General features: G+C 66.9%; 54 protein-coding genes (1 of these 54 running past the window's edge). 36 read left to right on the top strand and 18 right to left on the bottom strand.

Annotation, left to right across the window (positions count from 1 at the left end):
• From ACOHX0_RS04045 to ACOHX0_RS04025, 5 genes are all read left to right on the top strand, one after another.
• On the top strand, window positions 1–883 hold the 3' portion of the coding sequence (locus ACOHX0_RS04045; protein WP_420675386.1) for a branched-chain amino acid ABC transporter permease. 140 nt of this gene lie to the left of the window's left edge; only the last 883 of its 1,023 coding nucleotides appear in the window; the start codon falls outside the window, past its left edge; its stop codon occupies window positions 881–883.
• Between the two features lie 3 nt (window positions 884–886).
• Complete coding sequence (locus ACOHX0_RS04040) at window positions 887–2,089, top strand: branched-chain amino acid ABC transporter permease (RefSeq protein ID WP_420675385.1); 1,203 nt, start codon at window positions 887–889, stop codon at window positions 2,087–2,089.
• A gap of 27 nt (window positions 2,090–2,116) precedes the next feature.
• Window positions 2,117–2,872: an ABC transporter ATP-binding protein gene (locus ACOHX0_RS04035; protein WP_420675384.1), complete on the top strand. Its 756-nt coding sequence runs from the start codon at window positions 2,117–2,119 to the stop codon at window positions 2,870–2,872.
• Between the two features lie 70 nt (window positions 2,873–2,942).
• A complete protein-coding gene (locus tag ACOHX0_RS04030; RefSeq protein ID WP_420675383.1) occupies window positions 2,943–3,698 on the top strand; it encodes an ABC transporter ATP-binding protein in 756 nt (251 codons plus the stop codon).
• Between the two features lie 204 nt (window positions 3,699–3,902).
• Window positions 3,903–5,216, top strand: a complete 1,314-nt coding sequence (locus tag ACOHX0_RS04025; protein ID WP_420675382.1) for an adenylate/guanylate cyclase domain-containing protein — start codon at window positions 3,903–3,905, stop codon at window positions 5,214–5,216.
• A 9-nt stretch (window positions 5,217–5,225) separates the two neighbouring features.
• On the opposite strand, the gene ACOHX0_RS04020 is transcribed toward ACOHX0_RS04025, so the two are convergent.
• Window positions 5,226–6,734, bottom strand: coding sequence for a class I adenylate-forming enzyme family protein (locus ACOHX0_RS04020; protein WP_420675381.1), 1,509 nt, complete (start codon window positions 6,732–6,734; stop codon window positions 5,226–5,228).
• The gene (locus ACOHX0_RS04015) at window positions 6,731–7,891 is read right to left on the bottom strand and encodes a thiolase domain-containing protein (protein ID WP_420675380.1); all 1,161 of its coding nucleotides are present in this window, start codon (window positions 7,889–7,891) and stop codon (window positions 6,731–6,733) included. The genes ACOHX0_RS04020 and ACOHX0_RS04015 overlap by 4 nt, the downstream gene beginning before the upstream one ends.
• 86 nt (window positions 7,892–7,977) lie before the next feature.
• Between ACOHX0_RS04015 and ACOHX0_RS04010 the strand changes: the two genes are divergently transcribed.
• The 4 genes from ACOHX0_RS04010 (at window position 7,978) to aat (ending at window position 11,251) form a co-directional block, all read left to right on the top strand.
• Window positions 7,978–8,514: a LuxR C-terminal-related transcriptional regulator gene (locus ACOHX0_RS04010; RefSeq protein WP_420675379.1), complete on the top strand. Its 537-nt coding sequence runs from the start codon at window positions 7,978–7,980 to the stop codon at window positions 8,512–8,514.
• 168 nt (window positions 8,515–8,682) lie between these two features.
• Window positions 8,683–9,177, top strand: a complete 495-nt coding sequence (gene accB / locus ACOHX0_RS04005; protein WP_420675377.1) for an acetyl-CoA carboxylase biotin carboxyl carrier protein — start codon at window positions 8,683–8,685, stop codon at window positions 9,175–9,177.
• Window positions 9,178–9,186: 9 nt separating this feature from the next.
• Window positions 9,187–10,530: an acetyl-CoA carboxylase biotin carboxylase subunit gene (gene accC, locus ACOHX0_RS04000; RefSeq protein ID WP_420675376.1), complete on the top strand. Its 1,344-nt coding sequence runs from the start codon at window positions 9,187–9,189 to the stop codon at window positions 10,528–10,530.
• A gap of 88 nt (window positions 10,531–10,618) precedes the next feature.
• Entirely contained in the window at window positions 10,619–11,251 is a 633-nt protein-coding gene (gene aat / locus ACOHX0_RS03995; protein WP_420675375.1) for a leucyl/phenylalanyl-tRNA--protein transferase, read from the top strand.
• On the opposite strand, the gene ACOHX0_RS03990 is transcribed toward aat, so the two are convergent.
• The 7 genes from ACOHX0_RS03990 to ACOHX0_RS03960 all read right to left on the bottom strand — a co-directional run bounded on the left by ACOHX0_RS03990 (window position 11,215) and on the right by ACOHX0_RS03960 (window position 15,528).
• The gene (locus tag ACOHX0_RS03990) at window positions 11,215–11,583 is read right to left on the bottom strand and encodes a DUF2155 domain-containing protein (RefSeq protein WP_420675374.1); all 369 of its coding nucleotides are present in this window, start codon (window positions 11,581–11,583) and stop codon (window positions 11,215–11,217) included. The genes aat and ACOHX0_RS03990 overlap by 37 nt on opposite strands.
• On the bottom strand, window positions 11,580–12,035 hold the full coding sequence (mlaD, locus tag ACOHX0_RS03985) for an outer membrane lipid asymmetry maintenance protein MlaD (RefSeq protein WP_420675373.1): 456 nt from the start codon (window positions 12,033–12,035) through the stop codon (window positions 11,580–11,582). Before mlaD ends, ACOHX0_RS03990 begins: the two co-directional genes overlap by 4 nt.
• Window positions 12,036–12,107: 72 nt before the next feature.
• Entirely contained in the window at window positions 12,108–12,494 is a 387-nt protein-coding gene (locus ACOHX0_RS03980) for an NADH:ubiquinone oxidoreductase subunit NDUFA12 (RefSeq protein WP_420675372.1), read from the bottom strand.
• Between the two features lie 14 nt (window positions 12,495–12,508).
• A complete protein-coding gene (locus ACOHX0_RS03975; protein WP_420675371.1) occupies window positions 12,509–12,976 on the bottom strand; it encodes a glyoxalase superfamily protein in 468 nt (155 codons plus the stop codon).
• On the bottom strand, window positions 12,973–13,335 hold the full coding sequence (locus ACOHX0_RS03970; protein WP_420675370.1) for a RidA family protein: 363 nt from the start codon (window positions 13,333–13,335) through the stop codon (window positions 12,973–12,975). The genes ACOHX0_RS03975 and ACOHX0_RS03970 overlap by 4 nt, the downstream gene beginning before the upstream one ends.
• A 151-nt stretch (window positions 13,336–13,486) precedes the next feature.
• Complete coding sequence (gene clpX / locus ACOHX0_RS03965) at window positions 13,487–14,752, bottom strand: ATP-dependent Clp protease ATP-binding subunit ClpX (RefSeq protein ID WP_420675369.1); 1,266 nt, start codon at window positions 14,750–14,752, stop codon at window positions 13,487–13,489.
• Between the two features lie 143 nt (window positions 14,753–14,895).
• Entirely contained in the window at window positions 14,896–15,528 is a 633-nt protein-coding gene (locus ACOHX0_RS03960; RefSeq protein ID WP_420675367.1) for an ATP-dependent Clp protease proteolytic subunit, read from the bottom strand.
• A 307-nt stretch (window positions 15,529–15,835) separates the two neighbouring features.
• On the opposite strand from ACOHX0_RS03960, the gene ACOHX0_RS03955 reads away from it, so the two are divergent.
• The 8 genes from ACOHX0_RS03955 to mdoH all read left to right on the top strand — a co-directional run bounded on the left by ACOHX0_RS03955 (window position 15,836) and on the right by mdoH (window position 26,704).
• Window positions 15,836–16,843: a GlxA family transcriptional regulator gene (locus tag ACOHX0_RS03955; protein ID WP_420675366.1), complete on the top strand. Its 1,008-nt coding sequence runs from the start codon at window positions 15,836–15,838 to the stop codon at window positions 16,841–16,843.
• Between the two features lie 180 nt (window positions 16,844–17,023).
• Window positions 17,024–17,494 carry a DUF302 domain-containing protein gene (locus tag ACOHX0_RS03950; RefSeq protein ID WP_420675365.1) on the top strand — a complete coding sequence of 157 codons (471 nt, stop codon included), beginning with the start codon at window positions 17,024–17,026 and terminating at the stop codon, window positions 17,492–17,494.
• Between the two features lie 97 nt (window positions 17,495–17,591).
• Complete coding sequence (locus tag ACOHX0_RS03945; protein WP_420675364.1) at window positions 17,592–19,205, top strand: thiamine pyrophosphate-binding protein; 1,614 nt, start codon at window positions 17,592–17,594, stop codon at window positions 19,203–19,205.
• Window positions 19,192–20,391, top strand: a complete 1,200-nt coding sequence (locus tag ACOHX0_RS03940; protein ID WP_420675363.1) for a CaiB/BaiF CoA transferase family protein — start codon at window positions 19,192–19,194, stop codon at window positions 20,389–20,391. The genes ACOHX0_RS03945 and ACOHX0_RS03940 overlap by 14 nt, the downstream gene beginning before the upstream one ends.
• Window positions 20,392–20,618: 227 nt before the next feature.
• On the top strand, window positions 20,619–21,992 hold the full coding sequence (locus ACOHX0_RS03935; RefSeq protein ID WP_420675362.1) for a tetratricopeptide repeat protein: 1,374 nt from the start codon (window positions 20,619–20,621) through the stop codon (window positions 21,990–21,992).
• Between the two features lie 22 nt (window positions 21,993–22,014).
• Window positions 22,015–23,295: an OpgC family protein gene (locus ACOHX0_RS03930; protein ID WP_420675361.1), complete on the top strand. Its 1,281-nt coding sequence runs from the start codon at window positions 22,015–22,017 to the stop codon at window positions 23,293–23,295.
• Window positions 23,292–24,833 carry an OpgD/OpgG family glucan biosynthesis protein gene (locus ACOHX0_RS03925; RefSeq protein WP_420675360.1) on the top strand — a complete coding sequence of 514 codons (1,542 nt, stop codon included), beginning with the start codon at window positions 23,292–23,294 and terminating at the stop codon, window positions 24,831–24,833. Before ACOHX0_RS03930 ends, ACOHX0_RS03925 begins: the two co-directional genes overlap by 4 nt.
• Window positions 24,830–26,704 carry a glucans biosynthesis glucosyltransferase MdoH gene (gene mdoH / locus ACOHX0_RS03920; RefSeq protein ID WP_420675359.1) on the top strand — a complete coding sequence of 625 codons (1,875 nt, stop codon included), beginning with the start codon at window positions 24,830–24,832 and terminating at the stop codon, window positions 26,702–26,704. The genes ACOHX0_RS03925 and mdoH overlap by 4 nt, the downstream gene beginning before the upstream one ends.
• Before the next feature lie 395 nt (window positions 26,705–27,099).
• Here the strand turns inward: mdoH and ACOHX0_RS03915 are convergent, their stop codons facing one another.
• Complete coding sequence (locus ACOHX0_RS03915) at window positions 27,100–27,984, bottom strand: CE1 family esterase (protein WP_420675358.1); 885 nt, start codon at window positions 27,982–27,984, stop codon at window positions 27,100–27,102.
• Window positions 27,972–28,451, bottom strand: coding sequence for a rhodanese-like domain-containing protein (locus ACOHX0_RS03910; protein WP_420675357.1), 480 nt, complete (start codon window positions 28,449–28,451; stop codon window positions 27,972–27,974). The genes ACOHX0_RS03915 and ACOHX0_RS03910 overlap by 13 nt, the downstream gene beginning before the upstream one ends.
• 281 nt (window positions 28,452–28,732) lie before the next feature.
• On the opposite strand from ACOHX0_RS03910, the gene ACOHX0_RS03905 reads away from it, so the two are divergent.
• From ACOHX0_RS03905 to selD, 7 genes are all read left to right on the top strand, one after another.
• Window positions 28,733–31,594 carry a monovalent cation/H+ antiporter subunit A gene (locus ACOHX0_RS03905; protein ID WP_420675356.1) on the top strand — a complete coding sequence of 954 codons (2,862 nt, stop codon included), beginning with the start codon at window positions 28,733–28,735 and terminating at the stop codon, window positions 31,592–31,594.
• 2 nt (window positions 31,595–31,596) lie between these two features.
• Complete coding sequence (locus ACOHX0_RS03900) at window positions 31,597–31,950, top strand: Na+/H+ antiporter subunit C (RefSeq protein WP_420675354.1); 354 nt, start codon at window positions 31,597–31,599, stop codon at window positions 31,948–31,950.
• A complete protein-coding gene (locus tag ACOHX0_RS03895; protein ID WP_420675352.1) occupies window positions 31,947–33,497 on the top strand; it encodes a monovalent cation/H+ antiporter subunit D in 1,551 nt (516 codons plus the stop codon). The genes ACOHX0_RS03900 and ACOHX0_RS03895 overlap by 4 nt, the downstream gene beginning before the upstream one ends.
• The gene (locus ACOHX0_RS03890; protein WP_420675351.1) at window positions 33,494–33,991 is read left to right on the top strand and encodes a Na+/H+ antiporter subunit E; all 498 of its coding nucleotides are present in this window, start codon (window positions 33,494–33,496) and stop codon (window positions 33,989–33,991) included. The genes ACOHX0_RS03895 and ACOHX0_RS03890 overlap by 4 nt, the downstream gene beginning before the upstream one ends.
• Window positions 33,988–34,257 (top strand): K+/H+ antiporter subunit F, encoded by a 270-nt coding sequence (locus ACOHX0_RS03885; RefSeq protein ID WP_420675350.1) that lies wholly within the window; start codon window positions 33,988–33,990, stop codon window positions 34,255–34,257. Before ACOHX0_RS03890 ends, ACOHX0_RS03885 begins: the two co-directional genes overlap by 4 nt.
• Window positions 34,258–34,266: 9 nt before the next feature.
• Window positions 34,267–34,668 (top strand): Na+/H+ antiporter subunit G, encoded by a 402-nt coding sequence (locus ACOHX0_RS03880; protein ID WP_420675349.1) that lies wholly within the window; start codon window positions 34,267–34,269, stop codon window positions 34,666–34,668.
• 66 nt (window positions 34,669–34,734) lie between these two features.
• On the top strand, window positions 34,735–36,906 hold the full coding sequence (gene selD, locus ACOHX0_RS03875) for a selenide, water dikinase SelD (protein ID WP_420675348.1): 2,172 nt from the start codon (window positions 34,735–34,737) through the stop codon (window positions 36,904–36,906).
• Between the two features lie 216 nt (window positions 36,907–37,122).
• On the opposite strand, the gene mnmH is transcribed toward selD, so the two are convergent.
• Window positions 37,123–38,175: a tRNA 2-selenouridine(34) synthase MnmH gene (gene mnmH, locus ACOHX0_RS03870; protein WP_420675347.1), complete on the bottom strand. Its 1,053-nt coding sequence runs from the start codon at window positions 38,173–38,175 to the stop codon at window positions 37,123–37,125.
• Window positions 38,176–38,379: 204 nt separating this feature from the next.
• Here mnmH and ACOHX0_RS03865 point away from each other — a divergent pair, with 204 nt between their 5' ends.
• A complete protein-coding gene (locus ACOHX0_RS03865; protein ID WP_420675346.1) occupies window positions 38,380–38,877 on the top strand; it encodes a MarR family winged helix-turn-helix transcriptional regulator in 498 nt (165 codons plus the stop codon).
• A 155-nt stretch (window positions 38,878–39,032) separates the two neighbouring features.
• Here ACOHX0_RS03865 and ACOHX0_RS03860 read toward each other — a convergent pair whose 3' ends face one another.
• The 3 genes from ACOHX0_RS03860 to ACOHX0_RS03850 all read right to left on the bottom strand — a co-directional run bounded on the left by ACOHX0_RS03860 (window position 39,033) and on the right by ACOHX0_RS03850 (window position 41,797).
• Complete coding sequence (locus ACOHX0_RS03860; RefSeq protein WP_420675345.1) at window positions 39,033–39,737, bottom strand: SOS response-associated peptidase; 705 nt, start codon at window positions 39,735–39,737, stop codon at window positions 39,033–39,035.
• A gap of 54 nt (window positions 39,738–39,791) precedes the next feature.
• Window positions 39,792–40,100, bottom strand: coding sequence for a DnaJ family domain-containing protein (locus ACOHX0_RS03855; RefSeq protein WP_420675344.1), 309 nt, complete (start codon window positions 40,098–40,100; stop codon window positions 39,792–39,794).
• Between the two features lie 116 nt (window positions 40,101–40,216).
• Window positions 40,217–41,797, bottom strand: a complete 1,581-nt coding sequence (locus tag ACOHX0_RS03850) for a bifunctional metallophosphatase/5'-nucleotidase (RefSeq protein WP_420675343.1) — start codon at window positions 41,795–41,797, stop codon at window positions 40,217–40,219.
• A 175-nt stretch (window positions 41,798–41,972) separates the two neighbouring features.
• Between ACOHX0_RS03850 and ACOHX0_RS03845 the strand changes: the two genes are divergently transcribed.
• Genes ACOHX0_RS03845 through arsC form a run of 3 tightly spaced genes read left to right on the top strand, consistent with a single transcriptional unit; the run spans window position 41,973 to window position 43,704 of the window.
• Complete coding sequence (locus ACOHX0_RS03845) at window positions 41,973–42,311, top strand: DUF952 domain-containing protein (RefSeq protein WP_420675509.1); 339 nt, start codon at window positions 41,973–41,975, stop codon at window positions 42,309–42,311.
• Entirely contained in the window at window positions 42,308–43,366 is a 1,059-nt protein-coding gene (locus tag ACOHX0_RS03840; RefSeq protein WP_420675342.1) for a quinone-dependent dihydroorotate dehydrogenase, read from the top strand. Before ACOHX0_RS03845 ends, ACOHX0_RS03840 begins: the two co-directional genes overlap by 4 nt.
• The gene (gene arsC, locus ACOHX0_RS03835) at window positions 43,363–43,704 is read left to right on the top strand and encodes an arsenate reductase (glutaredoxin) (protein WP_420675341.1); all 342 of its coding nucleotides are present in this window, start codon (window positions 43,363–43,365) and stop codon (window positions 43,702–43,704) included. Before ACOHX0_RS03840 ends, arsC begins: the two co-directional genes overlap by 4 nt.
• Before the next feature lie 85 nt (window positions 43,705–43,789).
• Here arsC and ACOHX0_RS03830 read toward each other — a convergent pair whose 3' ends face one another.
• From ACOHX0_RS03830 to ACOHX0_RS03820, 3 genes are read right to left on the bottom strand one after another with little or no spacing between them, the layout of a single operon-like run.
• A complete protein-coding gene (locus ACOHX0_RS03830) occupies window positions 43,790–45,109 on the bottom strand; it encodes an MATE family efflux transporter (RefSeq protein ID WP_420675339.1) in 1,320 nt (439 codons plus the stop codon).
• A 6-nt stretch (window positions 45,110–45,115) separates the two neighbouring features.
• Window positions 45,116–45,649 (bottom strand): PaaI family thioesterase, encoded by a 534-nt coding sequence (locus tag ACOHX0_RS03825; RefSeq protein ID WP_420675338.1) that lies wholly within the window; start codon window positions 45,647–45,649, stop codon window positions 45,116–45,118.
• Window positions 45,646–46,068 carry a PaaI family thioesterase gene (locus tag ACOHX0_RS03820; RefSeq protein ID WP_420675337.1) on the bottom strand — a complete coding sequence of 141 codons (423 nt, stop codon included), beginning with the start codon at window positions 46,066–46,068 and terminating at the stop codon, window positions 45,646–45,648. Before ACOHX0_RS03820 ends, ACOHX0_RS03825 begins: the two co-directional genes overlap by 4 nt.
• A 127-nt stretch (window positions 46,069–46,195) precedes the next feature.
• On the opposite strand from ACOHX0_RS03820, the gene ACOHX0_RS03815 reads away from it, so the two are divergent.
• The 8 genes from ACOHX0_RS03815 (at window position 46,196) to ACOHX0_RS03780 (ending at window position 55,374) form a co-directional block, all read left to right on the top strand.
• On the top strand, window positions 46,196–46,564 hold the full coding sequence (locus ACOHX0_RS03815; protein WP_420675336.1) for a MerR family transcriptional regulator: 369 nt from the start codon (window positions 46,196–46,198) through the stop codon (window positions 46,562–46,564).
• A gap of 519 nt (window positions 46,565–47,083) precedes the next feature.
• Window positions 47,084–47,485 (top strand): MerR family transcriptional regulator, encoded by a 402-nt coding sequence (locus ACOHX0_RS03810; protein WP_420675335.1) that lies wholly within the window; start codon window positions 47,084–47,086, stop codon window positions 47,483–47,485.
• Between the two features lie 214 nt (window positions 47,486–47,699).
• Window positions 47,700–49,481 (top strand): acyl-CoA dehydrogenase C-terminal domain-containing protein, encoded by a 1,782-nt coding sequence (locus tag ACOHX0_RS03805; protein ID WP_420675334.1) that lies wholly within the window; start codon window positions 47,700–47,702, stop codon window positions 49,479–49,481.
• 71 nt (window positions 49,482–49,552) lie between these two features.
• A complete protein-coding gene (locus tag ACOHX0_RS03800; RefSeq protein ID WP_420675333.1) occupies window positions 49,553–49,765 on the top strand; it encodes a hypothetical protein in 213 nt (70 codons plus the stop codon).
• A 70-nt stretch (window positions 49,766–49,835) separates the two neighbouring features.
• The gene (locus ACOHX0_RS03795) at window positions 49,836–50,987 is read left to right on the top strand and encodes an acyl-CoA dehydrogenase family protein (RefSeq protein WP_420675332.1); all 1,152 of its coding nucleotides are present in this window, start codon (window positions 49,836–49,838) and stop codon (window positions 50,985–50,987) included.
• 289 nt (window positions 50,988–51,276) lie between these two features.
• Window positions 51,277–51,909 carry a glutathione S-transferase family protein gene (locus tag ACOHX0_RS03790; RefSeq protein ID WP_420675331.1) on the top strand — a complete coding sequence of 211 codons (633 nt, stop codon included), beginning with the start codon at window positions 51,277–51,279 and terminating at the stop codon, window positions 51,907–51,909.
• A 10-nt stretch (window positions 51,910–51,919) separates the two neighbouring features.
• A complete protein-coding gene (locus ACOHX0_RS03785) occupies window positions 51,920–53,131 on the top strand; it encodes an acetyl-CoA C-acetyltransferase (protein WP_420675330.1) in 1,212 nt (403 codons plus the stop codon).
• Between the two features lie 41 nt (window positions 53,132–53,172).
• Entirely contained in the window at window positions 53,173–55,374 is a 2,202-nt protein-coding gene (locus tag ACOHX0_RS03780) for a 3-hydroxyacyl-CoA dehydrogenase NAD-binding domain-containing protein (protein WP_420675329.1), read from the top strand.
• Window positions 55,375–55,397: the final 23 nt, after the last annotated feature.

Raw genomic sequence — 55,397 nt, 5'->3', positions numbered from 1 at the left:
CTTCTGCGCCGTCACCCTGCAGCGCCTGCTTACGCTTAGCTTCGAGACCGTGGACCCGAACCAGACCGACTTCCTCGGCAACCCGCTGAAGGTGAAGACACCCTACGTCGAGCATTGGTTCGGTTCCGAGCTGGGCGGCGCGCTGATCGACTGGACGGTGCCGCTGGCGATCCTGTTCGCGATCCCGGTCATGCTGGCCGCGGGCTACGTGATGGAGCGCGGGCTGATCAAGCATTTCTACAAGCGCCCCCATGCCGACCAGATCCTGGTGACCTTCGGCCTCGCCATCGTGCTGCAGGAGATCGTCAAGTATTTCTACGGGGCCAACCCGATCCAGACCCCCGCCCCCGAGGCGCTGAACGGCGTCGCCAACCTCGGCGCGCTCATCGGCATGGACATCGTCTACCCGGTCTGGCGCATCGTCTATTTCGGCTTTGCCACCCTGGTGATCGGTGCCATCTTCGCGTTTCTGCAATTCACCACCTTCGGCATGGTGGTGCGCGCAGGCATGGCCGACCGCGAGACGGTGGGCCTCCTCGGCATCAACATCGACCGCCGCTTCACCATCATGTTCGGCATCGCGGCCGCCGTCGCGGGGCTTGCGGGCGTGATGTACACCCCGATCAACTCGCCCAACTACCACATGGGCATGGATTTTCTGGTACTGAGTTTCGTGGTTGTGGTCGTCGGCGGCATGGGATCGCTTCCGGGCGCCGTGCTCGCCGGCTTCCTTCTCGGCATCCTGGAAAGCTTTGCCTCGATGAACGGGATCAAGGCGCTGATCCCCGGCATCGACCAGATCATCATCTACCTGGTGGCAATCTTCATTCTGCTGCTCCGCCCGCGCGGCCTGATGGGCCGCCGCGGCGTGATGGAGGAATAAGACATGTTCGGACTGGACAAGAAAGACACATCCCTCCTGCTCTTGGTCGCGGGCCTTGCCCTGTTTGCGCCCTTCCTGCTCAACCCCTTCCCCGAGGGCAGCGCGCTGGCGCAGTTCAACGCGGGCTACCCGGACCTGATGCAGCGCTTTGCGATCTTCGGCATCTTTGCGGTCGGCTTCAACATTCTCTTCGGCCTCACCGGGTATCTGTCCTTCGGCCATGCGGCCTTCCTTGGCGCCGGCTCCTACTCCGCTGTCTGGATGTTCAAGCTGGTGGGCATGAACGTGATCCCCGCGATTGTCCTGTCGGTGATCGTCGCGGGCCTGTTTGCGCTGCTGATCGGCTTTGTGAGCCTGCGCCGCTCGGGCATCTACTTCTCGATCCTGACGCTGGCCTTCGCGCAGATGTCCTTCAACCTTGCCTATTCGGTGCTCACCCCCATCACCAACGGCGAGACCGGCCTGCAGCTGACGCTGGACGACCCGCGCATCCTCGGTGTCTCCGCCACCGCCGACGGCTCCATTCCGGTGACCAGCCTGTTCGGGCTGGAGATGCGCGCCACCTACGAGCTGACACTCGGCCCCTGGGCCTTCCAGTTCAACGCGGGCTACTACTTCTGCGCCCTCCTGCTGCTCGCGGCCTTCTACCTCGCCATCCGCATCTTCCGCTCGCCCTTCGGGCTGATGCTGCGCGCGGTGAAATCGAACCAGCAGCGGATGAATTACACCGGGCTCAACACCAGGCCCTACACGCTCGCGGCCTTCGTGATCTCGGGCATGTATGCCGGGCTCGCGGGCGGCTTGATGGCGGCGATGGACCCGCTCGCCGGCGCCGAGCGCATGCAGTGGACCGCCTCGGGCGAGGTGGTGCTGATGACCATCCTCGGCGGCGCCGGCACGCTGATCGGCCCGGTGCTGGGCGCAGGTTTCATCAAGTATTTCGAGAACATCTTCTCCAAGATCAACGACACCGTGCTGCACGGCTGGTTCAGCTTCATGCCCGACGGCATGGAGGACGCCGCCGTCTTCCTGCTGCATCCCTTCATCGGCAAGGGCTGGCACCTGACGCTCGGCATCCTGTTCATGCTGGTGGTGATCTACCTGCCCGGCGGGCTGGTGGAGGGCGGCCAGCGCCTGGTGAACCGCCTGCGCGGCCGTAACGCCCGCGGCAAGGATGCGGCCGGCAAGACCAGCCCGGCGGAATGAGCAGCGCTAGGAAAGGGAGACAACCGCATGGGCATCCTTGAAGTCAAGAACGTGGGCAAGCGCTTCGGCGGGCTGCAGGCGCTGTCGGACGTGACCCTCAGCGTGCGGGAAAACGCGGTCCACGCCATCATCGGCCCCAATGGCGCGGGCAAGTCGACGCTTCTGAACTGCCTCGTGGGCAAGCTGATCCCCGACAGCGGCTCGGTGATGTTCGACGGCCGTTCGGTGCTGGGCCGCGCGCCTTACGAGATCAACCAGATGGGCATCTCCCGCGTATTCCAGACGCCCGAGATCTTCGGCGATCTCACCGTGCTGGAGAACATGATGATCCCCTGCTTCGCCAAGCGCGACGGCGCTTTCGAGCTGAACGCCCTGCCCGCGGTCAGAAACCAGGCGGAGATCCTGCAGAAGGCCGAACACATGCTGGAAGAGATGAATATGGCTGATAAACGCCACATGCACGCCGCCGCCCTCTCGCGCGGGGACAAGCGGCGGCTGGAGATCGGCATGTGCCTCAGCCAGGAGCCGCGCCTCTTGCTGCTGGACGAGCCCACCGCGGGCATGGCGCGGGCCGACACCAACAACACCATCGACCTCCTGAAACAGATCAGCGAGGAGCGTGCCATCACCATCGCCATCATCGAGCACGACATGCATGTGGTGTTCTCGCTGGCCAATCGGATCACCGTGCTGGCCCAGGGCACCCCCCTGGTGGAGGACGACCCCGAAAACATCCGCGGCAATCCCAAGGTGCGCGAAGCTTACCTGGGCGAAGCCGCGTGAAAACGCCCGCCTCTCCTGCCGCCACCAGCACCCGCCGCCCCTGCGTCAGCACGCGCATTAGGACAGATCCATGAACCAGAAATCCGATTTCTCCAGCCAGGCCAATACCGCCGTCACCGCCCCCGCCTTCCTGTCGGTCTGGGACATGCACGCCTATTACGGCGAAAGCTACATCGTGCAGGGCCTCAGCTTCAACGTCCACGAAGGCGAGATCCTGGCGCTCCTTGGCCGCAACGGGGCCGGCAAGACCTCGACCCTGCGCTCGATCGCGCGCGTGGGCTCGCCCCTGGTCACCAAGGGCGAAATCTGGCTCGACCACCAGCCCCTGCACAAGATGGCCTCGCATGAGGCCGCCACCGCGGGCCTCGCCCTGGTGCCCGAAGACCGCCGCATCATCCCCGGCCTCACGGTGGAGGAGAACCTGCAGCTGGCGCAGATCGCCCCGCCCGCCGGCTGGTCGCTGGAACGGCTCTACGATCTCTTCCCGCGCCTCGGCGAGCGCCGCAAGCAGGAGGGCGTCACGCTCTCGGGCGGCGAGCAGCAGATGCTCGCCATTGCCCGCGCGCTGGCCCGCGACATCAAGCTGCTCTTGCTGGACGAGCCCTACGAGGGGCTCGCCCCGGTGATCGTCGACGAGATCGAAAAGACCCTCATCCACATCAAGGAACAGGGCATGACCACCATCCTTGTCGAACAGAACGCCGTGCGCGCGCTTGAACTCGCGGACCGCGCCGTGATCCTCGACACCGGCGGCATCGTCTTTGACGGCACCGCGGCGGAGGTGCTGGAAAACGCGGACCTGCGCGCCGAATACCTGGCCATCTGAGGCGCGCCGGAAGAGTCCGTCTCCACCCAGCCGGCCCCCTCGTGCCGGCAGCCGCCGGAACTGACTCTTCTTCCGGAGTTTGCTAAGGTGAAAGGAATGCGCTGCAGCTCGACGGCGGCGCGGCCCCCGGGCCTGTTTTCCTCCAGTCCCGGCGCCGCCGTGCCGCGACGCAGCTGCGCCAAGCGCCATCACAGGGGGCCGACGATGCAGCCGCGCACACGATACGCCAGGAGCGGCGACGTCCACATCGCCTATCAGACCTTTGGCAGCGGGCCGCGCAACCTCGTCCTGGTGCCGGGCTTCATCTCGCAGATCGAAACCTACTGGGACGAACCCAGCTTTGCCCGCTGGCTGGAGCGCCTCGGCCAGTTCGCCCGGGTGGCGGTGTTCGACAAACGCGGCACCGGCCTGTCGGACCGCGGTGTCGCGACCCCGGACATGGACAAGCGGATGGACGACATCCGCGCGGTGATGGATGCCGTCGGGTTTGACAGCGCTTCGATCATGGGCATTTCCGAAGGCGGGTCGCTCGCCGCGGTGTTTGCCGCCTATCACCCGCAGCGCTGCGAGCACCTGATCCTCTACGGAGCCTTCGCCAGCTTCACGTCCTGGTTTCCTGACGAGGCGGCTCTGCAGCAGCTGTTCGACTATGCGGAAACCGCGTGGGGTACCGGCACCAGCCTGCCGCTGTTCTGCCCCACGACGGCAGGGGATCTGCAAATCCAAGAGTGGTGGGGCAAGTACGAGCGCACCGGCGCCTCCCCGCGCGACGTGATCGAGATCATGAAGGTGAACAGCCAGATCGACATCACCGCCATCCTGCCTTCGATCAAGGCGCCCACGCTGGTGCTGCACAAGACTGCGGACGCGCTGATCGACATCGGCGGCGGGCGCACCCTGGCTGCGCGCATCCCCAACGCCCGGCTCATTGAATTGCCGGGGGTCGATCATTTCGCCTTCCTCGGGCCCGAGGCGGGACAGATCGTGGCGGCCATCGAGGAGTTCGTGACCGGGTGCAGGCCCGAACCGGTGGTGGATCGGGTGCTGGCCGCCATCGTGTTTACCGACATTGCGGGATCAACCGCCCGCGCCGAAGCCATGGGGGACAGCGCCTGGCGCAGCCTGAAGGATGCCCATGACAGCCGCGTGCGGCAGGAACTGCAGATCTTCAACGGGCGGGAGATCAAATCCCTGGGCGACGGGTTTCTCGCCACCTTTGACGGCCCCGGCCGGGCGATCCAATGCGCCAGCGCCATCCGCGACGCCATTGCCCGGCTCGGGCTCGATATCCGGGTCTCCGTTCATACCGGAGAGGTCGAGATCACCGAGGACGACGTGTGCGGGCTGGCCGTCCACATCGCCTCCAGGATCGCAGAGCTGGCCCAGCCGGGCGAGATCGTCGTGTCGCGCACGGTCAAGGACCTGGTGGCCGGGTCCGGCTTTGACTTCGAGTTTCTGGGGGAGCATACGCTGAAGGGGCTTCCCGACAGGTGGAAAATCTACAAGACCGCTGCCTGAGCCGCCGGACTATCTCCCCTCGGCCAGCCTCTTCCTCAACTCGGTCTTCAACACCTTGCCGTAGTTGTTCTTGGGCAGCGCTTCCACGCGGACATAGGCGCGCGGCCGCTTGAAACGGGCGATCTCCCCGGTGCAGAGCGCATTGAGCTCCGTCTCTGCCGCCTCGCCCACGATGAAGGCCACCACCTCCTCGCCCCAGTCGGCGTGCGGCCGGCCCACAACGGCGGCCTCACGCAGACCGGGGTGCATCAGCAGCACCTCCTCCACCTCACGCGGGTAAACGTTGGAGCCGCCGGAGATGATCATGTCCTTGGAGCGGTCCTGCAGCGTCAGGTAGCCGTCCTCGTCCAGCACCCCCATGTCGCCGGTCATCAGCCAGCCGCCCAGCAGGGTCTTTGCCGTGGCCTCCGGGTTGTTCCAATAGCCCGGCATCACCAGATCGCCGCGCACCATGATCTCGCCACGGCTGCCCGCGGGCAGGGCCTCCCCCTCCGGCGTGCCGATCTTCACCTCTACCGGCGCCTGCGCCCGGCCCACCCCCGCGAGCCGTTCGCGCCAGCGCGGGTGCGTGCGGTCGGCGACCTCTTCGCGCTTCAGGGCGGTGATCCCCATCGGGCACTCGCCCTGCCCGTAGACCTGCGCAAAGACCGGGCCGAACTGCTCGACCGCCGCGATGATGTCGGCCAGATACATCGGCCCGCCCGCATAGGTGACACAGCGCAGACCTTCGCCGCGGTAACCCGCCGCCTTCGCCGCCGCGGTCATCCGGGTGACCATCGTGGGCGCGGCAAACATGTGCATGCGGCCATGGTGCGCAGCCAGATCGAAAATCTCCGATTCATCAAATCCGCCCGAAACCGGGCAGACATGCCCCGCCCCCGCCAGCACATGCTGCAAGGCATAGATACCGGCGCCATGGCTCATCGGAGCGGCATAAAGCGTGCGGTCTTCCGGACGCACGCTCTCCACCTCGCTGAAATAGGCCAGCGCCATGGTTGAAAGCATCCGGTGGGTCATTATCACGCCCTTGGGCCGCCCGGTGGTGCCCGAAGTATAGAACAGCCAGGCCAGATCGCCGGGCGCGCGCGATGCGGGCTCGGCCACCGCCTCGGCCGCCAGGGCAGCGGTGAAATCCGCCCCCGTGATATCGACGCAGCGCGTCTTTGCGCCGGTAACCTCCACCGCCTCAGTAAGGCCGGGAGAGGTGAAGACCAGCCCCGCGCCGGAGTCGCCGAGGATATACTCCGCTTCCTTGCCGTGCAGCTTTGCATTGATCGGCACCGCCGCCGCGCCCGCGTACCAGACGCCATAGAAGGCAATCAGATACTCCGGGCAGTTCTTCATGAAGATACCGACCCGGTCGCCCGGCTGAACGCCTTCGGCCTGCAGCCAGCCCGCCACCCGTGCCGCCTGGTCGTGAAAGCGGGCGTAGTCGGCGATCTGCTCGCGGCCCAGGAACAGCGCAGGCCGCGCCGGATGCGCCGCCGCCTGCCGCGCCAGCCAATGGGCGATGTTCATGCCTTCACCCCTTCCAGAACGGACGCATAGCTCGCAACACCCGAGCCGCCCATGTTGAAGACCAGCCCCAGTTCCGCCCCCGGATGCTGCATTGCCCCCGCCTGCCCCAGCACCTGCCGCGCCACCATCACATGCATCGACACACCCGTGGCGCCGACCGGATGGCCCTTGGCCTTGAGCCCGCCTGAAAGGTTCACCGGCAGCCGCCCGCCGGGATGCACCGTGCCGTCCTCCAGCAGCGCCGCGGCCTTGCCGCGCTCCGCCAGCCCCATCGCCTCGTAGATCATCAGCTCGGCGATGGTGAAACAGTCGTGCACCTCGGCCACGCCGATATCGGCAACACTGACGCCCGCCTTGTCATAGGCGCCGCGGATCGCGCGCGCCGGGCCCTCGAAGGCCGGAAGATCGCGCTGCGACATCGGCAGGAGATCATTCACCTGCTGCGCCCCGCGCAGGCGCACGGCCTTGCGCACCTCAGCCAGCCGGCGCTCCGACACCAGAACCAGCGCCGCCGCCCCGTCCGAGACCAGCGAGCAGTCGGTCTTCTTCAGCGGCGCGGCGATCACCGGGTTGCGTTCCGAGGCTTCAAGGCAGAACTCCAGCGCCAGCTCCTTCTGCATCTGCGCAAGCGGGTTGTGCATCGCATTGGCGTGGTTCTTCACCGCGATCTGCGCCAGTGCCCGGGACTGATCCCCGTAGGCGCCGAAATAGCTTTCGGCAAACTGCGCAAACACCCCCGGAAAGGACACTCCCGCCTCCTCCCGCTGGTAGGAGGCATGGCCAAGCGCCGCCGTCACCTCGGCCCCCGGGAGATGGGTCATCTTCTCGGCCCCGATCACCAGCGCGACGTCGCATTCGCCCGCAAGGATCGCCTGCCGTGCCGCAAACACCGCCGCCGCACCGGAGGCACAAGCGTTCTCCAGCCGGGTCGCGGGCTTGAAGCGCAAGGCGGGATGGATCGCCAGAGCCAGCGAGGAGGGAAAGCCGTCACCCACCATGCCGGCGTTGAAATGGCCCAGCCAGACACCGTCCACCGCATCGGCCCCGAGACCTGCGTCAGCCAGCGCCTCCTGCCCTGCGGCGACCAACAAATCTTGCAGATCCATCTGAGGCAGCTTTCCGAATTTCGTATGCCCCCAGCCCGCCATATACACCATGTTGCCCTCCCCTTCCCGGCGCGGGCAGCGTCGCATGACGCTCTTGCCCTCTTCAACTCCGCAAAAATACGCGGTTAAAGGAAACCATGACCGATGTTGCCTTCGACCACGCCCCGGTGGGGCTTGCCGTGCTGGAGCGCCGCGTGATCACGCGCTGCAACCTCCAGTTTGCCAATACCTTCGGCGGCGAGCCTGCCGATTACGAAGGCATGCTGATCGCCGGGCTGTACCCCACGCCGGAGGAGTTCCGCCGCATCGGCGCGCTCTTGCAGAAGAAGGAGCACGAGACCGGCTATTACAGCGACGAGCGCATCATGCGCCGCCGGGCGGGCGGGCTGTTCTGGTGCCGGGTGCGGGGCCGCTCGATCTCACCCGAGGATCCGTTCCGCACCGGGGTGTGGTCCTTTGCCGATATCTCCGACGACCGCCCGGTGGTCAGCCTCACCCCGCGCGAGCGCGAAGTTGCGATCCTTACCTGCAAGGGGCTGTCGGCCAAGGAGATCGGCGCCAAGCTCGACCTCTCCTACCGGACCGTGGAAACCCACCGGGCGCGGCTGTTGCAGAAGTTCGGCGCCCGCAAGCTGCCGGAACTTGTGGCAAAACTGACCGGTATGCCGCTCTGACCCCGCAGCCTGCCCGCCCGCATTGCGAATCCGCACCGTAGCCGCCATGTTACCGGGCAGTTCGAGAGCGCTTTCCTTGCGGAACTCCTTGCCCTATAAGCGCGCTAATTTCCCGCCCGCCGGTCACTCCAGACTTGGGCGGGCCTGTCGGAACCGGCTGAGGACAATATGACAAACAAATCTCACGAAGCTGACGTGGCATTCATTCAGGCGCTGGCCGAGCTGCTGCGCGAGAACGATCTGACCGAATTGCAGGTCAAACGCGAATACGGCGCGGACGACAGCCTGAATGTCACCGTCTCCCGCCAGACCGCGCTGGCCGCCGCTCCGGCGCAGATGCAGGTTCAGGCCGCCGCACCGGCGCCCGCCGCAGCCCCCGTGGCAGCCGCGGCCCCCGCCGCCGAGGCAGCCGAGGATCCGGCCAGCCACCCCGGCGCCGTGACTTCGCCGATGGTCGGCACCGTCTACCTGCAGGCCGAACCCGGCGCCCCCGCCTTCATCAAGGTGGGCCAGCAGGTCGCCGAAGGCGACACCCTGCTGATCGTCGAGGCGATGAAGACCATGAACCACATTCCGGCGCCCAAGGCGGGCACCGTGAAGCGCATCCTGGTCGAAGACGGCGCCGCCGTGGAATTCGGGTCGCCCCTGGTCATCGTCGAGTAAGGGCGGGCCATGTTTGACAAAATCCTGATTGCCAACCGCGGCGAGATCGCCCTGCGCGTGATCCGCGCCTGCCGCGAAATGGGCATCAAGTCGGTCGCGGTGCATTCCACCGCCGATGCCGATGCGATGCATGTGCGCATGGCCGATGAATCGGTCTGCATCGGCCCGCCGGCCGGCGCGCAAAGCTACCTGTCGGTGCCGGCCGTGATCTCCGCCTGCGAGATCACCGGCGCCCAGGCGATCCACCCGGGCTACGGCTTCCTGTCGGAAAACGCCAATTTCGTGCAGATCATCGAAGACCACGGTCTGACCTTCATCGGCCCCTCGGCCGAGCACATCCGCATCATGGGTGACAAGATCACCGCAAAGGAGACCGCCCAGAAGCTCGGTATCCCTGTGGTGCCCGGCTCCGAGGGCGGCGTGCCCGACCTGGCCGCAGCGAAATCGGCGGCCAAGGCGATGGGCTACCCGGTGATCATCAAGGCCACTGCCGGCGGCGGCGGCCGCGGCATGAAGGTGGCCAAGGACGAGAAAGAGCTTGAGAAAGCCTTCTCCACCGCACGTTCCGAAGCCAAGGCCGCCTTCGGCAACGATGAAGTCTACATGGAGAAATACCTCCAGAAGCCGCGCCACATCGAGATCCAGGTGTTTGGCGACGGCAAGGGCACCGGCGTGCATCTGGCCGAGCGCGACTGCTCGCTGCAGCGCCGCCACCAGAAGGTTTTCGAAGAGGCCCCCGGCCCCAGCATCTCCCCCGAGGAGCGCGCCCGCATCGGCAAGATCTGCGCCGACGCGATCGGCAAGATGGGCTATTCCGGCGCCGGCACGGTGGAATTCCTCTATGAGGATGGCGAGTTCTACTTCATCGAGATGAACACCCGCCTGCAGGTCGAGCACCCGGTGACCGAGTCGATCTTCGGCGTCGACCTGGTGCGCGAGCAGATCCGGGTTGCCGAAGGCCTGCCGATGTCCTTCACCCAGGACGATCTGGAGATCAACGGCCACTCGATCGAGGTGCGCATCAACGCCGAGAAGCTGCCGAACTTCGCGCCCTGCCCGGGCAAGATCACCGCCTTCCACGCCCCCGGCGGGCTGGGTGTGCGGATGGATTCGGCGCTTTATGACGGCTATTCGATCCCGCCCTATTACGATTCCCTCATCGGCAAGCTGATCGTGCACGGCCGCGACCGCACAGAGGCGCTGGCCCGCCTGCACCGTGCCCTGGGCGAGCTGATCGTGGATGGCGTCGACACCACGGTGCCGCTGTTCCATGCGCTCTTGCAGGAAGAGGACATCCACACCGGCAACTACAACATCCATTGGCTGGAACGCTGGCTGGAACGGAACCTGTAATTCCCGGACGGGGCGCGCGCCGCCGGGCCCGCGCCCCGTCTCATTCGACTCCGCCCCGCGGGGCATTTCCCCTATACTGGGCTGCACCATGAGCCTCACCGCCGACCTGCTGCTGCACGCCTATGCCTCCGGTGTCTTCCCGATGGCGGAACACCGCGACGATCCGGAGGTGTTCTGGGTCGACCCCAAGCGCCGCGGCATCCTTCCGCTCGACGGCTTCCGCATCTCCCGCTCGCTGGCCAAACGCATCCGCAACGGCGGCTTCAGCGTCACCGTGAACCGGGATTTTGCAGGCGTGGTCGATGGCTGCGCCGACCGCGCGGAAACCTGGATCAGCGCCGAAATCCGCGACCGCTACCTGGAGCTTCACGCGATGGGCCATGCGCATTCGCTGGAGCTCTGGGATCGGGGCGATCTGGCGGGCGGCGTCTATGGCGTGTCGCTGGGAGCTGCCTTTTTTGGCGAGAGCATGTTCTCCCGCCGCCGCGATGCCTCAAAAGTGGCGCTGGCCTATCTGACCGACCGGCTGAAACAGGCCGGATTCCTGCTCTGCGATACGCAGTTCCTGACTGCGCATCTGGCCTCGCTCGGCGGAGTGGAGATCAGCCGCGCCCGCTACCGCGCGCTGCTGCAGGAGGCGCTGCAAAGCAACGCCGATTTCCTGCGCCCGGCGGTCCCCGCGCCTCAGCTGCTGCTGCAGCGCATGACCCAGACGTCGTAACGGTTGTGGTCCAGCGCATTGAGCGCCGGGCTAGAAGCTATCATCCAGCCCTCGAAGTGGATTTCGCCATCGCTCTGGCCGCGCACGGTGAGATAGGCATAAGCATCCCCCGTGGGGTTCTCGGCCGGGTAGCGGCAATCGGCGACCGAGACCTGAAGTCCGAACATCTCGGCCCCGCCGCCGACCGGCACGTCGGCATCGACGGTCTGGCCGTTCACCTTGTCGAGCGCGCGCAGCACCGCGGCGCTGCCCTGCATAGCCCGCTCCTGCGCACCGCCCGGCAGCGCCAGGCAGGCCAGCACCAGCGCCGCTGCCGCCGCCGCCCGCCTCACGAATCGCCCTCGCTGCCGCCGGCCACAAATTTGACCAGCAGCGAAATCAGGCTGACCGCCCCCTGGGTGTCCAGGATCTCATCCCCCGGCTCCAGCGCAAAGGGCGAGCCGCCCGGCATGATCTCGACGAAATTGCCGCCCAGAAGACCTTCGGAGGAAATCACCACGGCGCTGTCATCGGGAATCTCGATGCCGTCCTTCACATCGAACCGCGTGTCGGCGCGGAAGGTCTCGGCATTCAGCTCGACACCGGTCACGGTGCCGATCTTGACGCCCGCCAGCCGCACATCGGTGCCGACCCCCACTCCTTCCAGCGAACGGAAGGAGGCGGTCAGCGGATAGCTTTCGCCGCCGCGCGCCAGGCCGGAGGCTTGGCCGGCATAGATCGCAAAGGCCGCCGCAGCAGCCAGCACCGCCGCTCCGGCGATCACTTCGGTGGGATTGTAGGACATGGGCCTCGGCCTTTTGGCTGATACAGGTTACGCGCGCACGCTCAATTCCGGTTCGGTTCAGTCAGGCCCGGATTATTCCGGCACCCAGGCCTCGTAGTCGCGCCGTTCCTTCGGCTCGCCGCCGGCCCGGATCGAGCCGTCGGGCGCGTAGGCCAGCATCGTGCCGGTCAGGTTTTCCTGATGCGGCTTCTCCCAGACCTTGCGCTTCAGCGGCTTTTCCGTCGGCAGCTCGTCATAGGTGCGGTGCAGCCAGCCATGCCAGTCCGGGCTCACCCGCGAGGCCTCGGCCTCGCCGTTGTAGATCACCCAGCGGCGGCTGTCGTCGGCAGTGCGGTAGAAGATATTGCCCTGGTCGTCCTCGCCCACCTTGACGCCTTTGCGGGCGGTGAAGATGGCGGTGTTCAGCGTGGAGCCGTTCCACCACGTCACGGCGCGCAGAAGTGTGTTCAGGATTCCCATGGGTGCCTCCGCAGTTACCGCCCCTGATATGGCGCAATTTCCCGCCAAGGTCCAGTGGCTTGCACCCTGCCGGGTAAGCCTGCGGTAAACGTCCAGGCCTGCCCCGGCGAAAGGGTTTGCTGACAGAACCGCAGCCGGTTGGCGAACGGGTCGAGCACCGTTACCTGCCGCCCCCAGGGCAGCTGCTCCAGGACAAGGCCGCCGCCGGGCAAGCCGCGTCCCTGCCATTCGGCGTGCAGCGCCGCGGCATCCGCAACCGGAATGAAGCAGGAGCCGCCCGGGCTGGCGTCGCCCGCATGGGCGCTCAGGTGCAACAGGCAGCCTGCGCGCGATACCTGCGCGTATAACGGCATGTCCGGCGCAAACCGGTGCTCCCAGTCGAGCGCAAAGCCGAGGCCCGCAAGGTAGAAATCCCGCGCCGCGCTCTCGTCCAGGATCCGCAGCACCGGCACCGCTGCCGCAATGCCGGCGCCCGCATTCATGCCCGCGGGTCCAGCGCGGTGATCTCGATCTCGATCCGGTATTTCGGATCGATGAGGTTGCATTCGATCATCGTCGCGGCCGGCGGGTGCGCGCCGAAGGTCTCCGCCAGCAGCGGCCAGCAAGGCTCGAACTCGGTGCGGTCCGGCAGGTAGTAGGTCACCCGCACCACATCGGCAAACCGCGCGCCCGCTTCTTCCAGCGCGGCGCCGATGGTTTCCAGCGCAGAGCGGCACTGCTCCACCACATCCGCGCCCTGCCCGACGGTGCCCGCCACATGCACAAAACCGCCCGCCACCACGGCCCGGCAATAGCCGACCCTGGTTTCGAACTCGCCCCCAAACGATATCCGCCTGATCACTGCCTTACCTCGTCCTCTTGCCAAAAATATCCCGGGGGAGCCGCGCCCCGGCGCGGCGGGGGCAGCGCCCCCTTTGCCCGGCTGCGCAAACAAAAAACAGGCGGCGCGGAGAATCCCGCGCCGCCTGCCTCGAATTTCTTCATCCGCGCGCTCAGCCCGCGGAGGCCGATTCCTTCTCGTCGGCGTGGATCATCAGCGGCTGCGCGTCCGAGCTCACCGCTTCCTCGTTCACCACCACCTTGGTGACGCTGTCCATACCGGGCAGTTCGAACATCGTATCGAGCAGGATGTCCTCCATGATGGAGCGCAGGCCGCGGGCGCCGGTCTTGCGCTCGATCGCCTTCTTGGCAATCGCGCTCAGCGCCTCCTCGGTGAAGTCCAGCTCGGTGTCTTCCAGCTCGAACAGGCGCTGGTACTGTTTCACCAGCGCGTTCTTGGGCTTGGTCAGGATGGTGACCAGCGCGTCCTCGTCGAGATCCTCCAGCGTCGCCAGCACCGGCAGGCGGCCGACAAATTCCGGGATCAGGCCGAATTTCAGCAGATCTTCCGGCTCCAGGTCCTTGAACACCTCGCCAACGCCGCGCTCGTCGTTGTCGCGCACATCGGCGCCAAAGCCCATCGCCGACCCCTTGCCGCGGGCCGAGATGATCTTGTCCAGCCCGGCAAAGGCGCCGCCGCAGATGAACAGGATGTTGGTGGTGTCGACCTGCAAGAACTCCTGCTGCGGATGCTTGCGCCCGCCCTGCGGCGGCACCGAGGCGACGGTGCCTTCCATCAGCTTCAGGAGCGCCTGCTGCACACCCTCGCCCGAGACGTCGCGGGTGATCGAGGGGTTTTCCGACTTGCGGGTGATCTTGTCGACCTCGTCGATGTAGACGATGCCGCGCTGCGCGCGCTCGACGTTGTACTCAGACGCCTGCAGCAGCTTCAGGATGATGTTCTCCACATCCTCGCCCACGTAACCGGCCTCGGTGAGCGTGGTGGCGTCGGCCATGGTGAAGGGCACATCGAGGATGCGCGCCAGCGTCTGCGCCAGCAGCGTCTTGCCGCAGCCGGTCGGGCCGATCAGCAGGATATTGGATTTTGCCAGCTCAATGTCCGAGCCCGCCTTCTGCGCATGGTTCAGGCGCTTGTAGTGATTGTGCACCGCAACCGACAGCACCCGCTTCGCCATCGCCTGGCCGATCACGTAATCGTCCAGCACGTCGCAGATATCCTTGGGCGTCGGCACGCCATCCGTGGCCTTCAGGCCCGAGGCCTTGGTCTCCTCCCGGATGATGTCCATGCAAAGTTCGACGCATTCATCGCAGATGAATACGGTTGGGCCCGCGATCAGCTTGCGCACCTCGTGCTGGCTCTTGCCGCAGAAGCTGCAATAAAGGGTGTTCTTGCTGTCGCCGCCTGAATTCGTCGCCATGGTTTACCTTTCAGTCCGCCCGGTCGCGGCGCTCCCCGCCGGGGTGTGCCGCCTTTCTGGCAGCTTAGGACACTGACCCAGCCGCCACAATGCGAAAGTGCGCCCCGGTTTCAGGTGCGGGGCGCACCACTTTGGCCCGTGTCTCAGGGCGTTTCGTCGCCGCCCTTGCCGCGGCTTTCGACGATCTCGTCGATCAGGCCGAAGGCCTTGGCTTCTGCCGGCGACATGAAGTTGTCACGCTCCAGCGCGCGTTCGATGGTCTCGTAGTCCTGGCCGGTGTGATGCACGTAGATCTCGTTCAGGCGCTTCTTCAGCTTCAGCGTCTCCTCGGCGTGGATCATGATGTCGGTGGCCTGGCCCTGGAAGCCGCCGGAGGGCTGGTGCACCATCACCCGGGAGTTCGGCAGCGAGAAACGCATGCCCGCTTCGCCCGCGGTGAGCAGCAGCGAACCCATCGAGGCGGCCTGGCCGATCACCAGGGTCGAGACCTTGGGCCGGATGTACTGCATGGTGTCATAGATCGACAGGCCCGAGGTCACCACGCCGCCGGGCGAGTTGATGTACAGGGAGATTTCCTTGGAGGGGTTCTCCGCCTCCAGGTGCAGAAGCTGCGCCACGATCAGCGAGCTCATGGCGTCATGCACCGGACCGTTCACGAAGATGATCCGCTCCTTCAGCAGGCGCGAAAAAATGTCATAGGCGCGTTCGCCCCGGCTGGTCTGCTCCACCACCATCGGAACCAGCGTGTTCATGTATGTTTCTCTGGGATCAATCATCTCGACCTGCCTGTTTTCGCTTATGTCCGGCACCATACCCGACAGTGTGTTACCCGAGTCTTAGTATCGCGTCTTGGGACCCGCAAGGGGCGCACCGGCATTTTACGGCCGGCGCCCCCTGCTGCCCCAACCCGGCCCGCGCGCCGCATTCCTGCATTCCGTGTCGCAATCCGGCACGGCGCCGTCGCTATCCACAGGCTGTCCGGCGGGCGGGCGTTTTATCACCTTCGGCAACCCCGAAGCCCGGCGGCCGCGCCGCGCCCCCTGCCCGCCCCTTCTCTGCCTGCCCGCAATGAGTGACCCCGCGATGAGTGAAGACAGTTTCGTCCAGAAAGGCGCCGCCGCCAATCTCGCCATCCCGTTCGAGGGGGCGCCGCAGGACTTTTACTTCCTGCTGCTGCCCAAGGCGACGATGCTGCCGGTGGCCGCCGCGATCGAACCTCTGCGCATAGCCAACCAGGTGACCGGCACACGGCTCTACCGCTGGTACATCATGACCGAGGACGGCCAGCCGGTGCGCTGCTCCAACGGCATGGTGGTGACGCCCGACCGCCCGCTGCAGCCGCTGCCCGCGGACTCGCTCGGCTTTGTCTGCGCCGGCGTCGAGCCGCAGAACACCGCGGGCGAGGCAACCCTCAACTGGCTGCGCCGGGAAAGCCGCTTCGGCCGCTCTATCGGCGGCATCTGCACGGGCGCCTTCGCGCTCGCCCAGGCGGGGCTGATCCGCAGCCACAAATTCACCCTGCACTGGGAAAACCAGCCCGGCTTCCTGGAGCGCTTCCCCAGCCTGACGCCCTCGCCCAATATCTTTGAAATCTCCGGCCCCCTGATGACCTGCGGCGGCGGCAATGCGGCGACCGACCTGATGCTCACCCTGATCGAGCGGCGCCACGGCAAGCAGCTGGCGATCATCGTCGCCGACATGTGCCTGCACGTGCGCTCCGGCGGCCAGGCCGCGCCGCAGAAGTCGAACTACGCCGTCGCCATCGGCAGCCGCAACCAGCGCCTGCTCAATGCTTTGCAGCTGATGCAGGAAGCGATCGAGGAGCCGCTCTCCATCGGCGAGCTCTGCGAGCGGCTCGATATCTCCCGCCGCCAGCTCGAACGGCTGTTTGCGCGCTACCTGGACCAGAGCCCGATGCATGTCTATTTCGACATGCGTCTCAGCCACGCCTTCGCGCTGATGAACGAGACCTCGATGTCGGTCACCGAGATCGCGCTGGCCTCGGGCTTCAACTCGGCCACGCATTTCTCCCGCCAGTTCAAGCGCAAGTTCGGCGCCAGCCCGCATTTCTTCCGCAAGGGCTGGAGCTGACGCCAGCCGCGGAGCATCTGTCTGCTGTTGCCAAGCGGCGCGGGGGCCTGCCGGGCCCCCCACGACAATGTGCCCTGACGGGCGGATTGCCGCCTGCCGCACGTTATTGTGACCTCGCCGCCGTGGCGGCTGCCCTAGGTGAGAGCCATATGCGCTTTTGTAACCAGAGGGAGAATTAACATGTTTTTGAAACGCTTGACCGCCGCGCTTGTCCTCACCGCCGGCACCGCTGCAGCGGGCGAAATCAGCGAACGGGACGGATGGGCGGTGCATCACAGCGCCAAGCCTTATGACCAGCTCGTTGCCGATGTGAAATCCGCGGCCAAGGCAGGCGGCCTCGCCGTGGTGACCGAAGCAGGCCCCACCCTGGCCGCCGCAAACCGCGGCATCACCATTCCGGGCAACCGGGTGATCGGCCTCTTCAACAACGACTTCGCGGTGAAGATCCTGGAGGCTTCCACCGCCGCGATGATCGAAGCGCCGGTGCGCGTCTACGTGACGGAGGAGGAGGACGGCAGCGCAACGCTCTCCTACAAGCGGCCCACCCACGTGTTCGCGCCTTACGCGGACGAGGGCGGCACCGCGCTGATGGACCTCGCCGCCGATCTGGACGCGCGCTTTGCACAGGTCACTGAGGCCGCCCTGGAATAGCGCGCCCCTTGCAGTCGGCCCGTCACACTGGCGTAAACGGGCTTGCACCGGCGGCCATTCCCGGCATTCTGCGCTCCGGATCAACGGAGAGAACCTGATGAGCGAAACCATGCGCGCCGCCGATGTGCTGGCCCGGCGCCTGTATGAAGCGGGCTGCCGCCACGCCTTCGGCATGCCCGGCGGCGAGGTGCTGACGCTGGTGGATGCGCTGACCAGGGCGGGCATCACCTTCCGCCTCGCCAAACACGAAAACGCCGCGGGCTTCATCGGCGAGGGTGTCTATCACGCCGATGGCGCGCCGGTCATCCTCGTCGCCACCCTCGGCCCCGGCGCGCTGAACGGGGTCAATGTGGTTGCCAATGCGCATCAGGACCGGGTGCCGATGCTGGTGCTTACCGGCTGCGTCGATGCGGCGGAGACCCACAGCTACACCCACCAGGTGCTCGACCACCAGGCGGTCTTCGCGCCGATCACCAAATCCAGCTTCCGGCTCGACCCCGAGGCGGCGGACCTGATTGCGGACAAGGCCGTCTCCATCGCCGCCGCGCCGCGTCAGGGGCCAGTGCATATCGACGTGCCGATCTCGGCGGCAGAGGCGCCTGCCAGGGACCGCGGCCTGCGCTCCGCGCCTGCAAGCGCTTGCAGGCCAGAGGGCGCAGCGCTGGCGCAGGCGCGCGGCTGGCTGGCGGCTGCAGAGCGCCCGCTTGCGGTGATCGGCCTCGATGCGCTGCAGGAGGACGCAGGCCCCGCCCTGCGCGCTTTCCTCGAAACCCGCCGGATCCCCTGCCTCACCACTTACAAGGCGAAGGGCATCCTCCCCGAGGACCACCCCCTCTGCCTCGGCGGCGCGGGGCTGTCGCCGCTCGCGGACAAGCACCTCCTGCCGCTGCTGCAGGAGGCCGACCTGATCCTCAGCCTCGGCTATGACCCGATCGAGATGCGCCCCGGCTGGCGCAATGCCTGGGACCCGGCGCGCCAGCACGTGCTGGAAATCGCGCCGGAACCCAACACCCACTACATGCATCAGGCAGGGCTTGCCTTCCTCTGCCCGCTTGCGCCCGCGCTTGCTGCCCTGTCGGAGGGCACGGCCCCGCGCGCGACCTGGCCCGACGGCCGCCCGGAGGAGGTGAAGGCCGCCCTCGCCGCCGCCTTCCCGCGGGATGACGATTGGGGCCCGGCGGCGGTGATCGCCGAATGCCGCGCCGCTCTGCCCGCGGACACCCTCGCCACCGCCGACAGCGGCGCGCACCGGATACTGCTCAGCCAGATGTGGCAGTGCCTTGAGCCGCGCGGGCTGATCCAGTCCTCGGGCCTGTGCACGATGGGCTGCGCCCTGCCGATGGCGATCGGGCGCAAGCTCGCGCAGCCGGACCGGCCTGTTATTGCCTTCACCGGCGATGCGGGTTTCCTGATGGTGGCCGGAGAGCTTGCCACCGCCGCCGAACTGGGCCTCGCCCCCGTCATCGTGGTCTTTGCCGACGCCAGCCTCGCCCTGATCGAGCTGAAGCAGCGCCAGCGCCAGATGCCAAACACGGGCGTTGACTTCGCCCCGCATGATTTCGCCGCGATGGGCCGCGCCTTTGGCGGCAATGGCGTCACCGTCCGCAGCCGCGACGCCTTGCGCGCGGCGCTGGAACAGGCGCTCACCGCGCCCCGATTCACCGTGATTGCGGCGGAAATCAGCCGCGGAGGATATGATGGACGCATCTGACATACTGCCCCACGGCGCCTTGAAGGGCGTCAAGGTCCTGGACCTCTCCCGCATTCTGGCGGGGCCCACCTGCACCCAGCTGCTGGGCGACCTCGGCGCCGACGTGATCAAGGTGGAAAACCCCGGCACCGGCGGCGATGACACCCGCCAATGGGGCCCGCCCTATGCCGGAGGGGACGTCGCGGCAGAGGCGGGCCTCTCGGCCTATTTCATGGCCGCCAACCGCAACAAGCGCTCGGCCGCGCTCGACATCGCCACGCCCGAGGGCCAGCAGGCCGTGCGCAAGCTCGCAGCCGAGGCCGATATCCTGATCGAGAACTTCAAGCCCGGGGGGCTCGCGAAATACGGGCTCGACTACCACAGCCTCAAAGCAGAATTTCCCAGCCTCATCTACTGCTCGATCTCGGGCTACGGCCAGACCGGCCCCAACAGTGCGAAGCCCGGCTACGACATCATGGCGCAGGGTTTCGGCGGAATCATGTCCCTGACCGGAGAGCCCGAGGGCCAGCCGATGAAGGCGGGCGTCGGCATTGCCGACGTGATGTGCGGCATGTACGCCTGTATCGGCATCCTCGCCGCCCTGCACCACCGCGAAAGGAGCGGCGAGGGCCAGCAGATCGACCTCGCCCTGGTCGACTCCCAGATCGCCTGGCTGATCAACGAAGGCGTCGCCTACCTCAATACTGGCCAGCCGCCGAAGCGCCGCGGCAACGAGCATCCCAGCATCATGCCCTATGGCGTCTACGGCACCGCCGACGGCCACGTGATCCTCGCCGTGGGCAACGACAGCCAGTTCCGCCGCTTCATGGCGTTCCTGCAGCTCGAAGGCCTCGCCGAAGATGCGCGCTTTGCCACCAATCCGGCCCGCTTGCAGCACCGCGACGCGCTGAACGCGATCCTGATCCCGGCCGTTGCGCGCTTCACCACCGATCAGGTGATCGCCGCGATGGAGGCGCGCAAGGTGCCCGCAGGCCCGGTGCAGGATCTGGAGCGGCTGTTCGGCAGCCCGCAGGTGGCGGCGCGCGCCATGACCGTAGGCATGGAGACCGAAGCGGGTCCGGTGCGGCTGCTGGGCAATCCGCTCAACTTCTCGCGCACGCCGGTCACCTACCGCCGCCCGCCGCCCGTCTGCGGCGCCGACACCGGTGCGGTGCTGGCTGCGGACAGCGCCTTTGACGACAGCTGACCTGGCGTCAGCCAGCCGCCGCCTCCGGAGTTTGCTGCGCCAGACCTCCGGAGGGGGGGTGGGGCGGCAGGTTTTTGCCGGGAAATCTTACAGTTCCGGCTTATATCCCCCGTGTAAAAACACGCTGCATCACCAAACCGCGAGCGGGGTTCGCCGGCCCTCGCCGCATCCGCTAGTCTGTGCCCGAGGCGGGATAGCCGCGTTTCATTGACAAGAGATTGGACCCCATGACCCAAGACATCTTCGGCCAGGACACCAGCTTGACCGGCACCGCGGCCCTGCAAAGCTGGAACGCGGTTCAGCTCAGTATCCTCGCGCATTCCGCCGCCACCGCGGACCATCTCGGCGCGGTGCTGGAGGCGGCGCCGGAGTTTGCCCAGGCCCAGGCCATCAAGGGGCTGTCGCTGATGATGCTGGGCCGCAGCGAGTTGCTGCCGGCCGCCCGCGCGGCGCTGGCCGAAGCCGAGCGGCTGGCCGGGGCCGCCACCCCGCGCGAGCGCAAGTACACCGCGGCGCTGGCCGCCTGGCTCGCGGGCCGCCCCTCGCAGGCGGTGGACTGCATGGAGCAGGTGCTGGACCGCTGCCCCGGCGACGCGCTGGCAATGAAGATGAGCCACGGCATCCGCTTCATCCTGGGCGACGCCGCCGGTATGCGCGCCTCCGCCGAGCGGGTGCTGCCTGCCTATGGCCCGGATCACGCCGCCCGCGGCTACCTCCTTGGCTGTCATGCCTTCACGCTGGAGGAAACCGGCGAATATGACCGCGCTGCCACCACCGGGCGGCAGGCGCTGTGGCTGGCGCCGGACGATGCCTGGGGGCTGCACGCTGTGACCCATGTCTACGAGATGACCGCCAACGCCCGCGCCGGCCTCGACTGGCTGGAGGGGCGCGAGGCCGCCTGGGCGCATTGCAACAACTTCCGCTACCACGTCTGGTGGCACAAGGCGCTGCTGCTCCTCGATCTCGGCCAAAAGGACGCGGCGCTGGCGCTTTATGACGATGAGGTGCGCAAGGACAAGACCGACGACTACCGCGACATTGCCAATGCCACCTCGCTCTTGATGCGGCTGGAGCTGGAGGGCGTGCCCGCGGGCACGCGCTGGGAGGAACTGGCCGATCTCTGCGCCCGCCGCACCGGCGACGGCAGCCTGATCTTTGCCGACCTGCACTATCTGCTGGCCCTCACCGGCCACCGCCCGGAGGCGGCGCATGAGCTGGTTCAGCGGATCCACGCCGATGGCGAAGCCGCAACCCTCCCGCAGAGCAGCGAGGCCCAGGCCCGCATGGCCGATCCCGGCTGCGCCGCGGCGAGCGGGGTCGAGGCCTTCGGTGCCGGCGACTACCGCACCGCGTTTGAGCGGCTTTCCGCCGCCCGGGCCACCCTGCAACTGGCCGGCGGCAGCCACGCGCAGCGCGACATCTTCGAAAGGCTTGCAATAGATGCGGGAATCCGCTCATGCCAGCTTGACGGAGCCGAATCTATCCTCGATGACCGCCGCGCAAAGCGTTGCGGCGCCGAAGATAACTATGCCCTCGCCCGCCGGGTCCTGATTGCCAGGACCCGCGCTGGCGGCGGCGTCCGCAGCGTGCCCGCCGAGTGAAGTTTCAAGGACCCTGATCTCTATGTCCACTGTCGCGCCCTTCCCGGGGCCCCAGACCGACCCTGCCGCCAGCCGCGCGGCCAACCCCGACGCGCCGCCCGAAACAGCGGCCAGCCGCTCCCGCGACCCTAGGCTCGATTTCTACCGCGGCATTGCGATGTTCATCATCCTCTGCGCCCATATTCCCGGCAACCGCTGGACCGGCTGGATCCCTGCGCGCTTCGGCTTCTCGGACGCGACCGAGATCTTTGTGTTCTGCTCCGGCATGGCCTCCGCCATCGCCTTCGGAGGCACCTTCGCGCGCAAGGGCTGGTGGCTGGGCGCCGCACGGGTGCTGTTCCGCTGCTGGCAGGTCTATTGGGCGCACCTGGGGCTGTTCTTCTTCCTGGCGATGTCGATGGCCGCGCTCGATCTCTATGGCAGCTTCGACAAGAGCTACGTCAACTCATTGAACCTGCTGCCCTTCTTCAAGGACACCGCAACCCAGCTGGTGGGGGTCTTCACCCTCACCTATGTGCCGAACTACTTCGACATCCTGCCGATGTATCTGGGTGTGCTCCTGCTAATGCCGGTGATGATGGGCCTGAAGATGGGGCTTGGGAAGGCCGGGGGCTGGGCCGTCGCGGCGCTGTCGCTGCTGCTGTGGCTTGCCGCCAACCCCTACATGATCGGGCTCGGACCGGAGGGCGTGTCGTTCCCGGCCGAGCCCTGGTCGAGCCGTGAGTGGTTCTTCAACCCCTTCGGCTGGCAGCTTCTGTTCTTCACCGGCTTTGCCTTCATGGCGGGCTGGCTGCCGAAACCGCCGCGCACCCCGGTGCTGGCGCTGATTGCGGCCGCCTTCGTGATCTTCTCCGCCCCCTTCGGCTCCGGCAAGGTGCTGGGCTATGTGGAGGCCTGGAACATGGGCCTAGCCGAGCAGATCCGTGCCACCTGGGAGATCACCGCCGAATGGCGGGAGAAGACCGACTTCGGCCTGCTGCGCTATGCGCATTTCCTGTCGCTGGCCTACCTCGGCTGGTACCTGGCGGGCATCGGCGGCCACCGGCTCATCGCCTCCGGCCACTCCGCCGGGGCGCGGCTCTGGCAGCTGATCCTCGAGCTCGTCACCAAGGTCGGCCAGCAGTCGCTTGCGGTCTTCGTGTTCTCGATGGCGCTGGCGCGTTTCATCGGTGCGGCTCTGGACCACACCGACCGCGCCATAATGACCACCGCCTATGCCAACCTCGCAGGCTTCGCCCTGATCATCGCCTGCGCCTATATCGCAGGCTGGTTCAAGTCCCAGCCGTGGAGAGCCAAGAAATGAGCCCGCTGTCCCGCCGCGCCTTCCTGGCCGTTGCGCTGTCCTCGACCTTTCTGTCCTCCGCGCTGCTGCGTGCACGGCCCGCCGGCGCCACCGCAGCCTCCGGACCCTTCACCCATGACACAGTGGTGGCCCGCGCCCGCGCGCTGGCCCGGGAGCCCTACAGCGAGCGCCCTTCGGTGCCGCAGGACTGGCTGGAAATCTCTTACGAGCAGTACCAGAAACGCTGGTTCCGCTCCCGCGATGCGCTCTGGGCGGATACAGACCGCAGCTACAACGTGGATTTCTTCCTGCCCGGGCTCTATTTCCCGCGGCCCGTCCAGATCAACACCGTGACCGGGGGCGAAGTGGCGGCGGTGGCCTTTGACCTGTCGCTGTTCGATCAGACCGACAAGGCGCCGGAGCTCTCGGCCGAGGGCAACCTCGGCTATTCCGGCCTGCGCCTGCGTACCGACCTCAGCGAGCCGGGCCAGGGCGAGCCGGGCACGAAGACCGAGTTCTGCGTCTTCCAGGGCGCGAGCTACTTCCGCGCCATCGGCAAGGGCCAGGCCTACGGGCTTTCGGCCCGCGGCCTTGCGCTGAAAACCGCCGATCCCGAGGGCGAGGAATTCCCCGAATTCACCGAGTTGTGGCTCGAAGCGCCCGCCTCCGGCCAGCGCACCATGGTGGTGCATGCGCTGATGGATTCGCCCTCCGCCACCGGCGCCTACCGCTTCTCGATTACCCCCGGCACCAGCACCGTGATGGATGTGGAGGCGACGCTCTTTGCCCGCGAGGAGCTGACCCACGCAGGCCTTGCGCCGCTCACCTCCATGTTCCTGTTCGACGCCACCAACCGGCACCGCTTCGACGACTTCCGCCCGGGCGTGCACGACAGCGACGGCCTGCTCGCGCTCAACGGCAACGGTGAGGTCATCTGGCGCCCGCTTGCCAACCCCAAGACCCTGCAAGTATCTTCTTTCGTTCACGAAAACCCGCGCGGCTTCGGACTGATGCAGCGCGCCCGCCGGCTGTCGGAGTTCAACGACCTGGAAGCCGACTACCACCGCCGCCCCTCGCTCTGGGTGGAGCCGCAGGGCGACTGGGGCCAAGGCGCGGTGACGCTGGTGGAAATCCCCGCCGACAAGGAGATCTACGACAATATCGTCGCCTACTGGCGCCCGCGCGACCCCTACCCGGCCGGCGCCGAAGTGCCGCTCGCCTACCGGCTCACCTGGGGCGAGGAGCCGATTCTCGATCTGCCGCGCGTCACCGATACTGCCCAGGGCGCCAAGATCTTCGGCGACCCGGGCCGGATCGTCACCGTCGAGTTCGCCGCCCACCCGATGTTCGATGGCGGGCCCGAGGCTCTTGACGTGCATCTGCACTCTCCCCATGTGGCGCTGAGCGATGGCGTGCTGCAGCGCAATCCCGAAACCGGGGGCCTGCGGCTTGCCTTCAATTTCGATCCCGCCGGCCGGGATCATGTGGAACTGCGTGCCCAGCTCCGGAAGGACGGCAACCCCGCTTCCGAAGTCTGGCTTTACAGGTGGACAGAATGAACGGCACCAATCTGATGCCTCCCGAACAACCGCTGGCGATGCCGGCCCAGGACTTCAGCACCGGGTTCCGGGACAGCGCGGCACCGGGCGATGCCGCCCCCAGCCAGGTCTCGTTGTGGCGCATCCTGGCGTTCTCGCCCGCGATGGCCGCCACCGCGGCGCTGACCTGGGTGATGCACGGCTGGTTTACGGCCGGCGGAACCTCGGTGCTGGAGATCATCCTCCTGGCACTCATCGCCTTCAACTTCTTCTGGATCAGCTTCACGGTTTCGACCGTGCTGCTCGGCCTTCACGGATTGTCGCAGCGCCGCAAGTCCACCGGCCGCGGCCCGGTGCAGCCGCTGAAGGTGGCGCTGCTGGTGCCGGTCTACAACGAGGTGCCCTGGTACGTGCTGGGCAACGCCCAGACCATGCTGCAGGAGCTGCATGGCCGCGGCGGCCTCCACGATTATTCCATGTTCATCCTGTCCGATACCCGCGATGACGCGATTGCCGAACAGGAGCGCGCCAGCGTCGAGGCGCTGCGCAGCATGCTGCCGCCGGGCGCCGAGCTCTACTACCGCCGCCGCGCCGACAATGCCGGCCGCAAGGTCGGCAACATCTCCGACTGGGTGCGCCGCTGGGGCGCGGGCTACGACGCCATGCTGGTGCTCGACGCCGACAGCCTGATGACCGGCCGCGCAATCGCGCAGCTGGCCGACGCGCTGTCGCGCGACCCAAGCGCCGGGCTGATCCAGAGCTATCCGCAGCTCATCGGCGCGCAGTCGGTCTTTGGCCGCATGCAGCAGTTCGCCAACGGCGTCTATGGCCTTGCCCTGGCCGAGGGCCTCGCCCGCTGGGCCGGCCACGAGGGCAACTACTGGGGCCACAACGCGATTATCCGCACCCGCGCCTTTGCCGCCTGCGCCGGCCTGCCGCTGCTGCGCTCGCGCTTCGGCGGCGGCGAGAAGCTGATCATGAGCCACGATTTCGTCGAAGCAGGCCTGCTGCGCCGGGCGGGCTGGAGCGTGCGCTTCCTGCCCCGCATCCGCGGCTCCTACGAGGAAACCCCGCCGACGCTGATCGACCACATCCTGCGTGACCGGCGCTGGTGCCAGGGCAACCTGCAGCACCTGAACCTTCTGCATGCCAAAGGCTTCCGGGCGATCTCGCGGTTTCACCTGTTTGCAGGCGCGATCGGCTATCTGATGGCGCCGGTCTGGTTTGCGCTCCTAGTGCTCTGGGCGGTGATCGGCCGCAACGAGGAATCCTCGGTCATCAGCTACTTCAGCGAAACCAACCCCTTCCGCCCCTCCTGGCCTGACATGTCCGAGCCGCGCCACGTTCTGGTGATCCTGCTGATCTACGCGATGCTGCTGGCCCCGAAACTGCTGGCCGCCGCCGCGCTGCCGCTCTCCGGCAGCCGATTTCAGGACTATGGCGGGCCCGCTCAGTTTGCCCTCTCGGTGCTGGCCGAGATCCTGCTTGCGGTGCTCTATGCGCCGATCCTGATGGTGCAGCAGATGATCGCCGTGTTCCGCACCGCGCTCGGCCTGCAGCGCGGCTGGGAGCCGCAGGCGCGCGATGGCGGCAGCTACGGCTGGACAACGCTCGCGAAGGTGCACGCGCTGGAGACGGTGAGCGGCTTCGCGCTCTGGGCCGGCATCCTCGCAGGCGCGGTCTCCCTCTGGCTCGCGCCGATCGCTCTGTCGCTGGTGCTCGCGGTGCCGCTTTCGGCGCTTTCGGGGGTGAAGGCCAAGAACCGCATCCATGCGCTGATGGGCACCCGCGAGGTCTTTGCCGAACCGCAGATCACCCGCGCCGCACGGGCTGCACGCGCAGAGATGAAGGCCTTCCTCGACGGCGCCTCCGCCCGCGCCGCCGCCGAGTAATCGCAACCGCCGGCCCTCCGCAGCCCGCGAGGGGCTGGCTGAGGTCTGCCGGTCAAGGCCCTGCTACCAAGCCGCATTCCAGCCAACCGCACCGGCCCAGCAAACCCTCCCGCGCCCGCGCGCTGCACCGGCCTTGCCGGAGCATCCCTGGCGGCCTTGGGCCGCGCGCCGCGCGGCGCGGCGCGCACCCGTGATCCAGCTTGTCGTCGTCCCCAATCCGCCGCCGATGGCACTCCGCCGGCCACCGGACCGGGCGGCGCACGCCGCCCTCCGCGCGCCCTGCGGCGCGCGGCCCGGCCCAAGGCTTCCGTGCAAATCCGTGATTTGCACGGCAAGACGCGTGAGTGCCCCGGCCGCGGCCGCGGCCCGACGCGGCTATTGCGGCGCGAAGCGCCTCAGCGCAGGGCTTCCGTCTTCGCCAGCCACTCCGCCAGCCAGCCGGGCCAGGCTTCGGGGATTCGGTGGCCGCCCTCGAACAGCACCAGGCCAATCTCCGCCCCGGGCGCGCAGTCCCAGCGGCGGCGCAGCGCGCCTGCCGCGCGCCAGCTTTGCGCCGGGGCGTGGCTGGCGCAGCCATTGGTCCGGCGCCACAGCTCCAGCGCGGCAAAGACATCACCCTGCCGGTAGCGGCCGCCGCCGAGTATCCGCCCCTCCAGCGGCACCACCGCATCGATCCAGCCGTGGCTGTGCAACAGCCGCACCGGCCCCGCGCAGGCTTCGGGCTGCGGCCGCCAGAAGGCGCCGGAGACAGGCGCATAAGCGGCAAACGCCTGCGGATGGCGGCAGGCCAGATAATGCACCATGAAAGCGCCGGAGGAAAACCCCGCCAGCACCGTCTGCCGCCGCGAGGTGCCGAACCGCACCGCGGCATCCTTGATCACCCCGGCAAAAAAGGCGGCCTCGTCCCGGCCTTCCCAGAACGGGCCGAATACCCAGGACCGCCGCCCGCCGCCGCTGCCGCCCGAGGCGGAGCCGCGCAGGCTGCCCTCCGGCGCGATCAGGGCAAAGCCGCGCGCCGCCAGCCCGTCCGCCAGCGCCCGGTTGCCGACCACCTGCGCGCTGCTGCCGCCATAGCCGTGCAGAAACATCACCACCGGCGTCTCTGCCTCCGGCCCGTGCCCGTCCGGCAGCAGGATGCGGTAGCCGCCGCGCGCCGCCTCGCACAGGCCCTCCGGCCCGCCGCAAGCCTCCACCCGGGGCGGCGCCGCTGCCACCACGCCGCACAGGGCCAGCGCCAGCGCCTTCATCGCTGCCACGGCCGCCACCCTCAGGCCCGCCATGGCACCACCGGCAGGCCGCGCGCAATCCAGCCCGGGCCGGCGGCTGAGCCCAGCATGCCCTCGGGCACATCCGCGATGGTGGAGAAACCCGCCGCAGCCAGCGCCCGCACCATGCGGGCCGAGCGCACGCCGCGGGCGCAGATCAGCGCCACCGGCACTCCAGCGTCCCCGGCAGCCGCCCGCACCGCCGCGGCAAAATCCGCGCGCCGCATGTCGATCGGACGGCTGCCCGCGGGCACACCGGTGGCGCGCCACTCCTCCGGGCGGCGGATGTCGGCCAGCAAGAGCGTGCCCGCCTGCACCCGCGCCCAGGCCTGATCCGCGCCGAGCCGCGGCTGGCCGTGCCGCGGCGGCTGGCCGCGCAGCCACCAGCCGCCCGCCCCCGCCAGCACCGCCGCGCCGCCAAGCGTCAGCAGCCGACGCCGCGGCCACAGATTTGCGGACCCGTTCCGCGCTCTCTCTGCCATAAGCGTCGCCCCCATCGCGATACCGCCCCGCGCCAGCCGCCGGGCCGCGCCCGACTCCATCCTAGCCTGCGGCAAAAGAAACGCGCCACTCATGCGAAGCTGTTTCGCTCATCAAGTTCTTGTCAACAAAGGCGCAGCGCCCCAAATAGCAGGAAAGACAGAAAATTATTACCGCCCGCCTGCGGAATATGCGCGCAGGCAGGGCGGCCGGGGTGGCTCTGGGACCAAAAATTGCTTAGCAAATACGTCAAACGCGCCAATCCCAAACCGGAGAACTGCACGTGTCCCTGTTTCTGATTGCGGCCCTGCCCTTTCTCGGAGCCGTCTTTCCCGCTCTGCTGATCCGCGCCGGGCGCAATGCCGCCGCCGCCGCGGCGGGGCTCACCAGCCTGCTCGCCTTCATCGGCCTGATGCTGCATATCCCCACCATCTTCCGCGGCGAAACCGTGCATGCGGCGGTCGACTGGCTGCCCGCGCTCGGGCTCAATGCGCATTTCTTCCTCGACGGGCTGGGCTTCCTCTTTGCCGCGATGATCCTCGGCATTGGCCTGCTGATTATCCTATATGCGCGCTTTTACCTGTCGCGCGAGGATCCGATGGGGCAGTTCTTCAGCTACCTGCTGCTGTTCCAGGGCGCGATGGTCGGCATTGTGTTGTCCAATAACATCCTGCTTCTGCTGGTGTTCTGGGAGCTCACCTCGTTGTCGTCTTTCCTGCTGATAGGCTACTGGAAGCACCTGCCCGAAGGCCGCCAGGGCGCGCGCATGGCGCTGACGGTGACCGGCGGCGGCGGGCTGGCGATGATCGCGGGGATGCTGATCCTCGGCCATATCGCGGGCTCCTATGACCTGAGCGAGATTCTCTTGCAGAAGGAGGCGATCCAGGCCTCGCCGCTTTACCTGCCGGCGCTGATCCTGATCCTCCTGGGCTGCTTTGCCAAATCGGCGCAGTTCCCGTTCCACTTTTGGCTGCCGCATGCAATGGCAGCCCCCACGCCGGTCTCGGCCTATCTGCATTCCGCCACCATGGTGAAGGCGGGGCTGTTCCTGATGGCGCGGCTCTGGCCGGTTCTTGCAGGCACACCGGAGTGGTTCTACATCGTTGCCACCACCGGCCTAGTGACCATGCTGCTCGGCGCGGTGATTGCGCTGTTCAAGGACGACCTGAAGGCGCTCCTGGCGTTTTCCACTGTCAGCCACCTGGGGCTGATCACCATGCTGCTGGGCTTTGGCACAAAGATCGCCGCCGTGGCCGCGGTTTTCCACATCATCAATCACGCGACCTTCAAGGCAGCGCTGTTCATGACCGCGGGCATCGTCGACCACGAAGCAGGCTCGCGCGACATCAAACGGCTGGGCGGCCTGCGCCACCTTATGCCCGTTACCTTCACCATCGCTCTGGTGGCGGCGCTGTCGATGGCGGGCATCCCGCCCCTGAACGGCTTCCTCTCCAAGGAGATGATGCTGGAGGAGGCGGCCCACACCGTCTGGAACGGCTCGCACCTGATGGTGCCGCTGCTCGCAGGTATCGCTGCGCTGTTTTCGGCAGCCTATTCTTTCCGCTACATCGCCCATGTTTTCCTCGGCCCGAGGCGGGACGACTACCCGGGCCACCCGCATGATCCGGGCACCGGCATGTGGATCGGGCCGGCCTTTCTGGTGGGTCTGGTGGTGGCGATCGGGCTCGCCTCGGCCAAGATCGCAGGTCCGATGGTGGCGACCGCCGCCAGCGCGGTGATCGGCGGCGGGGAGCTGCCCTATTACTCGCTCAAGCTCTGGCACGGGCTGACGCCTGCACTTTACATCTCCATCGCGGCGGTGCTGGGCGGGCTGATCCTGCTGGCGCTGCACCGGCCGCTGGAGCGGGTCTGGAACGCCCTGCCGCGCCCCGAGGCCAAGAACATTTTCGACGCGCTGATCGGGGGTTTCGCCCGCCTCAGCCACTGGATCACGGACGGGCTGCACAATGGCGCGCTGACCCGCTATGCCGCGGTGATGGTCGCCTTCACTGTGGCGGTTGCCTGGTTCGCCTTCCAGGGCGGCGCGCTCTCCGCGGCCACCCGCGCGGTGCAGGAGCCGGGCTACATCCCGCTGATCGCCTGGTTCGCGCTGGTGGTGGCGACACTGTTCATCGTCGCAAAGCATCGCAACCGCCTCATCGCGCTGGTGCTGATCGGCATTGTTGGCCTGATCGTGTCGATGTCCTTCAACTACCTCTCCGCCCCCGATCTGGCGCTGACCCAGATCTCGGTCGAGGTGGTGACCATCATCCTGATGCTGCTGGCCCTGAACTTCATGCCCAAGGAAACCCCGGTCGAGACCCCGGTGCTCCTCCGGCTGCGCGACGGCGCCATCGCGGTGGTGGCCGGGCTGGGCACCGGCGCGCTGGTCTATGCGCTGCTGCTGCGCGACTTCGCCTTCCCCACAATCTCCGATTACCACCTCGCCAATTCCTACAAGGGCGGCGGCGGCACCAATGTGGTGAACGTGATCCTTGTGGACTTCCGCGGCTACGACACCTTTGGCGAGATCATCGTGCTCGGGATTGCCGCCATGGTGATCTACGCCCTGACCGAGGCGGTGCTCGCGACCCGCGTCCGGGCCTACCTGCTCAATCGCAAGCCGGACCTGCCGCAGGCGGGTGACAGCCATCCGCTGATGATGGTGGTGGCGACGCGGGTGATGATGCCGCTGGCGCTGATGGTCGCGGCCTTCATCTTCTTCCGCGGCCACAACCTGCCCGGCGGCGGCTTCATCGCCGGGCTGATCGCGGCGATTGCGATCATCATGCAATATATGGCTTCCGGCTTCGGCTGGGCCACCGAGCGGCAGCGCTACCCCTATCACGCCATCATCGGCTCCGGCGTGCTGATCGCCGCCGCGACCGGGCTTGGCGCCTGGTTCAACGGCATGCCCTTCCTGACCAGCGCCTTCGGCTATATCCACTGGGAGCCGCTGCAGGAATTCGAATGGGCCACCGCGGCGCTGTTCGACCTTGGCGTCTTCCTCGCCGTGGTCGGCGCGGTGCTCCTGGCACTGGAAAGCCTGTCACGCTTTGCCTGGCAGCCGGGGACCAGCTCGGAACACGCAATGGACATCAACCCGTCGCGCGAAGACGCGGCCAAGACCGGGACGGAGGGCTGACCATGGAACTGCTCGTCGCCTCGGCCGTGGGCATTCTCACCGCGGCCGGCATCTACCTGATCCTGCGCCGCCGCAGCTTCCCGGTGATCCTCGGCCTGTCGCTGATCACCTACGCGGTGAACGTGTTCCTGTTCGCCTCCGGCCGGCTGATGACCGGCGCGCCGCCAATCCTCAACAAATACGAGGAGGTGATCTACACCGATCCGCTGCCGCAGGCGCTGGTGCTGACCGCCATTGTAATTTCCTTCGGGATGACCGCGGTGGTGGTGATGATTGCGCTTGGCGCCTATCTTTCGTCGCGCGATGACCGCACCGCGCTGGACCACGGCCCCGACGGCGCCGGAGAGGACGTATGAACCACCTTCTGATCGCCCCTGTGGTGCTGCCCGCGCTGGTCGCCCCCTTTATCATCATGGTGGTGCGCCACCACCTCGACCTGCAGCGAATCTTCTCGGTTGCAAGCACCGTGCTGCTGGCCGCCATCTCGCTCACCCTCGCCGCACAGGCAGCGGACGGCACCGTTCAGGTCTACGAGCTCGGCGACTGGCCCGCGCCCTTCGGCATCGTGCTGGTGCTGGACCGGCTGGCGGGGATGATGATCGTGCTCACGTCGTTTCTGGCGCTGCCGGTGCTGCTTTATGCCATCGGCTCCGGCTGGGATACGCGGGGCAGCAACTTCCACGCGCTGTTCCAGTTCCAGCTGATGGGTATCCTTGGCGCCTTCCTGACCGGCGATGCCTTCAACCTCTTTGTCTTCTTCGAGGTCCTGCTGATCGCCTCCTACGGGCTGATGATCCACTCCGGCGGCCCGCGCCGCTTTACCGCGGGGGTGCAATATGTGGTCTACAACCTCCTCGGCTCCACCCTGTTCCTGTTTGCGCTCGGCACCATCTACGCGGTGACCGGCACGCTCAACATGGCCGATCTCGCGGTGAAAGTGGCAGAGCTGCCGCCGGGCGGCACCGCGCTGCTGCGCACAGGCGCCGCGATGCTGCTCCTGGTCTTCGCGATCAAGGCGGCGCTGCTGCCGCTGCACTTCTGGCTGCCCGCGGCTTACGCCAATGCGCCGATGCCGGTGGCGGCGCTGTTTGCGATCATGACCAAGGTCGGCGCCTATGCCATCCTGCGCGTCTTCACCCTGGTCTTTGGCCCCGGCACCGCCGCCACCCAGGGCCTCACCGAAAGCTGGCTGCTGCCCGCGGCGCTGCTGACGCTGGCGGCCGGCGCCATCGGCATCATCGGCGCGCGCCACATCGGGCGGCTGATGGCCTTTGGCGTCATCACCTCCATGGGCACGCTGCTCACGGCCGTCTCGCTGTTCACCGAGGCCTCCACCGCCGCCGCGCTCTACTACCTGGTGCATTCGACCCTGGCCGCGGCGCTCCTGTTCCTGGTCGCCGACCTGGTGATCGAGCGCCAGGGCAGCCTGATCGAGGCGCAGAGCCCGATGCCGCAGGCCGCGCTGATCGCGGCGCTGTTTTTCACCGGCGCCATCGCGATGGCGGGAATGCCGCCGCTCTCGGGCTTCCTCGGCAAGCTCTTGGTGCTGGACGCCACCCGCGAGGCGGCGCAGGCGCCCTGGATCTGGGGCGTGGTGCTCACCGGCTCGCTGGTGACGATCGTGGGCATGGCCCGCGCGGGCTCGCAGCTGTTCTGGAAGGCCCACGCCATCCCTGCCATGGAACCCGCCCAGCTGGAACCGCTGGCCCCTGATCTTATGCAGGTGCACAGGATGCCCGCGCCGCGCCGCCTGCCCTTCGCGGCCTGTTTCACCCTGCTTGCAGGGCTGGTTGCGCTCACCGTCTTTGCAGGGCCCGCCACCCGCTACGCCGAGGCCACCGCCGCGCAGCTCTATGCGCCCGCGGCCTATATCGAAACCGTGCTGGGAGAGACTGAGCAATGAAGATGTTCCGCCGCCTGCTGCCGCACCCGGTGCTGACGCTGCTGCTGACCCTGACCTGGCTTCTGCTGGTCAACGGCTGGTCGCTCAACTCGCTGCTGTTCGGCTTCCTGCTCGGGGTGCTGATCCCTTTCGTGACGCAGCCCTACTGGCCCGCGCGCCCGCGCCTGCGCAACCCGGTGAAGGTCGCCGAGTACATCTTCGTGGTGATCGGCGATATCATCATGGCCAATGTCATCGTCGCCCGCATCGTGCTGTTCAAACCCAACGCCGACCGCCGCCCGAACTGGATCACCATCCCGCTCGACCTGAAAACGCCCGAGGCGATCACAGCTCTCGCCGGCACCATCACCATGACCCCCGGAACGCTGTCGGCCGACCTGTCGAGCGAGGGCCACGCGCTTTTGGTCCACTGCCTCGACGCGCCCGACCCGGACGCGGTCAGGGACGAGATCAAACAGCGCTACGAACGCCGCCTGATGGAGATTTTCGAATGATCGCAATCGCCACCCTCTTTGCCTTCGGCTGTTTCGCGCTCGCCCTCCTGATGAACCTCTGGAAGGTGGTGACCGCGCCGGACGTGGCCGACCGCATCCTCGCGCTCGACACCATGTTCATCAACGCCATCGCCCTGATCGTGCTCTACGGCCTGGCTCTCGGCTCCGAGATCTTCTTCGAGGCCGCAATCATCATCGCCATGCTCGGCTTTGTCTCAACCGTGGCCTACGCGCGCTTCATCCTGCGCGGCAACATCATCGAGTGAGGAGGGATCATGGAAAGCCTGGTTGAATTCGGCGTTGCCGCCTTCCTCATCATCGCGGGCATCTTCGGCCTGGTCGGCTCCTACGGGCTGATCAAGCTCAACGACCCGATGTCGCGGCTGCACGCGCCGACCAAGGCCACCACGCTGGGCGTCGGCGGGGTGCTGCTGGCCTCGATGCTGCATTCCTGGGGGTTCGAGGAGTATGCCTCCTTCCACGAGCTGATGATCACCCTGTTCCTGTTCCTCACAGCTCCCGTGACCGCGCATTTCATCGCCAAGGTGCATATCCACCGGCGCGAGCGGCGCGAGACCATGCCCTCACCGGGCGAGGACAGCTGCTGGGCCACCCACGCGGGCGCGGACGAGACCCAGGACGCTGGCGGCACCGCTGGCAAAGACAAGGCGGGCTGAGCCCGCAGCTCCGCCCCCGCACCTCCGGCACCCACCCGTCCCTCAGGACAGCAAAGGTAAAAGCACATGGACTCCGCCCGTCTCCCCCTCACCCGCGACCTGGTGCTGATCGGCGGCGGCCACAGCCACGCGCTGGTTCTGCGCAAATGGGGGATGCGGCCCCTGGCCGGCGCAAGGCTCACCGTCATCAACCCCGGCCCGGCCGCGCCTTATTCCGGTATGCTGCCGGGCTTTGTCGCGGGCCACTACGGCCGGGACGAGCTGGACATCGACCTGGTGCAGCTCGCCCGCTACGCCGGCGCCCGCCTGGTGCTGGGCGCGGCAGAGGCGATCGACACCACGGCCCGGCTGGTGCATGTGCCGGGCCGCCCGCCGATCGCCTATGACGCCGCCTCCATCGACATCGGCGTCACCTCCGCAATGCCGGACCTGCCGGGCTTTGACAGGCACGGCATACCGGCCAAACCGCTCGGCGCCTTTGCCGCCCGCTGGGACTCCTTCCGCCAAGGCACCGGCCCGGCGCATGTTGCGGTGATCGGCGGCGGCGTTGCCGGCGCCGAGCTGGTGATGGCGATGGCGCACGCGCTGAAGGCGCGCGGCCGCCTCGGCCAGGCCACGCTGATCGACGCGGGCACCGCCCTCGGCGGGCTCGGCCCCGACGCCCGCAAACGCCTGCGCAACGCTCTCACCGAGCGCGGCGTGCGGCTGGAGGAAAACACCTCCGCCGCCCGCGTTGAGGCGGACCACATCGTGCTGCAGGACGGCCGCGAGATCCTTTCGGGCTTCACCGCAGGTGCCGCCGGCGCCCGCCCCTACGGCTGGCTCGCGGGCAGCGGCCTGACGTTGGAGCAGGGATTTATCAAGGTGAACAAAACCTTGCAAACATCTGTTTCCAATGTCTTTGCCTCGGGTGACTGCGCCCATCTTGAGTTCTCTCCGCGGCCCAAGGCCGGGGTCTACGCAGTGCGCCAGTCGCCGGTGTTGTTCCACAACTTGCGCGCCTTGCTGACCGGCGACCCGCAGCGCCGCTACCGCCCGCAGAAGGACTATCTCAAGCTGATCTCGCTTGGTGCCAAAGAGGCCCTGGGCGAGCGTTTCGGCACCACCATTTCCGGCCCGATGGCCTGGCACCTGAAGGACCGCATCGACCAGACCTTCATGGAGAAATTCCGCGACCTCCCCGCGATGGACGCCCCCGAGCTGCCCGCCGAACACACGCTTGGCATGGAGGCCGCGCTGGGGGACAAACCGCTCTGCGGCGGCTGCGGCGCCAAGGTCGGGCGCGGCACGCTGTTCGCCGCGCTCAACAGCGGCGATGCCAAACCGGGCGCTGCGCGCAGCGATGTCTCTGCCCTGCCCGGCGACGATGCGGCGCTGCTGACCACCGGCGGCGTGCGCCAGGTGATCAGCACCGACCATCTGCGCGCCTTCTGCAACGACCCCGTGCTGATGGCCCGCATCGCCGCGGTGCATGCGCTTGGCGACATCTGGGCCATGGGCGCCGAACCGCAGGCCGCCATGGTCAGCCTGATTCTGCCCCGGATGACTCCCGCGCTGCAGGCCCGCACGCTCGAAGAGATCATGGGCGCCGCCGGCACAGTCCTGCGCGAGGCTGGCGCCGCAGTTGCCGGCGGCCATACCTCACTTGGCGACGAACTCACCGTAGGCTTCACCGTTACCGGCCTCTGCCCGCGCCCGCCGATCACCCTTGCCGGCGGGCAGCCCGGCGACGCGCTGATCCTGACCAAGCCGCTCGGCTCCGGCGTGCTGCTGGCGGCGGAAATGGCGGGCGAAGCCAAGGGCGCGTGGGTGGCCGGCGCCTGGCAGCACATGAGCCAGCCGCAGGGCGAAGCCTCCCGCATCCTTGCCGGGGCCCATGCGATGACCGATGTCACCGGCTTCGGGCTGATCGGCCATCTGCTCGGACTCTGCGAGGCTTCGGGCGTTGGCGCCGAAATCTCCACCGGCACCGTGCCGCTGATGGCCGGCGCCGCGGAGCTCGCGGAACGCGGCATCCGCTCGTCGCTGTTCGCTGCCAACCAGGCCGCCGCGCCCGGGCTGCAAGTGGCAGGCTGGCAGGACCTGCTGTTCGATCCGCAAACCGCAGGCGGTCTGCTCGCCGCGGTGGCGCCGGAGGAGGCAGACAGCCTGCTGGAACAGCTGCAGAAATCCGGCTGCCCCGCCGCCCGCATCGGCCGCCTGACCAGCACCGGCACCGCCATCACCCTCACCCGCTGAGCCCTCGCCCGGCGCCCCGCCTGCTGCCAGGCAGGCGCTCCCGCCCGGCTTCGGGATCCTTGCGGACCCTCACCCCGTTGGGCCTGGCCCGGCGCAACTTGCGCCGGGCCAGGCCCAACGGGAGCGGTGCATGACAATGCACCGGCGACGGGCGGGAGCGCCCGGTTTGCGGTAAACAAAGCGGCCGGGCAGTTGCCGCGGCGGGTCAGAGGCAGGTCAGAGGCGGGCCATCGCCTCGGCCACCTGCCGCGCCGCGCGGCCGAGGCCGGCGTCGTCCAGAGTGTCCGTTTCCACCACGGCCGCCACCTCGGCACCTGCAGCGGCGCGGGATTTGCGGTAGGCGGGGTCGTAATGCTGTTCCATCAGCGCCCGCGTCAGCCCCGGCTTGTCGCCCGCGGCGATCAGCGCGATCCAGCCATCCACCACCGCGCCGGAGCGGTGTGCGCGCAAGGCTTCCAGCTTGCCCCGCAGCTTCTCCGCATCCGACAGGATGTCGTCATAGGCCTCGGTCAAATAACGGCAGCGCGCCCCGGCCGGGGCCTGCAAATCTACCCGCCGCGCCGCCTTCATCGCTTCCCAGACCGCAGGCGGGATGATGCGCTGGCCGATCTTGCTCGACTCCGCTTCGACCAGCACCGGGCGCTCCGGGTCAAGCGGCAAAAGCGCTCCGCAAAGCGCCGACTCGAAGCCTTTCTGCGAAGGCTGCGGCTCTGCCATCTCTCCCAGCAGCGAGCCGCGGTGATTGGCGAGACCTTCGAGATCCAGCACCTGCACCCCCAGTGCGCCCGCACGCTTCAGCACCTCGGTCTTGGCGCTGCCGGTATAGCCGTCGAGCGCCACCAGCCGGTGCGGCAGCTTGCTTTCGTAGAGCGCCTTGTGCACCAGCCTCCGGTAGGTCTGATAACCGCCCTCGACCACCTCGGCGCGCCAGCCGATCTGCTGCAGCATCCAGGTGAAGGACCCCGAGCGCTGGCCGCCGCGCCAGCAGTAGACCAGCGGCCGCCAGCCGCCCTCGTGATGGCTGAGCCGCTGCTCGATGTGGTCGGCGGCATTGCGGAACACCAGCGCCGCGCCCAGCTTGCGGGCGAGGAAAGGGCTTTCCTGCACGTAGATCGTGCCGACACGGGCGCGTTCTTCGTTGTCGAGCACAGGCATATTGATCGCGCCGGGCACGTGGTCTTCGGCATATTCCGCCGGGCTGCGCACGTCGATTACCGTGTCGCGGCCGTGGGCGTAGAACTCTTGCAAGGATGTGAAACGCAGCGCCATGCGCCTGCTCTACCGCGCGCACCCGGCAAGGGGAAGCGCAAACCCCGCGGCAGCCCCCCGCGGACCGGATTGGGGCTTGCGCGCAATGCGCACCGGACAGTATGCCGGAGGGGTGTTCCCGTTTGGGCCACGCCCGCCCCGTCCGCCAGTCACATCCCCGCACAAAAGCCCAGCCCGACCTCTCCCCTACGCAAGGACCGCGCAATGACCAGTGACGCCCCGCTCGAGATCCACACCATGCCCGGCCACCTGATCCGGCGGCTGCACCAGATCTCGGTGGCGCAGTTCATGGAGCGCATGGCTGACGCCGGCGCGGATCTCACCCCGGTGCAATATGCTGCGATGACCGCGATTGCCAGCCACCCCGGCATCGACCAGGCCACGGTGGCGGGGCTCGTTGCCTATGACCGGGCGACGCTGGGCAAAGTCGCGGACCGGCTGGTGGAAAAGGGGCTGGTGGCACGCCGGGTGTCTGCCGCCGACCGCCGGGCACGCGAGTTGAGCCTGACCGCTGAAGGCAAGGCGCTGCTTGCGCGCATCGGGCCGATCGTGACGGAGTCGCAGCCGATGATCCTGAGCGGGCTGAGCGAGGCGGAGCGCGAGACCTTCATCACGCTTCTGCGCAAGGCGACGCTGGCCGCCAACGAACTCAGCCGCGCACCGCAGCGCGACCTGCCCCCGCCGCCCCAGGCGGCAGAGTAAGCCCGCCGCCCCAGGCGGCAGAGTAAGCCCGCGCCGCAGGCGGCTGAGTGAGACCTTCGCCACAGGCGGCAGAATAGGCACTCCGCCGCAGCCGGCCGCATGAGGATTTTTCCGCAAGGTTCCGAAAAGACTTACCCTTTTCCCACGGAGCAGGCTCAGTTGCCCGCCGCCGTTCCGTCCTCTTCCAAGGGCTCGATCAGCGCTGGCCCGGAGGCGCGGCTGGAGTTCACCGCCGGATCGACGCGGGTGAACTCCAGCACATCCTCTGCGCCGGGCTGCATAATCCGCGCCGCGCCGCGGCCCTCCTCGCCCAGCCAAAGCGGCCAGTCCTCAGCCTCCAGCACCAGCGGCATCCGGTGGTGGATCGCGCCCATCGTGCTATTGGCCGCGGTGGTGACGATGGCGCAGGTGTCCATCGGGCCTTCGGCCTTGGCGTCCGGATCACGCGCCTCCCAGCTCTGCCAGATCCCGGCAAAAGCGATGGCCGCGCCGTCGCGGCGGGTGATGTACCAGGGCAGCCGGGCGCCGTCTGCATCCTTGGTCCATTCAAAGAAACCGCTCGCCGGGATCAGGCAGCGGCGGTTGCGGCAGGCGGCGCGGAAGGCGGGTTTCTCCGCCACTGTCTCGGCCCGCGCGTTGATCAGCAGCGGGCCGCGGCTCTCGCTCTTGTACCAACGCGGCACGAAGCCCCAGCGCATTGACACCAGGCGGCGGCTGTCTTCGCCGAGGCGCACCACATGCACCTGCGTGGTCGGGCAGACGTTGTACTGCGGCACCTCTGGCAGGTCATTGGCGGGCTGGGCCGCAAACAGCTGCGCCATCGCATCGCTCGGCAGGGTCACGGCAAAGCGTCCGCACACCGCAGAGGGCCTATTGCAACGGGAAGCGAGGCTGGCAAAGCGCGCCTTGCCCGCTCATTTTGCATAGGCCTTGCGGGCGAGCTCAACGCGGGCGTCCATCATCGACATCTCCTTCAGGATCTCCTGCCGCCGGGTGCGGTCGCCGGTCTCGCGCAGCTCCGCCCGCAACCGGTGCAGCTCGCGCGAGAGGCTGACGAACTCCGGCACCCCGCCGCTTTCGCGCACCAGCCGATTGAGCAGCGCGTTTTCCGGGTCGTCACAGTCCGGCAGCGGTTTTCCGGCACCGGAGAGGTTGTCAAAGGCGCCCTCGGCCTCGGCGGCCTCGATACGGGCGTTGATGAGATTGATCAGCGGATGGTCCATGCCAGCATTCTGCCATGACGCAAAGCGCAGCGGAACCCCGGGGAACCGCTGCGCTGAAAGGTCAGCCCTGCTGGCCCAATGTTTCGCGCGCGAAACATCAGGCCAGAACCCCTGACTTACTTCCGGGTGATGCGGCCGTCGGTGTAAGGCGTGTAGGGGCCCTGCTCGGCCAGGTACTCCGCCAGCACATCAGCAAGGTCCGGCCCGTAGTCATAGGCGTTCTTGTCGTCGCCCTCGAACATCGCATAGCCATCGCCGCCGTTGCGGACGTAGTTGTTGGTGACCACCAGATAGGTCTTTTCCGGGTCAAGCGGCGCGAAGCTGCCGTCGTCCTGCGCGACCTCGACGTCCTGCAAGCGGTTCTCGCCCGCGGTGCCAGCGGGATCCCAGCTGAACTTGAGCCCCGCGACCTGCGGGAAGCGGCCCTTCACGTCCTCGACCTGGCTGACGCCGTTTTCCAGCGCGGCCTTCAGAGTTTCGCCGTCGATTTCAAAGGTGGAGAGCGTGTTCTGGAACGGCAGCACGGTCAGCACTTCGCCCATCGTCACCGGGCCTGCGTCGATGCTGGCACGGATGCCGCCGGAGTTGGCGATGGCGATGCTGACGCCCTGGTCTTTTACCCGGTCGAGCATCGCATCCGCCACCAGGTTGCCCATCGCGCATTCCTGCACCCGGCAGATATCGCGGCTGCCCTCAACCGCCTCGGCGGTTTCCGCGACCACCTTGTTGCGGATTTCGTCGAGCGGTGCGGCAAGCTCGGCGATGCGTGCCACTGTGGCGGCGTCCTCGCTCACCGCGGCATCCATCACCTGCGGTTCGCCCGTGGCGGAGATCACATCGCCCGCGTCATCGAAGGTCACCTCCAGCGCGCCGAGGTATTTGCCGTAGGCATAGGCCTGCACGATCTGAACCCCGTTCACCACCGTCGGATAAGGGCCTGCCGCCTTGTCGGAGGTGTTCGACAGGTAGGTGTTGGTATGCCCGCCGACGATCACGTCAACGCCCGTGGTCTCCGCCGCGATCTGCTGGTCGACGCCATAGCCCGAGTGGCTGAGCACCACGATCTTGTTCACGCCTTCGTCGGTCAGCCGGTCGACCTCGGCCTGCACTGCCGCGACCGGATCGGAGAACGTGATGTTCTTGCCCGGGCTTGCCAGCTCATGGGTATCCTCGGGCGTGAGGCCGATGAGGCCGATCTTTTCGCCGCCGCGCTCGATCACGGTGGATTTCTTCAGGACATCCGCCAGCTGCGGCTCCTGCGAAACATCGGCGTTCGACATCAAGACCGGAAACTCGACCGCATCCATGAAACCGCGCAAGACCTCGGGGCCGTCGTCGAACTCGTGGTTGCCCACGGTCATCGCGTCATAGCCCAGCTTGTTCATCATCTCCGCCGCGGCCTTGCCCTTGTAGTAGGTATAGAACAGCGAGCCCTGGAACTGATCGCCGCCATCCACCAGAATCGCATTGCCGGCCGCGTCGCGCGCCTCCTTGATCGCGGTTACCAGACGGGCGGTTCCCCCGAAGCATTGACCCTCGGCCTGGTCCTCCTCGCCGCAGCCGCTGTCGTATTTGCTGATCGGCTCGAAGCGAGAGTGGAAGTCGTTGGTGTGCAGAATGGTCAGCTTGTATTCCGCTGCGGCCATGCCGGCCGTGAGGCCAAGCGCCGCAACCGAGGTGAGAAATCGCGCAATCATATGAAGGGTCTCCCGTTGATCTGTTTTAGGGCGATGGTGCGCATAAAGGCCGCGCCCGTCAAAGGGGAAAAACGCGTTGCTTGACTATCCTTGCGGAAAGCGGACGGCCCGGCGGCAAAGCGGACGGCACTCGATGGCCCTTGATTCACGCGCAAACGCAGGGCATCACCCGGCCATGCTGATTTACAAGATTTTCCGGGCGGACGAATGGGCCGCATTGCAGGCCGAGGGCGAGACCGCCGGCGCGCCGATCGACGTCACCGACGGCTATGTGCATTTCTCCACCGCCGCTCAGGCGGCGGAAACCGCGGCCAAGCATTTTGCGGGCGCCGAGGGGCTGGTGCTTCTCGCCTGCGAGGCAGACGCTATGGGAGGCGATCTGAAGTGGGAGGTCTCCCGCAATGATGCGCTGTTCCCGCATCTTTACCGCAAATTGCGGGTGGCGGATGTGCTCTGGGCCAAGCCGCTGCCGCTGGCGGGCGGACGCCATGTTTTCCCGGAGGAGATGGCGTGACCCTGTCCGAGCGGCTGGCGCTGGCCCTGATGCACCGGATCGACCCGGAAACGGCGCATGGGCTCTCGATCAAAACTCTGCGGATGGGGCTGGCCCCTACCCCCGGAACGGTGACCTCGCCGCGGCTGAAGACCACGCTCGCGGGCATCGCCCTGCCCAACCCGGTGGGTCTTGCGGCCGGCTTTGACAAAAATGCCGAGGCCCTCGCGCCGCTGTCGCGCGCCGGGTTCGGCTTCATCGAGGTTGGCGCCGCCACTCCGCGGCCGCAGCCCGGCAACCCCAAGCCGCGGCTGTTCCGGCTGAGCGAGGACCGCGCCGCGATCAACCGCTTCGGCTTCAACAACGAGGGCATGGAGGCAATCGGCGCGCGGCTGGCGGAACGGCCGAAGGACGTGGTGATCGGGCTGAACCTTGGCGCCAACAAGGACAGCGAGGACCGGGCCGCGGATTTTGCCAAGGTGCTGGCGCATTGCGGCGGGCATCTGGATTTCGCCACCGTCAACGTCTCCTCCCCCAACACCGAGAAGCTGCGCGACCTGCAGGGCAAGGCGGCGCTCTCGGCGCTGCTGGCCGGGGTGCTGGAGGCGCGTGAGGGGCTGGCGCGCCGGGTGCCGGTGTTCCTGAAGATCGCGCCGGATCTCGATGCAAGCGGCATCGAGGATATCGCGCAGGTCGCGGTGGACAGCGGCATCGACGCGGTGATTGCCACCAATACCACACTGTCGCGCGAGGGCTTGCACAGCATCCACAAGGGCGAGGCCGGCGGGCTCTCCGGCGCCCCGCTGTTCCAGAAATCCACCCGGGTGCTGGCGCGGCTGTCGGAACTGCTGGACGGCCGGGTGCCGCTGGTGGGCGTGGGTGGGGTCGGCTCGGCGGAGCAGGCATATGCCAAGATCTGCGCAGGGGCTTCGGCGGTGCAGCTGTATACCGCGCTGGTTTACGGCGGCCTGTCGCTGGCTTCGCAGATTGCCCGCGGGCTGGATGAACTCCTGGCACGGGACGGCTTCAACACCGTGGCGGAAGCGGTTGGAAGCAAACGGGGAGACTGGCTGTGATCACCTACTGGCACAATCCGCGCTGCTCGAAGTCGCGCGCGGGGCTCGCGCTCTTGCAAGAGCGCGGCGCTGAGTTTGAGGTGCGTCTCTATCTGCAGGACGCGCCCTCGGTTGCGGAACTGGTGGCGGTCCGCGATGCGCTGGGGGTTGCCGCTATTGCAATGATGCGGACCAGCGAAAAGGTCTTCAAGGAGCTGGGCCTCGGCAAAGACAGCCTTGAGGACACACTGCTGGCAGCGATGGCTGCGCATCCGGTCCTGATCGAGCGCCCGATTGCCATCACGGACGGCAAGGCAGTGATCGGCCGCCCGGCCGAGGCGATTGAGGCGCTGCTCTAGCTGCAGGCACCCGTTTTCCGGCGCGGAAAACGGAACGGAAATCACATGATTTCCGGGCCGGAATTCCCGCAGAATTCCGGCGGCCTCAGGCGCCGATCCGGGCTTCCAGCCGCGGATAGCGCAGGGCCAGGGTGACACCGCGGGCGAGGTTCAGCACCATCAGCGCGGCCCAGAGCCCGTGGTTGCCGAAAGCGGGCACAAGCAGCAGCAGCGACAGCACGTAAACCGCCACCGCCTGCAGCATCGCCACCCGCATGTCCCGGGTCCAGGTGGCGCCGATGTAGATCCCGTCGAGCATGTAACTGGCCACGCTCAAGGCGGGCGCCAGAACCGCCCAGACGAGGTACGCGCGCCCCGCCTGCCGCACTTCGGGCGAGTTGGTCATGAGGTCGATGACGGCAGGGCCTGCAAGGGCAAAGCCAAGCCCCAGCAGCAGCGCGCCGCCGGTGCTCCATTGCGCCGCCACCACCGCCGCGCGGCGCAGGGGCGCGCGGGCACGGGCGCCAACCGCGCCGCCGACCAGAGCCTCCGCGGCGAAAGCAAATCCATCAAGCACAAAGGCGGTGAATTGCAGGAATTGCAGCAGGATCTGGTTGGCGGCGAGGTTCACGTCTCCCACCCCGGAGCCGATGAAGAGGAAAGCAGTGAAGGAGCCGGTGAGCAGAACCGAGCGCACCATTATGTCGCCGTTGACCTGCATCATCCGCTTCAGCCGCGCAGCATCGAAGATCCGCGCCCAATCGCGCCACTGCTCGCCCGCAAAGGCGTCGCGGCAGAGCCAGAGCCCCAGCGCCAGCCCGCTCCATTCCGCGATCAGCGTGGCCAGCGCAACGCCCTCCACCCCCCAGCCGAGGCCCAGCACGAACCACAGGTCCAGCAGGATGTTGAGCCCGTTCATCCAGACCTGCAGCAGGAAGACACCGCGGGTGCGCTCCACCGCGATCAGCCAGCCGGAGACCGCATAGAGCGCGATGGTGGCAGGCGCGCCCCAGATGCGGATCTGGAGGTAATCGCGGGCCAGCGTCTCCACTTCCGCGCTGGCGGGCGCAAGCGTGAAAGCGCCCCAGAACAGCGCCGCCTGGCCGAGGATGAAGAAGGCGCCGGCGGCAAAACCGAGGAGCAGGCCGCGCATCAGAAGCGCGCCAGTCTCACCCCAATCGCCGGCGCCGCGGGCCTGGGCGGCAAGCCCGGTGGTGCCCATGCGCAGAAAGCCGAAAATCCAGTAGACCGAAGCGAGGATCACCGCGCCGATGCCGACGGCGCCGATGGGGGCGGCCATGCCCATCTGGCCGACTACGCCGGTATCCACCGCGCCGAGGATCGGCACGGTGGCGTTGGAGAGCACGATCGGCACCGCGATCTTCAGCACCCGGCTGTGGGTGATCTCCGTGGTGAGGGCAGTCATAGCGTGTCAGCCCTCGCGGGGCTTGTCCGCGCCGTTTTGGTCCTGCGGCATCAGGAAATGGCCGGTGGCCTGGGCAAAGAGCTTGTCCTTGTGGTCCTGCCAGGATTCCACATGCACCGAGGCATAGCGGCGCCCGGAGCGGTTCACCCGGGCGCGGGCATAGGCGTCGCGCGGCAGGCCGGAGCGCAGGTAGTCGACGGTGAAGTCGATGGTCTTGGGCTGGCGCGGCAGCCTGCCCGCCGCCATCTCCGCCGGGTCGAGATCGCCGGACTCGATCCGCGGCCAGAGGTGCGCCCAGTTGAGGGTGATCATCGCGGTGATCTCGAGAAACGCCGCCGTCACCCCGCCGTGGATTGCGGGCAGAAACGGGTTGCCGATCAGCTTGTCGTCGAAATTGAGCTGCGCCGTGAGTTCGTCGCCGCGGCGGTCGAAGGTCACGTTCAGGAAGCGGATGTAAGGCACGGAATCCACCAGCGCATTGAGCGCGGCGTCGCGGCGCTGCTTCACCGTCTGCACCGGTTCGGGACGGGGGCGGCTCAAAACTTCTTCTCCACGGTGAAAGCGCCCGCGGCGGTCGCGACGGGGCGGCCCGTGTCCTCGTCCGTTGCAGTGGCGCGGACAAAGGCGACGGAGCGGGTGATGTGGTGGCACGTGGCGCGGGTGGTGATGGTCTGCCCGGGGGTGGCCGGGCGCATGTAGTCGATGCGCAAATCGATGGTGGCGGTGCCGCCGGGCGCGGACGGATGGCTCATCACCGCGGCGCCGCAGCAGGTGTCCATCAGCGCCGAGACCGCGCCGCCGTGAATCACCCCGGTTTCCGGATCGCCGATCAGCTTCTCGTCGTACGCCATGGTGATCTCGGCGGTGCCGTCACCGATCTCGGTCAGTTTCATGCCGAGCTGGCGGGCGTGCGGAATGGCTTCGATGAACTGGCGCGCCAGGTGGGTCTTGTCGGCCATGCAGGCTGTCCCTTCAGGTTGTTCGGCCCGATCTTGGCCTTCCCCCGCCGAAAGCGCAAGGTTGCTGCAGCGCGGCGCTTGCACTGGCCCGGCCATCGTCTTAGGTTGCCGGCAAGGGAGATGACGGATGACCGACAACAGATTGTCATTCAAGGAAATGTGCGCGGAGTTCGAGGTGACGCCACGGACCTTGCGCTATTATGAATACATCGAGCTTCTGCAGCCCGACCGCGAGGGGCGCGCGCGGTTTTACGGGCCCCGCGAGCGGGCGCGGATGAAGCTGATCATGCGCGGGCGCAAGTTCGGCTTCCAGCTGGAGGAGATCCGGCAATGGCTGCTGATCTATGAAAATGAAGGCAATGAAGCGCAGATGAAGACGTTTCTGGAGATGGCCAACCGGCAGATGGTCGAGCTGCAGAAGCAGCGCGAGCAGATCGGCGAGGCGTTGGAGGAACTGGGCCAGCTGCGCGCCACCACCGAGGCGCTGCTGAAGTAACGGGTCCGGCGCGCTGTCACGGACGACAGGTTTGCCCCGTCTCTGAGTGAGGCGGGGCTTTTTGCATCCGGGAGCCCGCAAGACGCACAGGAACGAACGGGCAGCCGCTTGACACAAAGCCGCGCGTCGCCGGCGCGCGCGGTGGCGATCCGTACTGGAGTGGCTGGCAGTTTATGTCTGCAAAGTCCGTACGCTCTCTCGAGGGACCACCCAGCATCGGCCAAATCGCCGCCGCGTGGGGGCGCGCCGGCGATGCGCGGCGGCCTCACGGCCTTGTCCCGCGCGGGCCGTGCCCCCTCCCCGCCCTCAGATTCGGATTGCATCCCTGCCAGCCCCGGCGCCGTTGCGGCGGGCGGAACCGGCACCGGCGCAAATCAACCCCGCGTCACCTTTTTGTGCGCAGTGCGCGCGCCAGAAATGACGTGACGTATCGTTTACGTAAACGTCAAGTACGGCTTGAAAACGAAGCCGACTGGAGCCAGCCTAGTCCCTGCACCAAGCCGTTTAAGAGTGATGACGATGACTGAGGAAACCATGACCATCCGGGAGATGTGCGGGGCTTTTGACGTGACCCCGCGCACCCTCCGGTTTTACGAGGCAAAGGAGCTTCTGTTCCCGATCCGGGAAGGCCAGAAGCGGCTTTTCACCAAGCGCGACCGCGCCCGCCTGAAGCTGATCCTGCGCGGCAAGCGCTTTGGCTTCAGCCTGGAGGAGATCCGCCAGCTTCTGGACCTCTACCACATGGGCGACCAGCAGCTGACCCAGCTGAGCCGCACCTATGAGATCGCGCAGGACCGTCTTGCCGACATGGAGCGACAGCGCGAGGAGCTGACGGAAGCGATTGAGGATCTGAAGGACCAGCTGCGCTGGGGCGAACAGATGATCGCCTCGATGCGGATGGAGAAACAGGCGGCGGAGTAACCCGTCCGGCGGCCGTGCCTGTTACGGCCCGGCCGCCGGCCTCCTGCCGCCGGTGGCATTTTGAACCACCCCCTGGCCGGCCCCGCACCGGGCGCCGGACCGGAATATTGACCCTGCCCCGCGCCGGACCGTTCGGCGTGCCCGCAACACGACACGCAGAGGCGCCAGTTTTCCCGGCGCCAATACAGACCCAACAGAGCTGACGAGGACCGCGATGCCCGCATATACCGCCCCCACCAAAGACACCCAATTCGTTCTGCACGACGTGCTGAACGTCTCCGCCGCCGGCATTCCCGGCTATGACGAGCTGGAGGCGGAATTCACCGGCGCGGTGCTGGAAGAGGCCGGCAAGATCGCAAGCGAAGTGCTGCACCCGCTGAACACCGTGGGCGACAGCGAGGGCTGCCGCCTGGAAAACGGCGTGGTCTACACCCCCACGGGCTTCAAGGCCGCTTTCGAGCAGGTCAAGGAAGGCGGCTGGCCGGGTCTGGACATGCCGGAGGAATTCGGCGGCCAGAACATGCCTTATGTGATGGGCACCGCGGTGGGCGAGATGTTCTCGGCCGCAAACCAGGCCTTCACCATGTATCAGGGCCTGACCCACGGCGCCGCCTCGGCGATCCTGGCGCATGGCACCGATGAGCAGAAGAACACCTACCTGCCCAAGATGGTCTCCTGCGAGTGGACCGGCACCATGAACCTGACCGAGCCGCATTGCGGCACCGACCTGGGCCTGATGCGCACCAAGGCGGAACCGCAAGGCGACGGGTCCTACAAGATCACCGGTCAGAAGATCTTCATCTCCTCCGGCGATCACGACATGGCGGACAACATCATCCACCTGGTGCTCGCCAAGATCCCCGGCGGCCCCGAGGGCATCAAGGGTGTTTCGCTGTTCATCGTGCCGAAGTTCCTGGTGAAGGAAGACGGCAGCCTGGGTGAGCGCAACGGCGTCTCGGTCGGCAAGATCGAAGAGAAGATGGGCATCCACGGCAACTCCACCTGCGTGCTGGACTACGACGGCGCTGCCGGCTGGCTGCTCGGGACCGAGCACAAGGGCATGCGCGCGATGTTCACGATGATGAACGAGGCGCGCATCGGCGTCGGCATGCAGGGCCTCGCCCAGGCCGCCGCGGCCTATGAGAACGCTGTGGCCTATGCCAAGGACCGCCTGCAGGGCCGCGACGTGACCGGCGCGAAGAACCCCGACGGCCCGGCCGACCCGCTGATCGTGCACCCGGACATCCGCCGCTCGCTGATGGACCAGAAATCTTTCGTCGAAGGCGCGCGGGCCTTCCTCCTCTGGGGCGCGATGATGATCGACAAGGCGCACCGCGCCGGCGACAAGGATGCCGATGGTCTGGTCTCGCTGCTGACCCCGGTGATCAAGGGCTTCCTCACCGACCAGGGCTACGACATGACCGTGCAGGCGCAGCAGGTCTATGGCGGCCACGGCTACATCGAGGAATGGGGCATGTCGCAATACACCCGCGACGCCCGCATCGCGATGATCTACGAAGGCGCCAACGGCGTGCAGGCGTTGGATCTGGTCGGCCGCAAGCTGGGTCAGGACGGCGGCAAGCACGTGATGGCCTTCTTTGAGCTGGTCAAGAACTTCTGCAAGGAAAACGCTGATATCTCCGAAGGTTACGCAAGAGAGTTCATCGAGCCGCTGAAAGCAGCCTCGAAGGACCTGCAGGCGGCGGCGATGTATTTCATGCAGAACGGCATGAAGAACCCGAACCACGCGCTGTCGGGCTCCAACGACTTCATGCACCTGTTCGGCCATGTCTGCCTCGGCCTGATGTGGGCGCAGATGGCCAAGGCCGCGCAGGACAAACTTGACGCGGGGTCCTCTGACGCGGCGTTCTATGAGACAAAGCTGGCAACCGGCCGCTACTACATGGCACGGCGGCTGCCCGCGACCAGGCTGCACCTCGCCCGCATCGAAAGCGGTGCGGACACGGTGATGGCGCTGGACGCTGACCGCTTCTGAGCCTTGCGGGCGTCCCCCACGCGGGGGCGCCCCGCCCTGCCCCGGCCGGCGCCTTTGTGAGGAGAGGATCCATGCCGAAACGCTTCCGCCTGACCCGCCGCCTGCCGGTCGCCATGACCGAAGACGGCTACCGCAGGCTCAAACGCTTTGCCCGCGAGGCCGGGCTCGACGAAGGCGAAGCGCTGTCATTCCTGTTCGAGCATTTCGACAGCGTGACAGATTTTGAGAACCTGAGCCACCGGCTGCGCCAGTTCAACGCCGGACTGGAGGCGCGCAAGCGCTGAGAGCGCACGGCCGGCAGGCCACAGTATGAGACGGGCGCGCAGCAGCCGCGCCGATAGGGGGAGACGAGAGATGAGCAGCGACGCAGCGCCGAAATGGATGACGGAAGAGCACCGGATGCTCGCCGGGATGACCGCCCAGTTCATCACCAAGGAATGGGCGCCCAAGTTCGAGACCTGGCGCAAGCAGGGCATGATGGACCGCGAAACCTGGAGCCAAGCCGGTGAGCTGGGCCTCTTGTGCCCTTCGGTGCCCGAAGAATACGGTGGCGCCGGCGGCGATTTCGGCCATGAGGCGGTGATCCTGATGGAAGGCAGCCGTGCCAACCTGGCGAGCTGGGGCCACGGCATCCACTCCGGCATCGTGGCACATTATGTGCTGAACTACGGCACCGAAGAGCAAAAGGCCCGCTGGCTGCCCAAGATGGTGACGGGCGAGCTGGTCGGGGCGCTGGCAATGACCGAGCCCTCGACCGGATCGGACGTGCAGGCGATCAAGACCAAGGCGGTGAAGGACGGCAACGGCTACCGGCTGTCGGGCCAGAAGACCTTCATCACCAACGGCCAGCACGCCAACCTGATTCTGGTGGCGGCCAAGACCGACCCGGCGCTGGGCTCCAAGGGCGTGTCGCTGGTGGCGGTGGAAACCGACGGCGCCGAAGGCTTCAGCCGCGGCCGCAACCTCGACAAGATCGGCTGCCATGCGGCGGACACTTCCGAGCTGTTCTTCGACAATGTGGCGGTGGCGCCGGAAAACATCCTCGGCGGCGCCGAGGGCCAGGGCTTTTACCAGATGATGCAGCAGCTCCCGCAGGAACGGCTGATCATCGCCTGCGGCGCGGTGGGCGCAATGGAAGGCGCGGTAGAGCGCACCATCGCCTACTGCAAGGAACGCGAGGCCTTCGGCGGGCCGATCCTCCAATTCCAGAACACCCGCTTCAAGCTGGCCGAATGCCTGACCAAGACCCGCGTCGCACGCGCCTTCCTCGACGAATGCATCGCCGAGCATCTGGAGGGCCGCTTGAGCGTCGAGAAGGCGGCGATGGCGAAATACTGGATCACCGACACCCAAGGCGAAGTGCTGGACGAATGCCTGCAGCTCTTTGGCGGCTACGGCTACATGCAGGAATACGCGGTGGGCGAGATGTGGGCCGACGCCCGCGTGCAGCGGATCTATGGCGGCACCAATGAAATTATGAAGGAGCTGATTGCGAGGGCATTGTGACACGAGAATCGGCGATACGGGCTGAAAGGCAGAGATGCCTCCGGCGGGAGTATTGGGAGCAAGATGACAGAGCAAGCTCCACCCTGCCCCGCCTTACCGTTTGGCTGCCGGATTTATCGAGGCAGGGTGTCACCTTGCGCAGTCATCGGCTCTCCAGCCTGTACTGCGCTGCCATCTTGGCGCCATTAACCTTAACAAAGCCTGAAGCCCTGTCATCTTGCCGCAAATACTCCACGGGGGTGCGGGGGTGTGAAACCCCCGCTCCTGCCCCAGCCACAGGGATAAACAGATGACGATCAAACTGCATTGCTTTGGCGAAAGCGGCCATTCCTACAAGGCGGCGCTGGCGCTGGAACTCTCCGGGCTCGACTGGGAGCCGGTTTTTGTCGATTTCTTTGGCGGCGCGCCGCGCACGCCGGAGTACCGCGATTTCAACGTGATGGCCGAGGCTCCGGTGCTGGTGGACAACGATCTGCGCCTGTCGCAGTCCGGCGCCATCCAGCAGTACATCACCGACCGGACCGGCAAATTCGCAGGGGCCCCGGAGGACAAATATGAGGTTCTGCGCTGGGTGCTCTGGGATAACCACAAATTGTCCTCTCAGGCTGGCATGACCCGATTCCTGATGCATTTCCTGCCTGAGGAGAAACGCCCGCAGGAGGTCATCGCCTTCATGCAGGCCCGCCTCCGCGCCGCCTACAAGACGCTAGACACCCATCTTGAGAGCCGCGAATGGATCGTGGGCGATGCGCTCAGCAACGCCGACCTGACCTGCTGCGGCTACCTCTTCTACCCCGAGCCGTTCGGCTTTGACCGTGCCGAGTGGCCCCATATCGACGCCTGGCTTGACCGCATCAGCGGGCTGCCGGGCTGGAAACACCCCTATGACCTGATGCCCGGCAAACCGTCGGACCGGACTTGAGGAGACCAACATGACCGAAGCTTATATTTATGACGCCCTGCGCACGCCGCGCGGCAAGGGCCGCAAGGACGGATCCTTGCACGAGGTGACCTCGGTGCGCCTTTCCGCCCTCACCCTGAACGCGGTGAAGGAGCGCAACGGCCTGGAGGGCCACGCCGTCGAGGACGTGATCTGGGGCAACGTGACCCAGGTGATGGAACAGGGCGGCTGCTTGGCGCGCTCTGCCGTGCTGGCCTCCGATCTGGATGAGCGCATCCCCGGCCTGGCCATCAACCGCTTCTGTGCCTCCGGCATGGAAGCCGTGAACCTGGCGGCAAACCAGGTGAAGGGCGGCGCGGGCAGTGCCTATATCGCGGGCGGTGTCGAGATGATGGGCCGCATCGCGATGGGCAGCGACGGCGCCGCGATTGCGGTTGATCCGAGCCTGGCGATGGACACCTATTTTGTGCCGCAGGGCATCTCGGCCGATATCATCGCCACCGAATATGGCTTCAGCCGCGACCAGGCCGACGCTCTGGCGATGGAGAGCCAGCGCCGTGCCGCCAAGGCCTGGGAAGAAAACCGGTTCGAAAAATCGGTGATCACCGTGCGCGACCAGAACGGTCTGCCGATCCTGGATCACGACGAGTACATGCGCCCCGGCACCGACATGCAGACGCTGGGCTCGCTGAACCCCGCCTTCCAGATGATGGGAGAGCAAATGCCCGGCTTCGACAAGGTGGCGATGATGAAATATCCGCACCTGGAGCGGATCAACCACATCCACCACGCAGGCAACTCCTCGGGCATCGTGGACGGCGCCGCGGCGCTGCTAATCGGCAACAAGGAGTTCGGCGAAAAGCACGGGCTGAAGCCGCGCGCGCGCATCAAGGCGACCGCCAAGATCGGCACCGATCCGACCATCATGCTGACCGGCCCGGTGCCGGTGACCGAGAAGATCCTGGCCGACACCGGCATGACCATCGGCGACATCGACCTGTTCGAGGTGAACGAAGCCTTCGCCTCGGTCGTGCTGCGCTTCCAGCAGGCGTTCGACGTCGACCCGGAGCTGGTGAACGTGAACGGCGGCTCCATCGCCATGGGCCACCCGCTGGGTGCCACCGGCGCGATCATCATCGGCACGCTGCTGGACGAGCTGGAGCGGCAGGACAAGCAATGCGGCCTTGCCACGCTCTGCATCGCGTCCGGCATGGGTGCCGCCACCATCATCGAGCGCGTGTAAGCGCCAAAATCCTCACCTGATCAGGGTTGGAGACACGAAGAATGACCGATTTCAAATATGACGTGGACGCAGACGGCGTCGCCATCATCACCTGGGACGCGCCGGGCAAGTCCATGAACGTGCTGACCCGCGAGGCCTTTGGCCTGGTGGAGGAATACGTGGACCGGGCGCTGGAAGACGAGAACGTGAAGGGCATCGTGATCACGTCGGCCAAGAAGGACTTTGCCGGCGGCATGGACCTCAACACGCTGGCGACGATCCGCGAGGAGTCCGGCGAAAACCCGGCCCAGGGCCTGTTCGACTTCACCATGGGCGGCCACCGCATCCTGCGCAAGCTGGAGCTTGCGGGCATGGATCCCAAGACCAAAAAGGGCGGCAAGCCGGTCGCCTGTGCCATCAACGGCACCTGTGCCGGCATCGGCACCGAGATTGCGCTGGCCTGCCATCACCGGGTGATGACCAGCAACCCCAAGGCCAAGATCGGCCTGCCGGAGATCATGATCGGCATCTTCCCGGGCGGCGGCGGCACCACGCGCTATTCCCGCATGGTCGGCGCGATGGCGGCGGCTCCGGTGCTGCTGGAAGGCAAGATGCTGGACCCGAAGAAGGCCAAGGGCGCGCAGCTGATCGACGCGGTTGCGGACGATCCGCTGGCCGCGGCCAAGGAATGGGTGCTGAACGCCAAACCCGCCGATCTGGTCAAACCCTGGGACGCCAAGGGCTACAAGATGCCCGGCGGCGCGCCCTATCACCCGGCGGGATTCATGACCTTCGTTGGTGCCTCGGCGATGATCAACGGCAAGACGCAAGGCGCCTTTCCGGCGGCCAAGGCGCTGCTGTCGGCGATCTACGAAGGCGCGCTGGTCGATTTCGACACCGCCCTGAAGATCGAGGCGCGCTGGTTCACCAACGTGCTGATGAACCCGTCGTCGTCTGCGATGATCCGCTCGCTGTTCCTCAACAAGCAGGCGCTGGAGAAAGGCGCGGTGCGGCCCAAGGACGTGGCCGACCAGTCGGTCAAGAAGATCGGCGTTCTGGGGGCTGGCATGATGGGTGCCGGCATCGCGCTGGTCTCCGCCCAGGCGGGCATGGAAGTGGTCTTGATCGACCGTGACCAAGCAGCCGCCGACAAGGGCAAGGCCTATTCCGCCGACTACATGGACAAGGGCATCAAGCGCGGCAAGGCCACGCCTGAGAAGAAAGAGGCGCTGCTGGCACAGATCACCGCCACCGCCGATCTGGACGCGCTGAAGGGCTGCGATTTGATTATCGAAGCCGTGTTCGAGGATCCGGGCGTCAAAGCCGAGATGACCCGGAAAGTCGAGGCGATTATCCCCGAAGACTGCATTTTCGCCTCCAACACCTCCACCCTGCCGATCTCGGAACTGGCCAAGGCATCGAGCCGCGCCGATCAGTTCATCGGCATCCACTTCTTCTCGCCGGTCGAGAAGATGTTCCTGGTGGAGATCATCAAGGGCCGCGAAACAGGTGACCGGGCCGTCGCCAAGGCGCTGGACTACGTGCGCCAGATCCGCAAGACGCCGATCGTCGTCAACGACGCGCGCTTCTTCTACGCCAACCGCTGCATCATCCCCTACATCAACGAAGGGATGCGGATGATCGCCGAGGGCGTCTCGCCGGTGCTGATCGACAATGCGGCGCGCCAGCTGGGCTTCCCGGTGGGTCCGGTGCAGCTGACCGACGAGACCTCGATCGATCTTGGCGCCCGGATTGCGCGGGCGACCAAGGCGGCGATGGGCGATGCCTACCCCGAAAGCCCCTCTGATGACGTAATCTTCTGGATGGAAGAGCAGGGCCGCCTGGGCCGCAAGTCGAACGCGGGCTTCTTCGACTATGACGAGAAGGGCAAGCGCACCGGCTACTGGACCGGCCTGGCCGAGCGGTACCCGCATGCCGTCCAGCAGCCCTCGCTGATCGAAGTGCAGGAGCGGCTGATGTTCGCGCAGGTGCTGGAAGCGGTGCGCGCGCTGGAGGAAGGCGTGCTGGAAGACATCCGCGAAGGCGACGTGGGCGCGATCCTGGCCTGGGGTTTTGCGCCCTGGTCCGGCGGCCCGTTCAGCTGGCTCGACATCCTCGGCACGCCCTATGCGGCCGAGCGCTGCGATGCGCTGGCCGCGGCCCACGGCGAGCGCTTCGCCTGCCCGGCGCTGCTGCGCGAGATGGCGGAGAAGGGGCAGAGCTTCTACACCCGCTTCGCGCCGGAGAAGTCCGAGGCAGCCTGAGGCCTGCTGATGTGAAGAATGAA

The organism is Cribrihabitans pelagius, assembly GCF_048820915.1.
Taxonomy (GTDB): domain Bacteria; phylum Pseudomonadota; class Alphaproteobacteria; order Rhodobacterales; family Rhodobacteraceae; genus Cribrihabitans_A; species Cribrihabitans_A pelagius.
Note: the sequence above shows the minus strand (reverse complement) of the source record. Positions and strands in the feature narration are given on the sequence as shown.

What these genes read in the sequence shown, in the direction of transcription:
- ACOHX0_RS03935 (WP_420675362.1), top strand. Translation starts at nt 20,619, where the DNA reads ATGACCCAAGACATCTTCGGCCAGGACACCAGCTTGACCGGCACCGCG.
- ACOHX0_RS03815 (WP_420675336.1), top strand. Translation starts at nt 46,196, where the DNA reads ATGACCGACAACAGATTGTCATTCAAGGAAATGTGCGCGGAGTTCGAG.
- ACOHX0_RS03890 (WP_420675351.1), top strand. Translation starts at nt 33,494, where the DNA reads ATGAAGATGTTCCGCCGCCTGCTGCCGCACCCGGTGCTGACGCTGCTG.
- ACOHX0_RS03800 (WP_420675333.1), top strand. Translation starts at nt 49,553, where the DNA reads ATGCCGAAACGCTTCCGCCTGACCCGCCGCCTGCCGGTCGCCATGACC.
- ACOHX0_RS03885 (WP_420675350.1), top strand. Translation starts at nt 33,988, where the DNA reads ATGATCGCAATCGCCACCCTCTTTGCCTTCGGCTGTTTCGCGCTCGCC.
- ACOHX0_RS03900 (WP_420675354.1), top strand. Translation starts at nt 31,597, where the DNA reads ATGGAACTGCTCGTCGCCTCGGCCGTGGGCATTCTCACCGCGGCCGGC.
- mlaD (WP_420675373.1), bottom strand. Translation starts at nt 12,035, where the DNA reads ATGTCCTACAATCCCACCGAAGTGATCGCCGGAGCGGCGGTGCTGGCT.
- ACOHX0_RS03910 (WP_420675357.1), bottom strand. Translation starts at nt 28,451, where the DNA reads ATGGCAGAGAGAGCGCGGAACGGGTCCGCAAATCTGTGGCCGCGGCGT.
- ACOHX0_RS03830 (WP_420675339.1), bottom strand. Translation starts at nt 45,109, where the DNA reads ATGACTGCCCTCACCACGGAGATCACCCACAGCCGGGTGCTGAAGATC.
- accB (WP_420675377.1), top strand. Translation starts at nt 8,683, where the DNA reads ATGACAAACAAATCTCACGAAGCTGACGTGGCATTCATTCAGGCGCTG.
- mdoH (WP_420675359.1), top strand. Translation starts at nt 24,830, where the DNA reads ATGAACGGCACCAATCTGATGCCTCCCGAACAACCGCTGGCGATGCCG.
- ACOHX0_RS03955 (WP_420675366.1), top strand. Translation starts at nt 15,836, where the DNA reads ATGAGTGAAGACAGTTTCGTCCAGAAAGGCGCCGCCGCCAATCTCGCC.
- mnmH (WP_420675347.1), bottom strand. Translation starts at nt 38,175, where the DNA reads ATGGCGCTGCGTTTCACATCCTTGCAAGAGTTCTACGCCCACGGCCGC.
- accC (WP_420675376.1), top strand. Translation starts at nt 9,187, where the DNA reads ATGTTTGACAAAATCCTGATTGCCAACCGCGGCGAGATCGCCCTGCGC.
- ACOHX0_RS03895 (WP_420675352.1), top strand. Translation starts at nt 31,947, where the DNA reads ATGAACCACCTTCTGATCGCCCCTGTGGTGCTGCCCGCGCTGGTCGCC.
- ACOHX0_RS03850 (WP_420675343.1), bottom strand. Translation starts at nt 41,797, where the DNA reads ATGATTGCGCGATTTCTCACCTCGGTTGCGGCGCTTGGCCTCACGGCC.
- ACOHX0_RS03785 (WP_420675330.1), top strand. Translation starts at nt 51,920, where the DNA reads ATGACCGAAGCTTATATTTATGACGCCCTGCGCACGCCGCGCGGCAAG.
- ACOHX0_RS04030 (WP_420675383.1), top strand. Translation starts at nt 2,943, where the DNA reads ATGAACCAGAAATCCGATTTCTCCAGCCAGGCCAATACCGCCGTCACC.
- aat (WP_420675375.1), top strand. Translation starts at nt 10,619, where the DNA reads ATGAGCCTCACCGCCGACCTGCTGCTGCACGCCTATGCCTCCGGTGTC.
- clpX (WP_420675369.1), bottom strand. Translation starts at nt 14,752, where the DNA reads ATGGCGACGAATTCAGGCGGCGACAGCAAGAACACCCTTTATTGCAGC.
- ACOHX0_RS03925 (WP_420675360.1), top strand. Translation starts at nt 23,292, where the DNA reads ATGAGCCCGCTGTCCCGCCGCGCCTTCCTGGCCGTTGCGCTGTCCTCG.
- ACOHX0_RS03880 (WP_420675349.1), top strand. Translation starts at nt 34,267, where the DNA reads ATGGAAAGCCTGGTTGAATTCGGCGTTGCCGCCTTCCTCATCATCGCG.
- selD (WP_420675348.1), top strand. Translation starts at nt 34,735, where the DNA reads ATGGACTCCGCCCGTCTCCCCCTCACCCGCGACCTGGTGCTGATCGGC.
- ACOHX0_RS03915 (WP_420675358.1), bottom strand. Translation starts at nt 27,984, where the DNA reads ATGGCGGGCCTGAGGGTGGCGGCCGTGGCAGCGATGAAGGCGCTGGCG.
- ACOHX0_RS03790 (WP_420675331.1), top strand. Translation starts at nt 51,277, where the DNA reads ATGACGATCAAACTGCATTGCTTTGGCGAAAGCGGCCATTCCTACAAG.
- ACOHX0_RS04015 (WP_420675380.1), bottom strand. Translation starts at nt 7,891, where the DNA reads ATGGTGTATATGGCGGGCTGGGGGCATACGAAATTCGGAAAGCTGCCT.
- ACOHX0_RS03780 (WP_420675329.1), top strand. Translation starts at nt 53,173, where the DNA reads ATGACCGATTTCAAATATGACGTGGACGCAGACGGCGTCGCCATCATC.
- ACOHX0_RS04040 (WP_420675385.1), top strand. Translation starts at nt 887, where the DNA reads ATGTTCGGACTGGACAAGAAAGACACATCCCTCCTGCTCTTGGTCGCG.
- ACOHX0_RS04010 (WP_420675379.1), top strand. Translation starts at nt 7,978, where the DNA reads ATGACCGATGTTGCCTTCGACCACGCCCCGGTGGGGCTTGCCGTGCTG.
- ACOHX0_RS03805 (WP_420675334.1), top strand. Translation starts at nt 47,700, where the DNA reads ATGCCCGCATATACCGCCCCCACCAAAGACACCCAATTCGTTCTGCAC.
- ACOHX0_RS04025 (WP_420675382.1), top strand. Translation starts at nt 3,903, where the DNA reads ATGCAGCCGCGCACACGATACGCCAGGAGCGGCGACGTCCACATCGCC.
- ACOHX0_RS03940 (WP_420675363.1), top strand. Translation starts at nt 19,192, where the DNA reads ATGGACGCATCTGACATACTGCCCCACGGCGCCTTGAAGGGCGTCAAG.
- ACOHX0_RS03845 (WP_420675509.1), top strand. Translation starts at nt 41,973, where the DNA reads ATGCTGATTTACAAGATTTTCCGGGCGGACGAATGGGCCGCATTGCAG.
- ACOHX0_RS03950 (WP_420675365.1), top strand. Translation starts at nt 17,024, where the DNA reads ATGTTTTTGAAACGCTTGACCGCCGCGCTTGTCCTCACCGCCGGCACC.
- ACOHX0_RS03980 (WP_420675372.1), bottom strand. Translation starts at nt 12,494, where the DNA reads ATGGGAATCCTGAACACACTTCTGCGCGCCGTGACGTGGTGGAACGGC.
- ACOHX0_RS04020 (WP_420675381.1), bottom strand. Translation starts at nt 6,734, where the DNA reads ATGAACATCGCCCATTGGCTGGCGCGGCAGGCGGCGGCGCATCCGGCG.
- ACOHX0_RS03795 (WP_420675332.1), top strand. Translation starts at nt 49,836, where the DNA reads ATGAGCAGCGACGCAGCGCCGAAATGGATGACGGAAGAGCACCGGATG.
- ACOHX0_RS03810 (WP_420675335.1), top strand. Translation starts at nt 47,084, where the DNA reads ATGACTGAGGAAACCATGACCATCCGGGAGATGTGCGGGGCTTTTGAC.
- ACOHX0_RS03945 (WP_420675364.1), top strand. Translation starts at nt 17,592, where the DNA reads ATGAGCGAAACCATGCGCGCCGCCGATGTGCTGGCCCGGCGCCTGTAT.
- ACOHX0_RS03930 (WP_420675361.1), top strand. Translation starts at nt 22,015, where the DNA reads ATGTCCACTGTCGCGCCCTTCCCGGGGCCCCAGACCGACCCTGCCGCC.
- ACOHX0_RS04035 (WP_420675384.1), top strand. Translation starts at nt 2,117, where the DNA reads ATGGGCATCCTTGAAGTCAAGAACGTGGGCAAGCGCTTCGGCGGGCTG.
- ACOHX0_RS03820 (WP_420675337.1), bottom strand. Translation starts at nt 46,068, where the DNA reads ATGGCCGACAAGACCCACCTGGCGCGCCAGTTCATCGAAGCCATTCCG.
- ACOHX0_RS03855 (WP_420675344.1), bottom strand. Translation starts at nt 40,100, where the DNA reads ATGGACCATCCGCTGATCAATCTCATCAACGCCCGTATCGAGGCCGCC.
- ACOHX0_RS03975 (WP_420675371.1), bottom strand. Translation starts at nt 12,976, where the DNA reads ATGAATGCGGGCGCCGGCATTGCGGCAGCGGTGCCGGTGCTGCGGATC.
- ACOHX0_RS03960 (WP_420675367.1), bottom strand. Translation starts at nt 15,528, where the DNA reads ATGATTGATCCCAGAGAAACATACATGAACACGCTGGTTCCGATGGTG.
- ACOHX0_RS03865 (WP_420675346.1), top strand. Translation starts at nt 38,380, where the DNA reads ATGACCAGTGACGCCCCGCTCGAGATCCACACCATGCCCGGCCACCTG.